This window comes from Pseudomonas delhiensis (genome assembly GCF_900187975.1).
Lineage (GTDB): Bacteria > Pseudomonadota > Gammaproteobacteria > Pseudomonadales > Pseudomonadaceae > Pseudomonas > Pseudomonas delhiensis.
Genome location: NZ_FZPC01000041.1, coordinates 1 through 51,401, shown reverse-complemented (window position 1 = coordinate 51,401; position 51,401 = coordinate 1). Strand labels below are relative to the sequence as shown.

The window sequence follows — 51,401 nt, the reverse complement described above, 5'->3', positions numbered from 1 at the left end:
ATGCTTTTTCATGGCCTCACCCTCACTGTCGCTGGCCTCTTAGAATGCCACCGTGGCGCCTCGACGCCTCGGTGAGGGTGAGTCCATCCAATTACGAACCCAGAGAACCACCGAACCGGCTCAGAACACCAGCTTGTAGCCGATACCGAACAGCATCACCGCCAGGCACGGCCGCAGGACGCTGTCGGAAATCCGCCCGGACAGGTGGCTGCCCAGGTAGATGCCCGGCAGCGAGCCGCACAACAGGTAGCCCAGCAGTTGCCAGTCCATGTTGCCCATGCTGGCGTGGCCCAGGCCGGCCACCAGGGTCAGGGGCACCGCGTGGGCGATCTCGGTGCCCACCAGGCGGCGAGTGGCGAGGAAGGGGTAGAGCACGAACAGCGCCACCGTGCCCAGGGCGCCGGCGCCGATGGAGGTCAGCGCGACCATGGCGCCGAGCACCACGCCGGTCAGCACCGTGAGGCTGTTCAGGCTGGTGCCGCCCAGGTGGTAGTGGTCGCCGGCGTGCCTGTGGGCGAAGGCCAGCAGCTTCTGCTTGAACAGGATGGCCAGGGCGGTGAGCAGCAGGACCACGCCCAGGGCGTGCTTGATCACCGTGTTCAGCGCCTGGGTGTCGGCGCCCAGGCCGTGCAGGAACAGCAGGGTCAGGCCCGCCGCCGGCACGCTGCCGAGGGTCAGCCAGCCGGTGATGCGCCAGTCGACGTTCCTGTGCCGGGTGTGCACCAGCACGCCGCCGGACTTGGTGATGGCCGCGTACAGCAGGTCGGTGCCCACGGCGGCGGCCGGGTTGATGCCGAACCAGAGCAGGATGGGCGTCATCAGCGAACCGCCGCCGACACCGGTCATGCCCACGATGAACCCGACCACCAAGCCTGCGACAACGAAACCAAGGACGCCGAATTCCATCAACCCTTCCTGAAAGCCATGAGCGGCCCGCGAAAACCGGCGGGCAGGATAGCGGCTTTCCTTATAAGCGCTTATATCAATATCGACTTAATTTATAACCAAATTTTAAAGCACCGCCCACGAAAAAGGGGCCCGCGGGCCCCTTTTCCATCATGCGCCGGTCAGTCGCTGTCCGGCTTGCTGTCCACCACGCCGGTGGTGTTGTTCAGCAGGCTGCCGGTGGCGGTCTGGATGAAGGACTCCAGGCGCTTCTTCAGCTCGGCCTCGTCCGGCACGTTCTGCACGCGGTCGGCCTTGGGATGGGCGCCGACCTGGTAGTCGTACACGCGGATGTCGCCTTCCTTGGGCTTGATCAGGATGCGGTTGCCGGAAAGGATGGCCACCACCTGTTCGCTGCCCGAGGGCTTGATCACGCCGAAGCCCTTGTCGCCGGCCGGCAGGTTCAGCAGGTCGCGGCCCCAGCACTGGTGGCGCACCTCGCCGCCCAGGCGGCCCATGATGGTCGGCACTATGTCGATCTGGGTGCCGACGGTGTCGCGGCTGCCGCCGAACTTCTCCTGGATGCCCGGGGCGATGATCAGCAGCGGCACGTTGAAGCGGAACAGGTCCATCTCGGTCAACTGCTCCGGCGCGCCGAAGCCGTGGTCGCCCACCACCACGAACAGGGTGTCCTTGTAGTAGGGCGATTTCTTCGCCTTCTCGAAGAACTGGCCCAGCGCCCAGTCGGAGTAGCGCATGGCGGTCAGGTGCTCGTCGAGGCTGCCGTTGCCGGTCACGCGCTCCACCGGCAGGTCCTTGGGCAGGGCGTAGGGCACGTGGTTGGAGAGCGACTGCAGCAGGGCGTAGAACGGCTTGCCGGTGGCGGCCAGGCGGTCCAGTTCCTCGTTGCCGCGGGCGAACATGTCCTGGTCGGACACGCCCCAGGTCGGGTCGGAGAACACCGGGTTCACGAAGTCGTTGCGGCCGACGAAGGTGGTCATGCCCTGGTTGGCGAAAAAGCCGGACTGGTTGTCCCAGGCGAAGTCGCCGTTGTAAACGTAGACGTCGTCGAACTGGCGGGCGCTGAGCAGCTGCGGCAGGCCGGAGAACTTGTGGCCGCCCTCCGGCGTCTGCATCAGGTACTCGAAGCCCGGCAGGTTGGGGAAGCAGGCCATGGTGGCGAACATGCCCTGGTGGGTATGGGTGCCGTTGGAGAAGAACTGGGTGAACAGCAGGCCTTCCTTCGACAGCTTGTCGAAGTACGGGGTGATGTTGCCCGGCGCGCCCAGGGCGCCGACGAAGTGGCCGGCGAAGCTTTCCAGGAGGATCACCACCACGTTCTTCACGCCCGGCAGCGTGCCTTCGGCCGGCGGGGTGAAGTCGCGGCGGATGGCCGCGTCGTCGGCGTCGACCAGCTTGTCGTTGGGCGTCAGCAGCATCTGCCGCACGGTGTCGCGGGCCTGGTCGTCGGGCAGGGTGGCCTTCCAGATGTTCGCGCGGTCCTCGCCGAAGCGGTCCTCGGCGGCCTTGAGCAGGGTCATGGAGCCGTTCAGGCCCAGGTGGTTGGCGAACATGGAGTCGGTGGTGAAGGCATCGCCCCAGCGCAGCGGCGGGCCCTGGCGCAGGGTGCCGCGGTAGGCGACGCCGGCCACCAGCACCACCACCAGCAGGGCGGCGACGCGCAGGTACCAGGCGGCGGCCGAGGCGCCCACGGCGCTGGGCCGGGTGGCGCGGTCGACGCCGCGGAACAGCATGAACAGCAGCCAGGTGGCCACGGCCCAGGCCAGCAGGTAGCGGACCACCGGGTAGCCGTACCAGATCATGCTCATGACCGTCTTCGGGTCTTCGGACATGTACTGGAACACCAGGCTGTTCAGGCGCTGGTGGAACTCGCGGTAGAAGTCCAGCTCGAGCACGCCGAGGAACAGCGTCAGGCTGGCCAGGGCGGTCAGCCAGACGCGCCAGAGCATGCGCCAGCGCATGGCGGTGACGCTGGCCAGGGCGAAGATCATCGGCGCGACTATCAGCACCACCGCGCGGATGTCGAAGCGCACCCCGGTGAGGAAGGCCTCGACGAAGGTGCTGGCCGGGGTGTCGCCGATCAGCTCGCGGTTGTAGATCAGCAGCGCCAGGCGCAGCAGCGAGAACATCAGCATCAGCGCCAGGCTGCTGAGCAGGATGAACCCCAGGTGGCTGGACACCGTCGCGCGCGCGAGGTTGGCCGCGCGCTGGCGGGTATTCAGGACTTCCGATTGGCCCATGGTCAGGTTCCGTATTCTGCGACTTTCGGTTTCGGGCGCCCTCCCCGGCACGGGCGAGGGACGCATGGCCGCCACGCCGCCGCGGGGCGGGGGCGTGGAAGCCGGCGGCGCATTCTAGTCGGGCAAGATTAGCCGGACCTTAAGAATCGCCGCCGAAGCGGGGGATTATGCCCAATGCGGGTGAAAAAAGAGTCGTCGCCGCCGGGCGGTCCCGGCGGCGCGCGCCGGTCAGTCGTTGTGCGGCTTGCCGATGGCCTGCAGCACGTACTGCGGCAGGGCGAAGGCGCCCCGGTGGATTTCCGGGTTGTAGTAGCCGGTGGCGATGCCGCTGGCGGCGAAGCGCTGGCGCAGAGTCTCCAGCGGCACCTGGCGCAGCGCCGGGTCGGTAGCGCCCCAGGCGAAGGTCATGGCGCCGCCGATGTAGGTGGGCACCGCCGCCTGGTAGAAGTGCCAGTCGGCGAACAGGCCGTTCATCCGCCCGGCGGTGTTGCGCACGGTGTCCAGCTGCATGAAGGGCGTGCCGTTCTGGGTGACCAGCACGCCGCCCGGGTTCAGGCAGCGGTGGCAGGCCTGGTAGAAGTTCTCGGAGAACAGCACCTCGCCCGGGCCGATGGGGTCGGTGGAGTCGGAGATGATCACGTCGAACCGGCGCTCGGTGGTGGCGACGAAGCGCATGCCGTCGTCGATCACCAGGTCCAGGCGCGGGTCGTCGAAGGCGCCGTTGGAGTGGCGCGGCAGGAACTGCCTGCACATGTCGACCACGGTGCCGTCGATCTCGACCATGGTGATGTGCTCGACGCCGGCGTGCTTGCACACCTCGCGCAGCATGCCGCCGTCGCCGCCGCCGATGATCAGCACGCGCCTGGCCGCGCCGTGGGCGAGGATGGGCACGTGGGTGAGCATCTCGTGGTAGATGAACTCGTCGGCCTCGGTGGTCTGGATCACCCCGTCCAGGGCCATCACCCGGCCCATGCGGGCGTTCTCGAAGATCACCAGGTGCTGGTGCTCGGTGCGCACCTCGTGCAGCAGCTGGTCGACGCTGAAACGCTGGCCGTAGCCTTCGTAGAGGGTTTCCTGGTAGTCGCGCATGGGCGGTCTCCCGGTTCGACGGTGAATGAAGCGGGCCGAGGGCCGGCCGTGAAAGGCGCGCATTCTACTGTGCGAGGCATGACAGGTCGAACCCACTCGCTGTGCCCATACAGTTTGAAAGTCAGCTGCGGGACGACAGCGCGGCGGCGGCGGGTTATGGTCAGCGCCATGAACACAGCCATCGCCCCCCTCGTCCTGCACCTGCCCTACCAGCCGCCCTGGGACTGGCGGCAGTTCCACGAGCATTTCGCCCTGCGCCGCCTGGCCGGGGTGGAAACCCTGGGCGAGGCCCACTACCGGCGCAGCCTGCGCCTGGACGGCGTGCCCGGCTGGATGGACATCCGCCCGCTGGCCGGCGAGCCTGCCCTGCGCCTGGAGTTGCACCTGGACGGCGGCGCCGCCGACAGCGCCCCGCTGGCCGAGCGGGTGCGCAAGATGTTCGACCTGGACAGCGACCCGCGGGCGGTGGCCGCGCACCTGGGCGCCGACCCGCTGTTGCGCCCGCTCGTCGAGGCCTGGCCGGGGCTGCGCCTGCCCTGCGCCTTCGATCCCTTCGAGCAGGCGGTGCGCGCCATCGTCGGCCAGCAGGTCACGGTGAAGGCCGCGGTGACCATCACCGGCCGCCTGGTGCAGCGCCTCGGCCAGCCCCTGGGCAACGCCGTGGCCGACGGCCCGCAGCACCTCTTCCCTACCCCGCGGGCCCTGGCCGAGGCGGACCTGGCCGGCATCGGCATGCCCGGCAAGCGCGTGGCCAGCCTGCAGCGCTTCGCCGCCGCGGTGGCCGAGGGCGCCCTGGAACTGCACGTGGACGATGGCGCCGAGGCCCTGGTGAAGCGCCTCTGCGAGCTGCCCGGCATCGGCCCCTGGACCGCCGAATACGTGGCCCTGCGCGCCTTCGGCGAGGCCGACGCCTTCCCCGCCGCCGACCTGGGCCTGCTCAAGTCGCCGGTCTGGGGCGAGGCCGGCATCGCCGCCCGCGACCTGCAACGCCGCGCCGAGGCCTGGCGCCCCTGGCGCGCCTACGCCGCCGTCTATCTCTGGCAAGCCTACTCGCAAGGCAGCCGCATCGGAGGATGAAGCCATGCACTACCGCTACTACGACAGCCCCCTCTGCCGCCTGCTGCTGGCCGGCGACGAGCAGGGCCTGCGGATGCTCTACATGACGCCCTTCGAAGGCCACGAGCCGGGCCCGGACTGGCGCGAGGCCAGCCACCAGCTAGATGAGGCGATGCGCCAGCTGGACGAATACTTCGCCGGCAAGCGCAAGGTCTTCGACCTGCCCCTGGCGCCCCGCGGCACCGAGTTCCAGCGCCAGGTCTGGCACGCGCTCACGCAGATCCCCTACGGCCACACCACCTGGTACGCCGACCTGGCCGAACGCATCGGCCGGCCGAAGGCGGTGCGCGCGGTGGGCGCGGCCAACGGCGCCAACCCGATCAGCATCATCATCCCCTGCCACCGGGTGATCGGCCGCGACGGCAGCCTGACCGGCTACGGCGGCGGCCTGCCGCGCAAGGAGGCGCTGCTGCGGCTGGAGGGGGTGATGGTGGGGGAATCGCGGGAGTTGGAGCTGGTTTGATGGGGTTTCCCGGGAGGTTTCGTGTTCTGGGGAAACTCCATTCGCGAGCAAGCTCGCTCCTACGAAAACCCTCGTCACCCCGCTATACGCGGACGTTGCCCTTCGGCCCGGCGATCGCCCAGATCACCAGCCCGAGCAAGGGCAGGATGACGATCACCAGCACCCAGATGATCTTGATCGGCACCTCCGCGCCGCTCTTGAGCACGCTGATGATCGCCCAGACGTCGAGGGCGAAGATGATCAGGCCGATCAGCCCGTTGAAGGTCGAACCCATGGCGCCGCTCCCGCTGCTGGAGGTGTGCCCTCCAGCATAGACGGCGGCGGCCTCAGCAGCGGGCCGGGTCGATCAGGGCGAAGCTGGCCTGCGTCTCGTGGCCTTCCAGGGCGCCGCCCTCGCGGGCCAGGCCGGTGGTCGCAAGGCCAGCCTCGCGGGCCGCGTCCAGTTCCTGCACCACGTCGGAGAGGAACAGCACCTGCTCCGCCGGCAGGCCGATGGCCTGGGCGATGCGCGCGTAGGAGGCGGCCTCGCGCTTGGGCCCGCTGGTGGTATCGAAGTAGCCGGAGAACAGCGGCGTCAGGTCGCCGGCCTCGGAGCAGCCGAAGATCAGCTTCTGCGCCTGGATCGAGCCGGAGGAGTAGACGTACAGGTCGTAGCCCTCGGCCTTCCAGCGGCGCAGCGCCTCCACCGCGTCCGGGTAGACGTGGCCCTTGAGCTGGCCGGCGCGGTAGCCCTGCTCCCAGACCATGCCCTGCAGCGCCTTCAGCGGCGTGGCCTTGCGGTCCTCGGCTATCCATTGCAGGAGGATGGCGATGCAGCGCTCGACGTCGGCCCCGGCCTCGCCGCTCTCGGCGCGCACAGCGTCCAGCTGCGCGGCCACGTCGGGCTTGTCGGCGTGCTCGCGGACGAAGTCCGGCAGGTGCGCCGCGGCGTAGGGGAAGAGCACGTCGAAGACGAAGCTGACGGCGCTGGTGGTGCCTTCGATGTCGGTGAGGATGGCTTTGATCGGCATGGGGACTCCAGAAGCGCGCCCTTCCCTCGCCGTCGTCCCCGCGAACGCGGGGATCCAGAGTCTCTGGGTTCCCGCGTTCGCGGGAATGACGGGATGGGGCGCATACGTAAGGCAGTTGCTCCTGTGGGGCAACGAGGTATTCAGTCTTCCAGCAGCGGGAAGCGCCCGGCGATCCCGTCGCCGGTGAACTTCGCCACCCAGCCCTCGGGGTTGTTGAACAGGCGGATGGCCACGAAGTGCGGGCGCTCGCCCATGTCGAACCAGTGGCGGGTGCCGGCCGGCACCGAGATCAGGTCGTTCTTCTCGCAGAGCACGGCGTAGACGTGGTCCTCGACGTGCAGGGTGAACAGCCCGCGGCCGGCGACGAAGAAGCGCACCTCGTCCTCGCCGTGGCGGTGCTCGTCGAGGAACTTGGCGCGCAGCTCGTCCTTCTGCGGGTGGTCGGCGTTCAGGCTGACCACGTCGACGGTGACGTAGCCCTGCTCGTCCTTCAGGCGCTGGATCTCCGCCGCGTAGGCGGCCAGCACCTCGTCGGGGCTGGCGCCGGGGGCGATGGGCGCGCTGGCCTGCCAGCGCTCGAAGCGCACGCCGAGCTCGGCCAGGGTGGCGGCGATGTCCTCGGCGTGGGTGAGCAGTTTCAGCGGCTGCTCGGGGGCGGATTCGTGGTAGACGGTCAGGCTGCTCATGGTCGGGTCCTCGGGTACTGCCGGATTCGCTCAGCGCGTGCCGCCGCGAAGGCTGATCACTTTAAGTTCGCATTCGAAGAGGAATTCGAAGGCTTCCACCTGGCGCAGGGCGTCTTCCATGCGCGGCCCCCAAGTGTACAGGCCGTGGCCGCGGATCAGGTAGCCGGGGCAGTCCGGGTGGGCGTCCAGCCAGGGCTGGACCTTGGCCGCCAGGCGGGCGATGTCCTGGTCGTTGTCGAAGATCGGCACCGTCACCCGGCCCTCGTGGGTGGTGACGCCGGCGAAGGCCTTCTGCAGCTCGTAGTCCTCCAGCTCCAGGCGCTCGCCCTGGGTCAGGCGCGAGAGCACGGTGGCGTTCACCGAGTGGGTGTGCAGCACCGCGCCTATCTCCGGGCGCCAGGCGTAGAGCTGGGTGTGCAGCAGGGTCTCGGCCGAGGGCTTCTTGCCCGGTTCCAGGCTGTTGCCGGCCAGGTCCGTCTCCAGCACGTCGTCGACGCCCAGCTGGCCCTTGTGCCGGCCCGAAACGGTGAGCAGCGCACGGTCGGCGGCCAGGCGCGCGGAATAATTGCTGCTGGTGGCCGGCGACCAGCCGCGGCCGTACAGGAAGCGCCCGGCCTCGATGATCTGCCGGGTCAGGTGTTCACGATTGACGCTCATGCCCGCTCCTCTTTCAGACGGGTACCGATGATAACGGCTGCGGCCAGGGCCGCGAGGCTGGCGATGGCGAAGGTCCAGGCCGGACCCAGGCTAGCCCAGCTGTAGCCGGAGTAAAGCGCGCCCAGGGCGCCGCCGGTGCCGGCCAGGGCGGCGTAGAGCGCCTGGCCCTGGCCCTGCTGGCGCGCCTGGAAGCTGCGCTGGACGAAATGGATGGCCGCGGCGTGGAAGGCGCCGAAGGTGGCCGCGTGCAGCAGCTGGGCGAACAATAGCAGGCCCAGGTGGCCGGCCAGGCTGCCCAGCAGCAGCCAGCGCAGCGCCGCCAGCAGGAAGCTCGCCGCCAGCACCTGGCGCAGGCTGAAACGCCCCAGCAGGCGCGGCATCGCCAGGAACAGCAGGACCTCGGCCACCACCCCCAGGGCCCACAGCCAGCCGATCAGCCCGCGGCTGTAGCCGAGGCGCTCCAGGTGCAGGGTGAGGAAGGTGTAGTACGGGCCGTGGGACAGCTGCATCAGGCACACGCACAGGTAGAAGGCTATCACCCCGGGCTGGCGCAGCTGGGCCAGGAAGCCGCTGGCCGGCGCGTCGCCGTGGCGCCAGGCCGGCTGGGCGTTGGGCACCCACCAGCTGGCGCCGACGATGCCCAGCATGATCGCCAGCAGCGCCCAGGGGTAGTAGTCCAGGCTGGTGGCCTCGAACAGCCGGCCGAGGCCGACCACGGTGCAGATGAAGCCGATCGAGCCCCACAGGCGGATGCGGCTGTAGCTGGCGGTGCGCTCGCCCAGGTGGGCCAGGGTGATCACCTCGAACTGCGGCAGCACCGCGTGCCAGAAGAACGCGTGCCCGGCCATCACCAGCGCCAGCCAGGCGTAGCTGTGGTCGAGGAAGATGAGGGCGAAGCATGCCGCGGTACACAGCGCGCCGAAACGCACGATGCGCAGGCGCTGGCCGGAGCGGTCGCCCAGCCAGCCCCACAGGTTCGGCGCCACGCAGCGCATCAGCATGGGGATGGCCACCAGCTCGCCGATGCGCGCGGCGGAAAAGCCCAGGTGGTGGAAGTACAGGGCGAGGAAAGGCGCGGTCCCGCCCAGCAGGCAGAAATAGAAGAAGTAGAAGCTGGACAGGCGCCAATAAGGCAGGGGAGCGGCCACAGGCTACAGGCGGCAGGCTGCAGGCAGAAGCCGCTGTTTCCTGAAGCCTGCCGCCTGTAGCCTGCAGCTCATAGTTGGCCCAGCACCGGGGTTGCCACGCTCACCCCGGCATTCTGCGCGCGGTTGCGCAGCAGGTGGTCGAGCAGCACGATGGCCATCATCGCCTCGGCGATGGGGGTGGCGCGGATGCCCACGCAGGGGTCGTGGCGGCCCTTGGTGACCACTTCCACCGGGTTGCCGTTGACGTCGATGGAGCGGCCGGGGGTGGTGATGCTGGAGGTGGGCTTGAGCGCCAGGTGGGCGACTATCGGCTGGCCGCTGGAGATGCCGCCGAGGATGCCGCCGGCGTTGTTCGACAGGAAACCTTGCGGGGTCAGCTCGTCGCGGTGCTCGGTGCCACGCTGGGCGACGCTGGCGAAGCCGGCGCCGATCTCCACGCCCTTGACCGCATTGATGCTCATCAGCGCGTGGGCCAGCTCGGCGTCCAGGCGGTCGAAGATCGGCTCGCCCAGGCCCGGCGGCACGCCTTCGGCGACCACGGTGATCTTCGCGCCCACCGAATCCTGGTCGCGGCGCAGCTGGTCCATGTAGGCCTCCAGCTCCGGCACCTTGTCCGGGTCGGGGCTGAAGAAGGCGTTCTGCTCGACGCTGTCCCAGGTCCTGAAGGGAATCTCGATCGGGCCCAGTTGGCTCATGTAGCCGCGCACGCGGATGCCCAGGGCCGCCAGGGCCTTCTTGGCGATGGCGCCGGCGGCCACCCGCATGGCGGTCTCGCGGGCCGAGGAACGGCCGCCGCCGCGGTAGTCGCGGATGCCGTACTTGTGGTGGTAGCTGTAGTCAGCGTGGGCCGGGCGGAACAGGTCCTTGATCGCCGAGTAGTCCTTGGACTTCTGGTCGGTGTTGCGGATCAGCAGGCCGATCGGGGTGCCGGTGGTCTTGCCCTCGAACACGCCGGAGAGGATTTCCACCTCGTCGGCCTCCTGGCGCTGGGTGGTGTGCCGGCTGGTGCCGGGCTTGCGCCGGTCGAGGTCGCGCTGCAGGTCTTCCAGGGACAGCTCAAGGCCGGGCGGGCAGCCGTCGACGATGGCGACCAGCGCCGGGCCGTGGCTCTCGCCAGCGGTGGTGACGGTGAACAGCTTGCCGTAGGTGTTGCCGGACATGCGAGGCTCCGCGGAAGACTTGGGTGAACGAAAAGGCCCAGCAGTATACCTGCGACACTCGGCCCTGCGAACCTTCCGCGGCGCGCGCCGTCAAACCGCTATCATGCAGTCCATGAAGCCTTCCATGCCACGCCTCATCGCCCTTCTTTCCTGCTGGCTGTTCGCCGCAATGACCTACGCCGCCTCCCCCACCATCCTGCAACGCCCCTACGACCTGGACACCGGCCACGGCGTGCTGCGCGGCACCCTGCTGCTGCCCCAGGCCGCCACCCCGCCGCCGCTGGCCGTGCTGGTGGCCGGCTCCGGGCCCACCGACCGCGACGGCAACAACCCCGGGGGCGGCAACAACGCCTACCTGCGGCGCCTGGCCGAGGCCCTGGCGGCCAACGGCATCGCCAGCCTGCGCTACGACAAGCGCGGCGTCGCCCGCAGCCGCGACGCCGCCCCCGACGAGCGGCAACTGAGCGTGGACGGCTACGTCGACGACCTGGTGGCCTGGAGCGACCGGCTGGCCGCCGACCCGCGCTTCGGCCCGCAGGTGCTGGTCGGCCACAGCGAGGGCGCGCTGATCGCAAGCCTCGCCGCACCGCGCAGCCGGGCCGCGGCCCTGGTGCTGATCGCCGGCAGCGGCCGGCCGATCGACAAGGTCCTGCGCGAGCAGCTCTCGGTGCGCCTGCCGCCGCCCCTGCTGGCCAGGGCCGACGCCATCCTCGACCAGTTGCGCGGCGGCCGGCAGGTGCCCGAGGTGCCGGCGCAGCTGAACGCGCTGTTGCGCCCCAGCGTGCAGCCCTACCTGATCTCGCTGTTCCGCCACGACCCGGCCCGGGCGCTGGCCCGGGTGCGCCAGCCGACGCTGATCCTGCAGGGCACCAGCGACATCCAGGTCGACGTGGCCGACGCCCAGGCCCTGCACCGCGCAAGGCCGGACGCCGAGCTGCAGCTGGTGTCCGGCATGAACCACATCCTGCGCATCGTCCCGGCCGACGTGAAGAAACAGCTGGCGTCCTACAACGACGCCAACCTGCCGCTGGCCCGCGACCTGGTCCAGCGGCTGGTCGATTTCATCCGCAGGGTCCGCCCGCAGGAGCCGCCAGCCCAGGGCATGGGCTGAAACGAACGTCTCAAGAAATCCGCCCCGGCGTCGATAATCGCTTAACCCCTGTATGAAAGGCGTTACACATGCCTCCTGCAGAAGTTGAGTCAGCCCTGGCCGCCGGCCAGGCCCGAGGATTCCGATGACCGACGCCGACCCGCGCAGCGACGACGCCGCCCCCGCCGAAGCACCGGCCCCGCCCCACCCCTGGGCGGAGCTGGCGCCGGAGCATTTCCGCCTGCTGCGCCTGGCGCCCCAGCCCACCGACCGCAGCACCGGCGCCCGCCCCCTGCGCTTCGTCCAGCTCGGCCGGGTGGAACGCCACGCCCCGGAGCGGAGCCTGCTGCGCCTGAGCGTCCAGTTGCCCGGCCAGGCCCTGCGCAAGGAGCAGAACCTGTTCGAGGTCTGGGCCGACCACCGCAACAGGGAAGTGCGCTTCGGCGCCGACAGCGGCTTCGCCCTGGAGCCGATCAACCGTGGCCTGGGCCGCTTCCTGCTGGCCCAGGGCATCGCCTGGGCCAGGCAGAAGTGGGCGCACTACAAGGTCGAGGGCGGCACCCTGGGGGTGAAGGACGCGCCCAACGAGGACATCCGCCTGCGCCGCGACCATTTCCTGCGCGCCCAGGGCTTCGACGTCGAGTACGAGGACTCGCGCCTGCTCAAGGCCCGCTACGGCGCCGGCCGGGTGAGCGAGCTGTACGACGACTGGAACAAGGACAAGGTGCAGCTGGTGCCGCTGCTGGACGCCGCGGCCATGCTGGAGCAGGCCGACCAGAACCTGGCCAGCCAGGACAACGAGATCCGCAAGCTGCAGCAGCGCATCGAGACCTTCCGCCGCGACGACACCAGCCTGCGCTTCATCATCGCCTGCCTGACGGTGTTCGCGGTGTTCCAGGCGGGGCTGCTGATCTGGATGGCGACGCACTGAGGGCCGGGGCGGACGGACGGGCGGGCATGGCTTCTCGTAGGAGCGAGCTTGCTCGCGAACCGCCCTGCGTGCCTCCGCCACCCCGTCATCCCCGCGAACGCGGGGAACCAGAGACGCTGGGCTCCCGCGTTCGCGGGAGTGACGGTCATGGTTCGCGAGCAAGCTCGCTCCTACGAAGGGCACCCGACGCAGGCCCCTGCAGGAGCGCGCCCTGCGCGCGAAATCGCGGGCAGGGCCCGCGGCGCCTCAGCTCACCCGCGAGCGGAACAGCGCCTGGTGCTCCCGGCACTGCTTCGCCGAGAGCAGGAACACCCCGTGCCCGCCGTGGCGGAACTCCAGCCAGGTGAAGTCCACCTCCGGGTACAGCGCCTCGACGTGCACCTGGCTGTTGCCCACCTCGACTATCAGGGTGCCCTGCTCGGCCAGGTGGTCGGCGGCCTCGGCGAGCATGCGCCGCACCAGGTCCAGGCCGTCGTCGCCGCAGGCCAGGCCCAGTTCCGGTTCGTGCTGGTACTCGGCCGGCATGTCGGCGAAATCCTCGGCGTCGACGTAGGGCGGGTTGGACACGATCAGGTCGAAGCGCTGCCCCGGCAGGCCGGCGAAGCCGTCGCCCTGCACGGTGTAGACGCGCTCGCCCAGCTCGTGGCGCTCGATGTTGACGTTGGCCACTTCCAGGGCGTCGAAGGACAGGTCGGCCAGCACCACTTCCGCCCGGGGGAATTCGTGGGCGCAGGCGATGCCGATGCAGCCCGAGCCGGTGCACAGGTCGAGGATGCGCGCCGGCTCCGCCGCCAGCCAGGGCGCGAAGCGCTGGCGGATCAGCTCGGCGATGGGCGAACGCGGGACCAGCACGCGCTCGTCGACCACGAAGGGCAGGTCGCAGAACCAGGCCTCGCCCAGCAGGTAGGCGGTGGGCACGCGCTCCTCGATGCGCTTGCGCAGCAGCTCGCGCAGGTAGTCGCGCTCGTCGTCCTCGAGGCGGCAGTCCAGGTAGGCATCGGCCATTTCCCATGGCAGGTGCAGCGCACCGAGCAGCAGTTGACGCGCGTCGTCCCAGGCGTTGTCGGTACCATGCCCGAAGAACAGCCCCTCGGCATGGAAGCGGCTGACCGCCCAGCGGATATGGTCTCGAAGGGTCAGCAAACGGGATTCGGTCACGGCGCAAGGTCCTCGCAACGGGCAAAAGCCCGTCATTCTAGCCCAAGGCGGCGTACAGCGGGCGCATACCGGCGTCGAGGGGGTCAATACCACTTTGCGCGGGTTTCGCATAGATTCACAGCGCCCGCGGAACAGACCACAATGGTGGCATACGCATCATCAGGAGTACGTCATGTCCCAACCGCTCAGCATGCTGAAGATCAGCGGACGCGGCTATCCGCCCGCCACCCTCCGCCAGAGCACGCTGCTGATCATCGACGCCCAGGAAGAGTACCGCAGCGGCGTCCTCGCCCTGCCCGGCCTGGAACCGGCGGTCGCGCAGATCCGCCTGCTGCTGGATGCCGCGCGCAGCCAGGGCACCCCGATCGTCCACGTGCGCCACCTGGGCATCCACGGCGGCCTGCTCGACCCGCAGGGCCCGCGCGGGCAGTTCCTGCCCGAACTGGCGCCGCTGCCCGGCGAGGTGGTGGTGGAGAAGCGCCTGCCCAACGCCTTCTCCGGCACCGAGCTGCACGACCGCCTGCAGCACAACGGCCGGCTGGACATCATCGTCTGCGGCTTCATGACCCATTCGAGCATCAGCACCACCGTGCGCGCGGCCAAGGACTACGGCTACCGCTGCACCCTGGTCACCGCCGCCTGCGCCACCCGCGACATCCCCACCCCGGATGGCGGCGTGCTCTCGGCGCGCGACCTGCACCATGCGGAAATGGCCGCCCTGGGCGACAACTTCGCCGCCGTGGTCGGCGAGGCCCAGGCGCTCGTCTGAGCACCGTCCGTCCCGCTGCGGCGGCGCCTTGCCGCCGCAGCTATTAGGCTGTAAGGCAACGCATCCAGCGGGCACGCGCCGGACGGGCGGGCCAGGCATTCCCCGTGGGGGCGGAACCCCCTCCCGCCGACACCGGTCATAGCCTCGTTCAGCAGATGAGGAAGCCGGGATGAAGATGTCCGACAGTTTCGATCCACGCACGCTGCGCCCGAAGCGACCGGGCCGCTGGCGCTGGCGCTTCGTGGCCGCCGTGGCCGCACTGATCGCCGCGTTCGGCGTGCTCGGCGCCCTGGCCGGCGGCGCGGCGTTGCTGCGCCGGCAACCGGCGGCGGGGGTGATGCACATCGAACCGGCGGCTGGCGCGGTATTGCTGGTGATCGGCCTGCTCGCCCTGTGGCTGGGCGTGCTGTTCTGGCGCCTGGCGCGGCGCCGCGCGCGGCGTGGCGACGGCCTCAGCCTGTCGCCGCGGCTGATGAAGAAGCGCGGCTGAGCGGGCTTGCCGCAAGGCGCCCGTGATCCGTTAGAATGCCGCCTCTTCGCGGAGGCTCCATGCAAGACGACGATTTTTCCCTGTTCGCCAACGAGATGCGCGGCGTCAAGCGCATCGAGGTGGACCAGGCCGACACCGGCAAGCCCAGGGCCGACCGCCAGCAGGTCCGGCTGCGCCAGCAGAACGCCACGACGAAAGTGGAGAACGTGCGCGTCGACGGCTTGTCCGACCTGTTCGTCATCGACGTCGGCGCCGAGGACGAGCTGTACTGGGCCCGCGACGGCGTCCAGGAAGGCCAGATGCGCAAGCTCAAGGCCGGCCAGATCGGCTTCGAGGGCAGCCTCGACCTGCACGGCATGAACATCGAGAAGGCCCGCGAGCTGCTCTGGGACTTCCTCGCCGAGGCCACCCGCCTGGAAGTGCGCTGCGTGCGCGTCACCCACGGCAAGGCGGCACGCACCGACGGCCGCCGGCCGCTGCTCAAGAGCCACGTCAACACCTGGCTGCGCCAGCACCCGCAGGTCCTGGGCTTCACCTCGGCCCTGCCGCGCCACGGCGGCACCGGCTCGCTCTACGTGATGCTGCGCCGCACCATGCTGGAGGGGCGCGACGAGTAATCCGTCGTCCCCGCTGGCGCACCGCGCCCTTGCCAGCGCGCGACGCGCGCCCTACCCTGCCTCTCCTGCGCTTCAACGAGTCCCAACAGGTAGATCATGTCCCTGGAACAAAACTATTCGGAGATCCTCAGCCAGCTCGGCGAGGACGTCACCCGCGAAGGCCTGCTCGACACGCCCAAGCGCGCCGCCAAGGCCATGCAGTACCTCTGCCGCGGCTACCAGCAGACGCTGGAAGAGATCGTCAACGGCGCGCTGTTCAGCTCCGACAACAGCGAGATGGTGCTGGTCAAGGACATCGAGCTGTACTCGCTGTGCGAGCACCACCTGCTGCCCTTCATCGGCAAGGCCCACGTGGCCTACATCCCCAACGGCAAGGTGCTGGGGCTGTCCAAGGTGGCGCGCATCGTCGACATGTACGCCCGCCGCCTGCAGATCCAGGAGAACATGTCCCGGCAGATCGCCGAGGCCGTGCAGCAGGTTACCGGCGCTCTGGGCGTGGCGGTGGTCATCGAGGCCAAGCACATGTGCATGATGATGCGCGGCGTGGAGAAGCAGAACTCCTCCATGGTCACCTCGGTGATGCTCGGCGAGTTCCGCGAGAACGCCGCCACCCGCAGCGAGTTCCTCAGCCTGATCCGCTGAGGTCGCTTGTGGGATGAAAAACCGGCCTGTGGGGCCGGTTTTTCTTGTCTGTAAGACGGAGTCCGCTCCTACGGGGGAATACCGTGCCTCATGGTGGATTGTAGGAGCGAGCTTGCTCGCGAACGGGGTTTGTCGGTGGCATCGGCGTTGGGTGTAAGAGCACCCTCTCCCCAGCCCTCTCCCTGAAGGGAGAGGGGGCTGTTCGGAGTGACTTGTCGGTCAGGCGCCATCCTCACACCCTCGTCATTCCCGCGAACGCGGGAAGCCAATTGGCTTGGGGGCTCGGTGTAGCGCGCCGCTCCGAGTACTCGGATGTTTTTTGTTTCGCCCCCTCGGGCGAGTCCCTTTTGTCAGTCGCCACAAAAGGAACCAAAAAGGCTTGCCCCGACATACGGGCCCGATGAAGCCGGGCTACCCTCGCGAATTCCCCCGCCACGGAGGCCCGCCCCGACAGCACGTCCCTGTGCTGATCGGGGCTCTCGCGACATCCATGTCGCATGACCTCCTGAGCGCCGGTTTCGCTCGGCCTTCTGAAGGGGCGTTCCGGTGCGCTCGGGTGTTTCCCTGGAAGTCCAAAATCAAGAGCGGCACTGCTCTTCGTAGGATCGAGGGGGACGCCTAGTTCTTGCTCGCGAACCCTGACTCCGTCCCCCCTCCCTAACCCTCCCCCGCAAGCGGGAGAGGGGACCGTTCGGCGTGAAGCGGAATCACGAAGCTCCCGGGCTCCCCGTAGGGCGCATAACGCCTACGGCGTTATCCGCCAAATCGCGGACAGAGTCTCCTACGGTTCCAGGTAGCACGGGCGTAGGAGCGGACTCCGTCCGCGATTGGACTCACCAGCCGCGCCGGACATCCCTGTGACACGGCCGACGGCGGTGAGGGCTATCAGGATGACTCCGGACGCTCCGGCAGCTCAGGACAGCCCCCTCTCCCGCTTGCGGGAGAGGGTTGGGGAGAGGGCGCTCTTGAGCCCAGCATCTACACCGCCGGGAAGCTCCGTTCGCGAGCAAGCTCGCTCCTACGAAGAGCCCCATGGCGGGGCTTTCAGCCCCCCGCCGTGTAGTACCCCACCGCTACCAGGTAGTGCCCGCTCTTGCGCAGCAGGGCGTGCTTGTTCTCCACCTTGCCGGTCACCGGGTTGCGCCACTGGTAGTCGAACTGCCCTTCGCCCTTGCTCTTGGCCAGGGCCAGCATGGCCTGGCCGATGGCGTTGCCGGCCGGGTCCTTGAGGCCGGCGAAGTCGGTGCCGACCATGCGGGTGTTGTAGCCGTGGGCGACGAACTTGCTGGTGTCCATGTCGACCACGAAGGCGTAGAGGTCATCCTCGATGAAAGCCTTGTCGAGGTCGTTGATGCGCTTGAAGGTGGCGTCCGGCGCGCCTTCCACCGCCTTCACCGTCTTCTCCAGCATGGCCTCGGCCTGGCGGGCGTCGGCGCGCGGGATGTAGTAGCCCACCGCCAGGAAGCGGTCGCCCATGCGCTGGTAGTAGGTGTGCTTGCGCTCGACGCGGCCGTCGGCCCAGTTCTTCCAGCGGTACTCGGTTTCCTGCACCTTGCCGTTCTCCGGGGCCTTGAGGGCCTTGGCGAACTGGGTGCGCATGTTCGGGTCGAGCAGTTGCGAGACGTCGCGGCCGATCAGCACCACCGAGGGGCCGCCGCTGGCCAGCATCACGCCCTTGCTGTCGACCACGTAGACGTACAGCTCGTTATCGACGAACTCGCCCTGGCGGCTGAACGCGGCGAAGGCCTTGTCGCCCTCCTGGCGGTAATAGGCCACGGCCTTCTCCAGCAACTGCCGGGCCCGCTGGGCCTGGGCGGCGTCGGCCGCGGTGCTGGTGGCGGCCGGCAGGTGCAACGGGGCCAGGCAGGCAAGGCAGAACAGCAGCGCACTGAGCAGGCGTTTCATGCAGGGTCCTCCGCATAGTCCCTTCTTGTTCTGGACTGAGCATAGATGGCCGCTGCGGTTTCGCCCGCCGGCGTCAGCCGAAGAAGCGTTTCATCGAGCGCGACAGCCAGCCGCCGTGGCCCTGGTCGCGGGTCAGCTCGTGCATGCTGGCCTTGACCGACTCCACGTAGTTGGCGTCGTCGTTGCGGATGTGGGTGAACAGCCAGCGGCCGAGCAGGCCCTTGAGTTCCTCGGCGACGTCCTCGCCGGCGGCGAAGCGCAGGCGGTAGTCGGAAACGCGCTTGATGAAGAGTTCGTGGACCTTCTTGTGGGCGCGGGTGAACTGGTAGCCGGAGTCTTCCAGCAGGGTTTCCTCGAAGGCGAAGTGCGATTGGGTGTAGTCCACCAGCTCCTCGATCACCTCGCCGACCCGCGCCTTGTCCAGCGTGCCCTGGGCCTCGTGCAGCTGGTTGATCATCTCGACGATTCGCTTGTGCTGGTTGTCGATCACCTGGATGCCGGTGTTCAGGTCATCCTGCCAGACCAGATAGGCCATTTTTACCTCCCCCACCGGCCGCCGGCATTCCTGCCGCCCCGGCTACTGCTCTATTGTTGGCTGCGCCCAGGGTAGGGAGGCGGGACGGGGCACGCCATGATGCCCGTCAATAGGATTGACCCTAAACTGCGGACTAGAGCCCACGAATACGAAAAAGCCCGCACGGTGGCGGGCTTTTCGTAGGCACATTCCTTCAGCCGAGCATGCCGACGTGCCGCGGGTGCGCCGCGACGCGTTGCATCCAGGCGTTGATCGCCGGGTAGCCGGAAAGGTCGAAGCCGCCCTGGTGCGCCACGTGGGTGTAGGCGTACAGGGTGATGTCGGCGATGGAATAGCTGTCGCCCACCAGGTAGGGCGTGCGCGCCAGCTGCTGCTCCATCACGTCCAGGGCCTTGTAGCCGCCCTTCAGGCAATTCTCGTACTCGGCGCGGCGCTCGTCAGGCATCTTCAGGTAGAACTGGATGAAACGCGCCACCGCCACGTAGGGCTCGTGGCTGTACTGCTCGAAGAACTGCCACTGCAGCACCTGGGTGCGCAGGCGCGGTTCCTTCGGCAGCAGCTCGCTGCCGTCGGCGAGGAAGTTGAGGATGGCGTTGGACTCCCACAGGCAGCTGCCGTCCTCCAGTTCCAGCACCGGCACCTTGCCATTGGGGTTCTTCGCCAGGAACCCGGGGGTCTGCGTCTCGCCCTTGAGGATGTCGATGTCGCGCCACTGGTACGGCAGGCCCAGCAGGTGCAGGACCAGCCTGACCTTGTAGCAGTTGCCGGACAACCGGTCGCCGTAGACGGTGTACATGTCGCCTCCTCAGGCGGGCTGGGCCGCCGCTTGTGCTTCGCGGATCACCGCGGCCAGGTGGCGCAGGCCCTCGCCCAGGCGCTCCGGCGCCACGTGGCTGAAGTTCAGGCGCAGGTGGCCGGGGTTGGCATCCGGGTCGGTGAAGAAGGGTTCGCCGGGCATGAAGGCCACGTTCTGCTGCAGGGCCTTGTCCAGCAGGCCGCGGGTGTCCACCGGCCGTTTCAGGGTCAGCCAGAAGAACAGCCCGCCCTGGGGCACGTTCCACTCGGCCAGGTCGGCGAAGTGTTCTTCCAGTTGGGCCTGCATGGCGTCGCGGCGGATGCGGTAGAAGTCGCGCAGTTCGGCTAGGTGGCCGCGGTAGGCCTCGGTGCCGAACCACTGCAGGGCCTGCCACTGGCCGATGCGGTTGGTGTGCAGGTCGGCCGACTGCTTCAGGCGCAGCAGGTGCGGGAACAGGTCCGGGGTGGCGATCAGGAAACCCACGCGCAGGCCCGGCAGCAGGGTCTTGGAGACGGTGCCGGTGTAGATCCAGCTGGCCTTCTTCAGGCGGCTGACCAGCGGGGTGGCGCTGCCGGCGTCGAACACCAGCTCGCGGTAGGGTTCGTCTTCGATCAGGGTGACGCCGAACTCGTCGAGCAGCGCCGCCACTTCGTCGCGGCGCGCTTCGCTGTAGCGCACGCCGGACGGATTCTGGAAGGTCGGGATGAGGTAGGCGAAGGCCGGCTTGTGCCGTTCCAGGCGCTGGCGCAGGGCAGCCACGTCCGGGCCCTCGGCGCCCAGCGGCACGGTCACGCAGTCGGCGCCGAACAGCTGGAAGGCCTGCAGCGCGGCCAGGTAGGTCGGCGCCTCGAGCAGCACCTCGGTGCCCGGGTCGATGAACAGCTTGCTGGCCAGGTCCAGGGTCTGCTGCGAGCCGCTGACGATCAGCACCTGGCTGGCCTCGCAGGGCACGCCCAGGGCCCGCGCCTCGGCGGCGATGGCCTCGCGCAGGGCCGGCTCGCCCTCGCTCATGCCGTACTGGCCCATGCTGGCCGGCATGTCCGCCCACTCCACCTTGGGCAGCATGGGCTCGGCCGGCAGGCCGCCGGCGAAGGACATCACCTCCGGACGTTGCGCCGCAGCGAGGATTTCACGGATCAGGGAGCTTTTCAGGCGGGCGATGCGTTCGGAGAAGGCCATGGGGTCACCGGTAGCGGAGGCAGGAGCAAATGAGTCAAACTGGTTGACCGAAGCTACGACGGCCGAACGGATACGTCAATATGCCTGACCTTCTGCCCTCCGACACCTGGTCGGAAGCCATGCAAGCCTTTTACTTCAGCTACCGGGCGTTCACCGCCAAGCCGGACGAGATTCTCGGCCGCCGCGGCCTGGGCCGGGTGCACCACCGCATCCTGTTCTTCGTCGCGCGCAAGAGCGGGTTGAGCGTGAAGGAGCTGCTGGCCACCCTGGGCGTGAGCAAGCAGGCGCTGAACATGCCGCTGCGGCAGCTGCAGGAGATGCAGCTGATCCGCAGCGAAGCCTCGCCGACCGACAAGCGCAAGCGCCTGCTCAGCCTCACCGCCGAGGGCGCCAGGCTGGAGCGGGCCCTGCGCAACGAGCAGGCGCGCCTGCTGCAGCGCGCCTTCGCCGAGGCCGGCGAAGAGGCGGTGCACGGCTGGCTGGCGGTCAACCAGGCCCTGGCGCAGCCGCTTCAGGACGCCTGAGCGCCGCCCTCCAGCTCCCGCGCGCCGCGCAGGAACATCAGCGCCAGCGGCAGCAGCGCCGCGGCGGCCAGCAGGGTGCCGGGGATGAACAGCAGGATGCTAGCCATGCACACGCCCGAGAGCACGTCGAGCCAGCCCAGCACCTTCACCGAGGGGTACGGCAGGCCGATCTTCAGCACCCGCACGCCATACCACAGGCCCACCAGGCCGCTGGGCAGGAACAGCGCCATGAAGCCGGCCAGGGCCGCGTTGGGCGTGCCGTCGAGCTGGGCGTCGAAGACCACCGCGTAGGCCTGGATGACCAGCGCCAGGCCGATGGACAGCCACAGCGGCCAGGCCATGCCGCGGGCGCCGAAGCGGTCGACCAGGAACTGCGTGGCGCGCCAGCTGAGGTAGCAGCCCAGCAGCGTGCAGAGCACGCCCAGCCACAGGCTGTAGCTGTCCAGGGCGTCGCCGCGCCCTGTGCCGCCGAGGAACGACAGGCCGAACAGCACGCCCTGCGCCAGCAGCAGCGCCAGGCTCAGCCAGGCCAGCAGGCGCAGGTGGCCGGGGCTCCAGCGGCCGCCGGCGAGGCTGGCCGGGGTGCGCGCCTCGATCAGCTCGACCTTGGGCGCGGCATAGGGGTTGTGGTCCATGGCGGGACTCCACGACTGCAACCTGCCCACCATATCCACAGCAGGCCGGCCGCGCCACTGTACGGGCCGATCCGCCCCTGGCTGTTACGCGACAGCCCGCGGGGCCGGGGTTAGGCTGCGGAAAAACCACAAGATGCGTGCCGCCATGCCCCTCGAACTCCTGGCCGCCTTCCTCGGCTTCGCCTTCGTCACCTCCATCACGCCCGGGCCCAACAACATGATGCTGCTGGCCTCCGGGGTAAACTTCGGCGTGCGCCGCACCCTGCCGCACATGCTCGGCATCAGCATCGGCTTCCTGCTGCTGGTGGTCGCCGTGGGCCTGGGGCTGGACCAGCTGTTCCACGCCTTCCCCCTCACCTACCAGGTGCTGCGCTACCTGGGCGCGGCCTACCTGCTGTACCTGGCCTGGGGCATCGCCCGCGCCGGCGCCCCGCAGGCCAACGGGCGCGGCACCGGCAAGCCGTTCAGCTTCCTGCAGGCGGCGGCCTTCCAGTGGGTCAACCCCAAGGCCTGGATCATGGCCATCGGCGCCATCACCACCTATACCCCGCAGCAGGGCTTCGCCGGCAACGTGCTGCTGATCGCCGTGCTGTTCGCCGTGGTCAACCTGCCCAGCGTCGGCGTCTGGACCGTGCTCGGCAGCTTCCTGCGGCACTGGCTGGAGCAGCCGGCGCGGCGCCGCGCGTTCAATATCGGCATGGCCCTGCTGCTGGTAGCCTCCCTCTACCCCCTGTTCGTGGACATCGCCCCCGCATGACCGACTCGACCAGCGCACGCCTGCGCCCCTTCGCCGACTCCTCCCCCGCCGCCGTGGTGGCCGGCTTCGTCGCCATGCTCACCGGCTACACCAGCTCGCTGGTGCTGATGTTCCAGGCCGGCCAGGCCGCCGGGCTGAGCAACGCGCAGATATCCTCGTGGATCTGGGCGCTGTCCATCGGCATGGCCCTGACCACCATCGGCCTGACCCTGCGCTACCGCACGCCCATCGTCATCGCCTGGTCCACCCCCGGCGCCGCGCTGCTGATCAGCAGCCTGCCGGGCGTGCCCTATGCCGAGGCCATCGGCGCCTTCATCGTCTGCGCCGGGCTGATCACCCTGTGCGGCGTCACCGGCAGCTTCGACCGCCTGATGCGCCAGGTGCCCGGCTCGCTGGCCGCGGCGCTGCTGGCCGGGGTGCTGTTCCGCATCTGCATCGAGATCTGCCGCGCCGCCGAGCAGCAGACGCTGCTGGTGGTGGCGATGTTCCTCGCCTACCTGCTGGCCAAGCGCCTGTCGCCGCGCTACGCGGTGTTCGTCGCGCTGCTGGTGGGCGTGGCCCTGGCCGGGGCGCTGGGCCTGCTGAACTTCAGCCACTTCCAGCTGGAGCTGGCCAGGCCGGTGTGGACCACGCCCAGCTTCTCCCTGGCCGCCACCATCAGCATCGGCATCCCGCTGTTCATCGTCGCCATGGCCTCGCAGAACATGCCCGGCCTGGCCGTGCTGCGCGCCGACGGCTACCAGGTGCCGGCCTCGCCGCTGATCTCCAGCACCGGCATCGCCTCGCTGCTGCTGGCGCCGTTCGGCTCCCACGGCATCAACCTGGCGGCCATCAGCGCGGCCATCTGCACCGGCCCCGAGGCCCACGAGAACCCGCACAAGCGCTACACCGCGGCGCTCTGGTGCGGCGTCTTCTATGGCGTGGCGGGCATCTTCGGCGCCACCCTGGCGGCGCTGTTCGCCGCCTTGCCCAAGGCGCTGGTGCTGTCCATCGCCGCCCTGGCGCTGCTCGGCTCCATCACCAACGGCCTGAGCAACGCCATGGCCGAGGCCCGCCAGCGCGAGGCGGCCATGGTCACCTTCCTGGTCACCGCCTCGGGCTTCACCCTGTTCTCCGTGGGCTCGGCCTTCTGGGGCCTGGTGGCGGGCCTGGCCACGCAACTGCTGCTGAACTGGCGCCGCGCGCCCTGAGCTCTGCTAGCATCGGGCGTTCGCCACACAGCGGGAACGCCCTGATGCTGCACACCCTGGCCGTCGCCAACTATCGCTCGATCAACAGCCTGGTGCTGCCCCTGGGCCGGCTGAACCTGATCACCGGCGCCAACGGCAGCGGCAAGTCCAACCTCTACCGCGCCCTGCGCCTGCTGGCCGAGACCGCCCAGGGCGGCGTGGTCAACGCCCTGGCCCGCGAGGGCGGGCTGGAATCGACCTTCTGGGCCGGCCCGGAAACCCTCTCGCGGCGCATGCGCAAGGGCGAGGTGGAAGTCCAGGGCGGCCCGCGCAAGGACGTGGTGCGCCTGCGCCTGGGCTTCGCCGGCGAGGACTTCGGCTACGCCATCGCCCTGGGCCTGCCGCCGCCCCCGCTGGTGAGCGCCTTCGGCCTGGACCCGGAGATCAAGCGCGAATGCATCTGGGCCGGCCCGGTATACCGCCCGGCCTCGCTGCTGGTGGACCGCAACGGCCCCATGGTGCGCCTGCGCGAGGGCCGCAGCTGGGCAGTGAAGGCGCAGCACCTGCCGACCTTCGACAGCCTGTTCGCCCAGATCGGCAACGACCCGCAGTGCCCGGAAGTCTTCCGCCTGCGCGAGCGCATCCGCGGCTGGCGCTTCTACGACCACTTCCGCAGCGACGCCGAGGCCCCGGCGCGCCTGCCCCAGCTCGGCACCCGCACGCCGGTGCTGCACCACGACGGCCGCGACCTGGCCGCGGCGCTGCAGACCATCCGCGAGATCGGCGACGCCGAGGCGCTGGACGCGGCCATCGCCGACGCCTTCCCCGGCGCACGCCTGGACATCGACTTCCAGAGCGGCGGGCGCTTCGCCGTGCAGCTGCTGCAGCACGGCCTGCTGCGCCCGCTGAGCGGCACCGAGCTGTCCGACGGCACCCTGCGCTACCTGCTGCTGGTGGCCGCCCTGCTCACCCCGCGGCCGCCATCGCTGATGGTGCTGAACGAGCCGGAGACCAGCCTGCACCCGGACCTGCTGCCGGCCCTGGGACGCCTGATCGTCCGCGCCTCGGAACACACCCAGGTGTGGGTGGTGTCCCATGCGGCGCGGCTGATCGCCACCCTGGAGGAACACCCGCAGTGCAACGCCATCCACCTGGAGAAGGAGCTGGGGCAGACGCGGATTCGTGGCCAGGGGATGTTCGACGAGCCGGCTTGGCATTGGCCGGATTGAGGGTACGGGGAAGCTCCCGGTAACGGCGGTTTACGGCTTGGCCACGTTCCCTCTCCCCAGCCCTCTAGAGGGCTGGGGAGAGGGAGCGGACTCAACCCCGAACGCCAAAACCTCCGGCGAACGGCTCTCCCTCAAACCACCGCCCCCGTCGCCACCTCCTTCTTCACCCCGCGGCTGACCCACCAGCCGAACGCCCCCGCCGTGAAGAACATCAGCACCCCGTAGATCGCCGCCGGAATCGCCATGGTGTGGTTGTTCAGCAGCATCGGGCTCAGGGCCAGGGCGATGGCCAGGGTGCCGTTGTGGATGCCGATCTCCATGCCGATGGCGATCGACTGCGGGCGCGACAGCCTCAGCAGGCGCGGCACCCAGTAGCCCACGGCGAGGCTGGCCAGGTTGAAGCACAGCGCCGCCGCGCCCACCACCGGGGCGTAGGTGACGAAGGTCTGCCAGTCCTTGCTCACGGCGATGACGATGATCACCGCCAGCAGCAGCGCCGAGAGAATCTTCACCGGCTTCTCCAGGGCCGCCGCCAGCGCCGGCGCCAGGCGCCGCACCAGCATGCCGATGGCCACCGGGCCGAGGACGATGACGAACACCTGCAGCACCTTGCCGAACTGCAGCGGGATGGCCTGGCCCTCGTCCATGAAGTAGACCAGCGACAGGTTGACGATCAGCGGCATGGTGAAGATGGCGATCACCGAGTTCACCGCCGTCAGGGTGATGTTCAGCGCCACGTCGCCATGGGCCAGGTGGCTGTAGAGGTTGGCCGTGGTGCCGCCGGGGGATGCGGCCAGCAGCATCATGCCCACCGCCAGCGCCGCCTCCAGGGCGAAGCCGAGGGTGATGAAGAAGCAGGCCAGCGGCAGCAGGACGATCTGGCACACCAGGCCGATGAGCACCGGCCTGGGGTAGCGCACGACGCGGGCGAAGTCGGCCAGGGTCAGGGACAGCCCGAGGCCGAGCATGATGATGCCCAGGGCCACGGGCAGGAACAGGGTGAGCAAGGGGCTGGCGGTCATCGTTGTGGTTCTCCTGCAGCACGCGAAGGGGCGGTCTGACGCCGCCGTAGGCCGATTCTTCCTACCAGTGTGGCCTTTGTAACTGTCCCTGCCGGCCAAAAGCGCTTCCTGCTGTAACAGAATGCAAAACACTGGGCGCACGCCGGTCGCCTGCGCTGTTCCAGGTCAAGCCCGTACGGCGCGCGCCTGTCCATGCTGTAGCCCATCCCTGCCCTCCCCTCGACAGGAGCCCTGCATGAGCCGACGCCGCGTTCCCCACTCCGACGCCAGCGCCACACCCTGGCACAGCCTCGCCGGCGACGAGGTCCAGGCCCGCCTGCGCAGCGGCCCCGCCGGCCTCGACGAGGCCGAGGTGCAGAGCCGCCGCCAGCAGTACGGCGAGAACCGCCTGGCGCCGCCGCGCCGGCGCGGCCCGCTGCTGCGCCTGCTGCTGCAGTTCCACAACATCCTGCTCTACGTGATGCTCGCCGCCGCGCTGGTCACCGCGCTGCTCGGCCACTGGGTGGACACCGCCGTGCTGCTCGGCGCGGTGCTGATCAACGCGGTGATCGGCTTCATCCAGGAAGGCAAGGCCGAATCGGCGCTGGACGCCATCCGCGGCATGCTCTCCTCCACCGCCACCGTGGTGCGCCAGGGCAAGCGCCAGCAGATCGACGCCGCCGCCCTGGTCCCCGGAGACCTGGTGCTGCTGGCCTCCGGCGACCGCGTGCCGGCCGACCTGCGCCTGCTCGGCGGCAAGGAGCTGCGCGTCGACGAGGCGGCGCTGACCGGCGAATCCCTGCCGGTGGAAAAGAACGCCCAGGCGGTGGCCGCCGACGCGCCCCTGGGCGACCGCTACGGCATGGCCTACTCCGGCACCCTGGTGGTCTACGGCCAGGCCCGCGGGCTGGTGGTGGGCACCGGGGCGGACACCGAGCTCGGGCGCATCAACCAGATGCTCAGCAGCGTGGAGAACCTGACCACCCCGCTGCTGCGGCAGATCGACCGCTTCGGCCGCATCCTGGCCATGGTCATCCTCGGCATCGGCGCCCTGGTGTTCCTGCTCGGCACCCTGTGGCTGGGCGAGACGCCGGAACAGATGTTCATGATGGTGGTGGCCCTGGTGGCCTCGGCCATCCCCGAGGGGCTGCCGGCGATCATGACCGTGACCCTGGCCCTGGGCGTGCAGCGCATGGCCCGCCAGCGCGCCATCGTGCGGCGCCTGCCGGCGGTGGAGACGCTGGGCTCGGTGACGGTGATCTGCTCGGACAAGACCGGCACCCTGACCTGCAACGAGATGACCGTGCAGCGCCTGGTCTGCGCCGAGCGGGTGTACGAGGTGGAAGGCGTCGGCTACGTCCCCGTGGGCGGCTTCAGCGTCGACGGCCGCGCAGTGCAGCCCGACGCGCAGCCGGCGCTGCTGCGGGCGATCCGCGCCGGGGTGCTGTGCAACGACGCCCAGCTGCGCGAGGATGGCGGCCAGTGGAGCATCGAGGGCGACCCCACCGAAGGCGCGCTACTGGTGCTCGGCGCCAAGGCCGGGCTGCCCCAGGAGGCCTGCGCGCAGGACTGGCCGCGGCTGGACAGCATCCCCTTCGAGTCGCAGCACCGCTTCATGGCCAGCAGCCACCAGGACGCCGGGGGCCGCCCGTGGATACTGGTCAAGGGCGCGCCGGAGCGCATCCTGGAGATGTGCTCGACGCAGCTCACCGACGCCGGCGAGGCGCCGCTGGACCCGGACTACTGGCGGCGCATGGCCACCGACACCGCCGCCCGCGGCCTGCGCCTGCTGGCCCTGGCCGCGCGGCCGGCGGCGCCGCGGGGCGCGCAGCTGGGCTTCGAGGACGTCGCCGAGGGCTTCACCCTGCTGGCCCTGGTGGGCCTGATCGACCCGCCACGGGCCGAGGCCATCGCCGCCGTGGCGCACTGCCAGCAGGCCGGCATCCGCGTCAAGATGATCACCGGCGACCACGCCGAGACCGCCCGCGCCATCGGCGCCCGCCTGGGCATCGGCGTCGGCCTGCCGGCGGTGACCGGCGCCGAGGTGGCGCTGATGGACGACGCCGAGCTGCGCCGCGTGGCCCTGGACGTGGACGTCTTCGCCCGCGCCAGCCCCGAGCACAAGCTGCGCCTGGTGCAGGCCCTGCAGGAGGACGGCCAGGTGGTGGCGATGACCGGCGACGGCGTCAACGACGCCCCGGCGCTCAAGCGCGCCGAGGTCGGCGTGGCCATGGGCCGCAAGGGCACCGAGGCGGCGCGAGAGGCCGCCGACGTGGTGCTGGCCGACGACAACTTCGCCAGCATCGCCAGCGCCGTGCGCGAGGGCCGCGCGGTCTACGACAACCTGAAGAAGTTCATCCTGTTCATGCTGCCGACCAACGGCGGCGAGGCGCTGGTGGTGATCGCCGCGCTCTTCCTCGGCCTGGGCCTGCCGCTGACGCCGGCGCAGGTGCTGTGGATCAACATGGTCACCTCCAGCACCCTGGGCCTGGCCCTGGCCTTCGAGCCGGCCGAGCGCGACATCATGCGCCGCCGCCCGCGGCCGCCGGGCAACGCCCTGCTCTCCGGGTTCTTCGTCTGGCGCGTGCTGATGGTGGCGCTGCTGATGATGCTCGGCGCCTTCGGCCTGTTCCTCTGGGAGCTGCAGCGCGGCACCGGTATCGACTCGGCGCGGACCATGGCGGTCAACGCGGTGGTGGTGGGAGAGATGTTCTACCTGATCAACAGCCGCTCGATCTTCGGCCCGGTACTCAGCCGCGAGGGGCTGTTCGGCAACCACTGGGTGCTGCTGGCCATCGCCGCGTGCATCCCGCTGCAGCTGGCCTTCACCTACGCGCCCTGGATGCAGGAGCTCTTCGGCTCCACCGACCTCAGCCCGGCCGAGTGGCTGCGGGTGCTGGGCGCGGGGCTGCTGGTGTTCATCGGCGCCGAGCTGGAGAAGTGGGTGATCCGCCGCAGCGGACTGGCGGCGCGATTGGCGGAACGCTGAAAGGTGGTTTCGCCGGGGACGGCGGATAACGCCCGGGGCGTTATTCGCCCTACGCCACCGTCCCGTCGGGCGGATAACCGTGAACGGTCATCCGCCGCTGCCCGGCTCAGAGCGCGGTGTGGCCGCCATCCACCGGCAGCGCGATGCCGGTGGTGAAGCCGGCGTTGTCGCTGCACAGGTAGAGCACCGCCGCGGCGATCTCCTCGACCTTGCCGACGCGGCCCACCGGGTGCATGGCGGCGGCGAACTCGGCCTTCTTCGGGTCGGCCTCGTAGGCGCGGCGGAACATGTCGGTGTCGATCACCGCCGGGCATACGGCGTTGATGCGCACCTTCTTCTTCGCGTATTCGACGGCCGCCGACTTGGTCAGGCCGATCACCGCGTGCTTGGAGGCGGCGTAGATGCTCATCTTCGGCGCCGCGCCCAGGCCGGCCACCGAGGCGGTGTTGACGATGGCGCCGCCGCCCTGGGCGAGCATCACCGGGATCTGGTGCTTCATGCACAGCCAGACGCCCTTGACGTTGACGCCCATGATGGCGTCGAACTCGCTTTCCTTGCCGTCGGCCAGCTTGCCCTGCTCGATCTCGATGCCGGCGTTGTTGAAGGCGTAGTCCAGGCGGCCATAGGCCTCCACGGTGGCGGCCACCAGCGCCTCGACCTCGGCGTCGCGGGTCACGTCGCAGCGGATGAAGCGCGCCTGCCCACCCGCGGCGCGGATCAGCTCGGCGGTGGCTTCGCCGCCGGCGGCGTCGAGGTCGGCGACCACCACCTTGATGCCCTCGCGGGCGAAAGCCTGGGCGGTGGCGCGGCCGATGCCGGCGGCGGCGCCGGTGACCAGGGCGACCTGGCCGGAAAGCAGCTGACTCATGGACAGTCCTCGAACGGATGGAGAATCGTCCGAGTCTAGCCAGCCCCACGCGCGGGCACAGCACTATCAGGCCGCTGTAGCTGGCACTATCCGTAATGGTGATGAAGCGGCCAGGAAAGAATCATCGCCATGGATAGCCCGGCATTCTCGCGGTCGGTTGCAGCTTGCCTAGGCCCGCGGCGCGGACTATCCCTAGGACTTCCCCTCCGTGAGAGCATCGCCATGACCGCCCCGCTCAACCGCCAGTTCGTGCTCGCCCAGCGCCCCCAGGGCGCCATCGACCAGGACACCTTCCGCTACCAGGAAACCCCGCTCGGCGAGCCCGGCCCCGGCCAGGTGCTGGTGCGCAACCTGTACCTGTCGCTGGACCCGGCCATGCGCGGCTGGCTCAACGACGCCAAGTCCTACATCCCCCCGGTGGGCGTCGGCGAGGTGATGCGCGCCCTCGGCGTGGGCCAGGTGGTGGCCTCGAACCACCCGGCCTTCGTCGTCGGCGACCACGTCAACGGCGCCCTCGGCGTGCAGGACTACTTCCTCGGCGAGCCCAGGGGCTTCTACAAGATCGACGCCAACCGCGCGCCGCTGCCGCTGTACCTCTCGGCCCTGGGCATGACCGGCATGACCGCCTACTTCGGCCTGCTCGACGTCGGCCTGCCCAAGGCCGGCGAGACCGTGGTGGTTTCCGCCGCGGCCGGCGCGGTGGGCAGCGTGGTCGGGCAGATCGCCAGGATCAAGGGCTGCACCGTGATCGGCATCGCCGGCGGCGAGGACAAGTGCCGCTACCTGGTGCAGGAACTGGGCTTCGACGGCGCCGTCGACTACAAGAACGAGGACATCGCCATGGGCCTCAAGCGCAGCTGCCCCAACGGCATCGACGTGTTCTTCGACAACGTCGGCGGCGACATCCTCGACGCCTGCCTGGCGCGCCTGGCGCCCAGGGCGCGCATCGTGATCTGCGGCGCCATCAGCCAGTACAACAACAAGCAGGCGGTGAAGGGCCCGGCCAACTACCTGTCGCTGCTGGTCAACCGCGCCCGCATGGAGGGCATGGTGGTAATGGACTACGTCAGCCGCTACCCCGAGGCCATGCGCGAGATGGCCGGCTGGCTGGCCGAGGGCAAGCTGAAGTCGAAGGAAGACATAGTCGAGGGCCTGCAGACCTTCCCGCAGACGCTGCTCAAACTGTTCAAGGGCGAGAACTTCGGCAAGCTCATCCTCAAGCTCTGAAGGCCCACCGTAGGGCGCATAACGCCCCGGGCGTTATGCGCCCTACGGTACTGAACCATGTGGCACCCTGTAGGAGCGCCCCCTGGGCGCGAATCGCGGGCAGGGCCCGCTCCTACAGGTGCAAGAGAAACGCTGACGTAGGATGGGTTGAGCGAAGCGATACCCATCACCAGCACCGCATGGGTTTCGCTCAACCCATCCTACGAAAAGCATCCCGGCGCCATCCTTCTCGAAATCCTTCGTCCTCCTACGCCAGGCACTGACGCCGGGCAAGCCGCGGCCCTACACTGCGGCTAAGCTTCAGCCCCGACGTTTCACGGAAGACACCCATGCCCCTCACCCGCTGGCTGCCCGGCCTGGACAACCTGCTGCACTACCGCGCCGTCTGGCTGCGCCCGGACATGCTCGCCGGCCTGTCGGTGGCCGCCATCCAGATCCCCACCGCCATCGCCTACGCCCAGATCATCGGCTTCCCGGCCCAGGTCGGGCTCTACGCCTGCATCCTGCCGATGCTGATCTACGCCCTGGTGGGCAGCTCCAGGCAGCTGATGGTGGGCCCCGACGCCGCCACCGCGGCCATGGTCGCGGCGGCCATCACGCCGCTGGCGGCGGGCGATCCGCAGCGCCTGCTGCAGCTGTCGATGATAGTCGCGGTGATGGTCGGGCTGCTGTCCATCGTCGGCGGCCTGGTGCGCGCGGGCTTCGTCGCCAGCTTCCTGTCGCGGCCGACCCTGGTGGGCTACCTCAACGGCATCGGCCTGAGCCTGATCGCCGGCCAGTTGGGCAAGCTGCTGGGCTACCACACCGAGACCAGCGGCTTCCTCGCCGGCCTGCTGGCGCTGCTGCGCAACCTCGGCAGTACCCACCTGCCGACGCTGGCCCTGGGCGTGGCCACCCTGCTGCTGATGATCCTGCTGCCACGGCGCTACCCGAAGGTCCCCGGCGCCCTGGTGGGCGTGCTCTTCGCCACCCTGGCCAGCGTGGCGCTGGGCCTGGACCGCTACGGCGTCGCCCTGCTCGGCGCGGTGCCCCAGGGCCTGCCGGAGCTGAGCTGGCCGCGCACCAGCGTGCAGGAGATGGGCAACCTGTTCCGCGACGCCCTGGGCATCACCATCGTCAGCTTCTGCAGCGCCATGCTCACCGCCCGCAGCTTCGCCGCGCGCCACGGCTACAGCATCGACGCCAGCCGCGAGATGATCGCCCTGGGGGTGGCCAATATCGGCGCCGGGGTGTCCCAGGGCTTCGTCATCAGCGGCGCCGACTCGCGCACCGCGGTCAACGACATGGTCGGCGGCCAGACGCAGTTGGTCGGCGTGGTCGCGGCGCTGGTCATCGGCCTGGCCCTGGTGCTGTTCAGCGCCCCGCTGGGCTGGATCCCCATGCCCGCCCTGGGCGCGGTGCTGCTGATGGCCGGCTGGGGGCTGATCGACTTCAGCGCGCTCAAGGGCTTCTGGCGCCTGTCGCGCTTCGAGTTCGGCCTGTGCCTGCTGACCACCGTCGGGGTGCTCAGCGTCGGCGTGCTGCCGGGCATCTTCGTGGCCATCGTCATCGCCCTGCTGCGCCTGCTGTACCTGACCTACCGGCCGAGCGACGCGGTGCTCGGCTGGGTCCACGGCATCGACGGCCAGGTGGAACTGAGCCACTACCCGCAGGCGCACACCCTGCCGGGCCTGGTGATCTACCGCTTCGACGCGCCGCTGCTGTTCTTCAACGCCGACTACTTCAAGCAGCGCCTGCTGCAGGTGGTGGCGCAGACCAAGGCGCCGCGCGCCGTGCTGCTCAACGCCGAGGGCGTGCTGAACCTGGACGTCAGCGGCCTGACGGTGCTGCGCGAGGTGCAGCAGACCCTGGCGGCGCAGGACGTGCACCTGTCCCTGGCGCGGGTGCCGCGGGAAACCCTGGCGATGATGGAGCGCTCCGGCCAGCTGGGCGAGCTGAAGCCGCCGCTGGTGTTCAGCTCGGTGCGCGCCGGGGTGAACGCCTACCGGCGCTGGTACAAGCGCCAGCAGGAAAGCACGCAGTCCCCGGCGACGCAGGGCGAATAACCGTTCGCGGTTATCCGCCGCCGTCCGTGCGGCCAGGGTGTCCGGCGTGGCCGGTGAATCCAGTCGCGGACGGAGTCCGCTCCTACGTCCGTGCGTCCTGGAACCGTAGGAGCGGACCTTGTCCGCGATAGCCGGACGTATCGGCGCGATTCGCGGATGAGATCCGCTCCTACGCCGCTCCACCCACACCATTCCCCTGTAGGAGCGCGCCCTGCGCGCGATTCGCGGGCAGGGCCCGCTCCTACAGGCTGCCTACAGGCGGAACTGCCCCACCACCCCCTGCAGGTCGCGGCTGAGCTGCGCCAGCTCGACGCTGGAGGACGCCGTGGACTCCATGGCCTGGGCCGACTCGTCGGCGATGCCGCGGATGCTGGTGACGCTGCGGTTGATCTCCTCGGCCACCGCGCTCTGCTGCTCGGAGGCCGCGGCGATCTGCTGGTTCATCTGGTGGATCACCGCCACCGCCGCGGCGATCTCGCCCAGCGCGGTCTCGGTCTGCTCGGCGTCGCCGACGCTCTTCTCCACCAGCTGGTGGCTGTGCTGCATGTGCTGCACCGAGGCCTGGGCGCCGCTCTGCAGCGCGCCGATGAGCTTCTCGATCTCCGCCGTGGACTGCTGGGTGCGCCGCGCCAGGGCGCGCACCTCGTCGGCCACCACGGCGAAGCCGCGGCCCTGCTCGCCGGCCCGCGCCGCCTCGATGGCGGCGTTGAGCGCCAGCAGGTTGGTCTGCTCGGCCACCGCCTTGATCACGTCGAGCACGCTGCCGATGTTCTGGCTCTCGCGGCCCAGGTCGTGGATGCTGGCGGAGGCCTCGCGCACCGCCTCGGCCAGCTCGGAGATGCGCCCGAGGGTGCGCCGCACCACCTGCTGGCCGCTGGCCACGGTGCCGTCCGCCTGCTCGGCGGAGTGCGCCGCGGCCTCGGCGTTGCGCGCCACCTCGTGGACGGTGGCGGCCATCTGGTTCATCGCCGTGGCCACCTGGTCGGTCTCGGCCTTCTGGCTGTTGACGCCGCTCTGGGTGCGCTCGGTGACGCCGGACAACGCCTGTGCCGAGGAGGTGATGCGGCCGACGCCGTCGTGCAGGCGGCCGACGATGCCGCGCAGGCTCTGGGCCATGGCGTCCACCGCGGCCATCAGCTGGCCCACCTCGTCCTTGCGCTCGACGCGGATGGTCTGGCTCAGGTCGCCCTCGGCGATGCGGCTGGCCATGCCGATCACCTGGCGCAGCGGGCGCACGATCAGCAGGCTGATCAGCAGCGCGGCCAGGGTGCCGACCAGCAGCGCCAGTGCCGCCGAACCGAGCATGGCGCCCACGCTGCCGTGCAGCACGCCGGCCATGGCCGCCTGCTGCGCGGCGTAGGAGGCGTCCACCTGCTGCATCATCTCTTCGGCGCGCTGCGACATCTCGCGGTGCGCCTGCTGTTCCTTGGCCAGGCCGGCGGAGTAGTCGCCGAGGTTGTTGCCGAAGCCGTCGATGTTGGTGGCCACGTCCTTGATCACCGAGACGTAGGCCGGGTCGGTGATCGCCGCCTGCAGCTGCTTCGACAGCTCCAGGGCCTCGTCGGCGGACTTGATGCGCGCGTCGCCGCCGGCCTCGCCGTCCTTCTGGTCCAGGCGCGCGCGGGCTTCGTTCAGGCCCTGCAGCACCAGGCGGTAGAGCTGGCCGACCTGGGCCGCCTGCTTGAGCAGTTCCTCGCCGTTCTGGCCCTGGCTCTGCTTGAGTTCGTAGGCGCCGTCGTCGGCCAGGCTGGACTGCAGGATGTCCAGGCTGTTGGAGGCGCTGGACACCGACCAGTTGGCGGCCTCCAGGGCCAGGTGGCGGCTCTTGCTGGCCTGTTCGAAGCGGTCGAAGGACGCCAGGTAGCCGGCCATGGCCTGGGCGACGCGCTCCATGGCCTCGGCCTGGCCGGGGTGCGCCTTGAGCTGCTCGACGTGCCCGGCGAGGACCTTGGCGCGCTGGCGCAACTGCTCGGCGGCCTTGGGGTTGGCGTCGCGGACGAAGTCCTTCTCGCTCTGGCGCATCTCCAGGACTTCGCGGTTGACCGCGCTCATGGCGTCCAGCAGGCCGAAGCGCTGCTCGATGGAGCGCAGCGCCCCGACGCCGATCCCGGCTACCAAAGCTGTCAGCAGCAGCACCAGGCCGAAGCCCAGCGCCAATTTCTTCGCCGTCCCCAGATTGGCCAACCGCCGTTGCACGAACGCGACCATGCCAGCTCCCCCTTCCGAATGCCCTGCGGGAGAGTCTTCGACCGAAGCTCTCCCGTTCTTTGTCGTTGCTTTCGGACGGAACATTAGGAGCCGGCCGACCGGCGGAACAAGGGGGCCTGTCGATGATGGCAATTCGATGTTGCGCACGGGCATGCGCAGGTCGCATCCAGGACAGTCGCGCGCCAAGGTCCCGGCGCGCGACGGCCCGTGCGCCTATTTGGGGCGGATCATGCTGAAGGTGTCGCGGGTGAAGGCGTACTGGGTGCCGCCCAGGCGGCCGACCAGGTCGAGCCTGGCCGGGTCGACGTGGCGCTCGTCGCGCAGCACGGCGTCGTCGATGTGCGCCAGCAGCACGCGGGCGAAGATCAGGTAGCAGCTGGGCTTGTCCGCCGGGTAGGGCTGGATCTGCGCCAGCTCGCACTCGAAGGCCACCACCGCGCCGGCCACCCGCGGCGGCGCCACGCGCACGCTGGGCAGGGTGGCGATGCCGGCCTGCTCGATCTCGCTGACGCCATGGGGCAGCGTTGCCGCGGTGGCGTTCATGGCCTCGGCATGGGCGGCGCTGACCAGGTGGATCACCAGTTGGCCGGTCTCGCGCACGTTGCGCAGGGTGTCCTTGACGCTGCCGTCGTCGCGGATGCTGGTGTTGACCATCAGCGTCGGCGGCTCGTCGCTGATGACCTGGAAGAAGCTGAAGGGCGCCAGGTTGCCGTGGCCCTCCGCGGACAGGGTGGAAACCCAGGCGATGGGCCGCGGGGTGACGGTGGAGGCCAGCCAGCGGTAGGCGTCGGCGGGCGCGAGGGTGCTGAAGTCGAGCTGCATGAGTGGGGTTCCTGACTGCCGGGCGGGCCGGAGCGCCCGTCCGCCCGGCGATTATGCCCGCCTTGCCCGCGCCCGGTCAGCGGCCCGCGCGCGATTCCTTGATGTAGAAGCGCGCCTTGCTGGCCTTGTCCAGGCAGCCGCCGTAGGACTCGACCTGCTGCTCGGTCTTGGCCGCGCTGATCAGCGCCAGCGCCTTGGAGTAGCTGACGGTGCCGGCGAAGCCTTCGGCCTTGGCCAGGTCCAGCTCGTGCCAGGCGGCGTTCAGTTCGCTGGCGCAGCTGTCGCGGTTGACCGTCTTGCCGGAGCAGCCGGCCAGCACCAGGCTGGCGGCGAATACTGCGAGAAGTGCCTTCATGACGACCTCCTTGGTGGTTCGGGCGTGTTCCAGCTTAGACGGCCGCTGTCCAAGGTTACAGGTGGGTTTGGTGTAGGGCGCATAACGCCTGCGGCGTTATCCGCCGCCTGACCTTGGTTCACGGCGGCTCCGAGGTTGACCTGGGCATTGGCTGTGGCCCCGGTATAACGGCGGATAACCGCGAACGGTTATTCGCCCTACGTCAAGGTCAAGCCTGGTGTAGGGCGCATAACGCCTACGGCGTTATCCGCCGTTTGGCCTTGGTTCACGGCGGCTCCGAGGTTGACCTGGGCATTGGCTGTGGCCCCGGTGTATCGGCGGATAACCGCGAACGGTTATTCGCCCTACGCCCGTGCGCGCAGGTACTCCACCACCTCGTCGTGGCTGCCGCGGAACTCGATGCGCGCTTCCTTGCTCTGCAGCTGGTAGGCGTACATCGGGTCGTAGTATTCGCCCAGCAGCCCCTCGATCCAGCCGCGGTGCAGGTCCACCGCGCCGCTGCGGCGCTGCTCGTCCAGGGCGGCGTCCATGATCGCCGCCAGGCGCTGGTAGCGCTCGCCGCCCAGGCGCTTGACGATGCCCGACAGGCTCTTCTGCAGATAGGCGGCGAAGGCCTCGAAACCTTCCTCGGGGTTGCCCTTCACCGCCACGAACTCGGCGCACAGGTCGATCACGTAGTCCTTGAGGATGCGTTCCACCCGGCCCTCGAAGCTGTCCTCCAGCCACACCAGCGGGTAGGCCTGCATGCCCTGGTACAGCTCCAGGGGCAGCGAGCAGCTGCCGACGATGCGCCCCTCGTCCTCCAGCACGAACTGGTTCATGCCGGCGTGGCGCTTCTTCAGGATGTCGATGGCCAGGCGGTTCTCGAAGTCGATCTGCGCCGGCTGCGGCGTGGCCCGGCGGCCGAAGCTGGAGCCGCGGTGGTTGGCGTGGCCTTCCAGGTCCAGGGCGTTGTCCAGCTGCGCCACCACCTCGGTCTTGCCGGTGCCGGTGAGGCCGCCGATCAGCACGAAGGAACACTCCTCGGTGGCGGCGCGGGTGGTGTCGAAGAGGAAGCCGCGCAGCGCCTTGTAGCCGCCGACCACGCGCGGGTATTCGATGCCGGCGTCCTTCATCCACTGCTGGACGATCTGCGAACGCAGGCCGCCGCGGAAGCAGTACAGGTAGCCGTCGGGGTGGCGCCGGGCGAAGTCCAGCCAGGCTTCGATGCGCTCGGCCTTGAGCGGGCCGCAGACCAGTTCGTGGCCCAGGGCGATGGCCGCCTGCTGGCCATGCTGCTTGTAGCAGGTACCCACCTTCTGCCGCTCGATGTCGTTCATCAGCGGCAGGTTCTCGGTGTGCGGGAAGGCGCCCTTGGTGTATTCCACCGGGGCGCGCACGTCCATCAGCGGGACGTCGTCGAGGAAGAGTTCGCGGTAGTGCCGGGTGTTGTCGCGCATCAGGCCACCTCTACCGCGTGACGCTGTCGCTCGACCAGCTCGCCGATCGGCGCCAGTTGCAGGCCCAGTTCGGCGGCAGTGGCGAGGAACTCCCCCTCGCCTTCCGGGGTCACCGCCACCAGCAGGCCGCCGCTGGTCTGCGGGTCGCACAGCAGCAGCTTGTGCAGCTCCGGCAGCGGCGCGATGCGCTCGCCGTAGCTGTCGAAGTTACGCAGGGTGCCGCCGGGCACGCAGCCCTGCTCCAGGTAGTACTGGACGTGCTCCAGGCGCGGCACCGCGTCGAAGCGCACGCGCGCGGTCAGGCCGGCGCCGTCGGCCATCTCCACCAGGTGGCCGAGCAGGCCGAAGCCGGTGACGTCGGTCATGGCGGTCACCCCGGCGAGCTTGCCGAAGCGGCTGCCGGGCTTGTTCAGGGTGCACATCCAGTCGCGGGCCAGGCCCACGTCCTCGGCGCGCAATTTGGACTTCTTCTCGGCGGTGGTGAGGATGCCGATGCCCAGCGGCTTGGTCAGGTACAGGCGGCAGCCGGCGCTGGCGGTGTCGTTGCGCTTCATGAAGCGCTTTTCCACCAGGCCGGTGACGGCCAGGCCGAAGATCGGCTCGGGGGCGTCGATGGAATGCCCGCCGGCCAGCGGGATACCCGCCTCGTCGCAGACCTTGCGGCCGCCGGCGATGACCTCGCGGGCGATTTCCGGGGCCAGCACGTTGACCGGCCAGCCGAGGATGGCGATGGCCATCAGCGGGTCGCCGCCCATGGCGTAGATGTCGCTGATGGCATTGGTGGCGGCGATGCGGCCGAAGTCGAAGGGATCGTCGACGATCGGCATGAAGAAGTCGGTGGTGGACACCACGCCGCGCTCGCCGTCGATAGCATAGACCGCGGCGTCGTCGCGCGAGGCGTTGCCGACCCACAGGTTCGGGTCCAGGTTCTGCGCGCCGCTGCCGGCCAGGATCACCTCCAGCACCTTGGGGGAAATCTTGCAGCCGCAGCCGGCACCGTGGCTGTACTGGGTCAGGCGGATGGGTTCGCTCATGTTGGCTCCGGGGCGGGAAATCGATCGGCCGATTCTAGCAAACACCCTTGGCGCCCCGCCCTACCCGGGCGTATCGTCGGTATTATCCGGCGCCGGCCCAGGCCGCCCGCCGCGCCTTGCAATGCGTTGTTTTCAGAGGAATAACCGTCCATGTCGAAACAAGTGGCGCTGGTGCTCGGCTCCGGCGGAGCACGGGGTTATGCGCATATCGGCGTGATCGAGGAACTGGAGCGGCGTGGCTACGAGATCGCCTGCATCGCCGGCTGCTCGATGGGCTCGGTCATCGGCGGCATCTACGCCGCCGGCAAGCTGGGGGAGTACCGCGACTGGGTGGAGAGCCTGGACTACCTGGACGTGCTGCGCCTGCTGGACGTCAGCTTCCGCCTCGGCGCCATCCGCGGCGAACGGGTGTTCGGCAAGATCCACGAGATCATCGGCGACATCAACATCGAGGACCTGCCGATCCCCTACACGGCGGTGGCCACCGACCTCACCAACCAGCAGGAGATCTGGTTCCAGGAGGGCGACCTGCACCAGGCCATGCGCGCCTCGGCGGCCATTCCCAGCCTGTTCACCCCGGTGATGCAGGGCCCGCGCATGCTGGTCGACGGCGGCCTGCTCAACCCGCTGCCGATCGTCCCGGTGGTGTCCAGCCACACCGACCTGATCATCGCGGTCAACCTCAATGCCACCAACCAGCGCCAGTACCAGTTGCCGGTGATCGAGCGGCCGGCGGCGATCAAGGGCCGCTTCGACAGCCTGATCGGCAGCCTCGGCGACAAGCTCAGCCTGTTCCGCCGCCACAGCCCGGAGCTGGTGCCGCCGGAGCTGCGCGCCGAGGCCCTGCTGGAGCCGGTGCCGGACAGCGAGGAGCCGGCCGAGCCGGAAATGCAGCAACCGGCCGCCGCGCCCCAGGCCAAGGGCTCGCCGAAGTCCGCCAGCGGCAGCCGGGTGATCGAGAGCAGCAGCCCGGCCTCGCTGCTGGAGCTGGTCAACCAGAGCTTCGAGGTGATGCAGACCTCCCTGGCGCAGTACAAGATCGCCGGCTACCCGCCGGACGTGCTGATCAACGTGCCCAAGCGCGTGTGCCGCTTCTTCGAGTTCTACAAGGCGCCGGAACTGGTGGCGCTGGGCAGGCAGATCGCCAGCGATACGCTGGACAGGTACGAGGCGGAGAATCCGTAGGGCGCATAACGCCTACGGCGTTATCCGCCGATTGGCCTTGGCTACCGGCCCGCTCGCCGTTGGGCTTGGCGCGGGTTGGATATGCTCCCGGGCTCGGCCAAGGCGCCGGCGGCAACGGAGGTGTATCGGCGGATAACCGCGAACGGTTATTCGCCCTACGTTACGGGTGGGCTTGGCGTAGGGCGAATAACGCCACAGGCGTTATCCGCCGGTTGGCCCTGGCCCCACGACCTTGGCGTGATGAACGGTTGTACGCCCTACGCATCGCGCAGGCGATAGCCCACGCCGGCCTCGGTGACGATGAAGCGCGGGTTGGCCGGGTCGTCCGCCAGCTTCTGCCGCAGGTGGCCGACCACCACCCGCAGGTAGTGGGTGTCCTCGACGTGGCTCGGGCCCCAGATGTCCTTGAGCAGCTGCTGCTGGGTGACCACCCGGCCGAGGTGGCGGGCCAGGGTGGCCAGCACCGCGTATTCCTTGCGCGTCAGTGCCACTTCAGCGCCATCGAGCGCTACCCGGCGGTAGGCGAAGTCCAGGTGCAGCGGCCCGACCGTGACGCTGGCCGCCTGGCTCTCGCCCTGGTGGCCCTGGCGCAGCAGCGCGCGGATGCGCGCGAGGAACTCCTGGATGCCGAAGGGCTTGGTCACGTAGTCGTTGGCGCCGCCGTCCAGGGCCAGCACCTTCTCGCTCTCGGCGGCGCGCACCGAGAGCACCAGCACCGGCACCTGCGACCACTCGCGCAATTCGCGCAGCACCTGCTGGCCGTCCTTGTCCGGCAGGCCGAGGTCCAGCACCACCAGGTCCGGGCGGTTCAGCGCGGCCTGGGCCAGGCCCTCCTCGCCGCTGCCGGCCTCCACCACCCGGTAACCGCCGGCGTTGAGGCTGATGCGCAGGAACTTGCGGATCTGCGGTTCGTCGTCGATGACCAGGATGCAGGCGGCGTTGGTGCTCATCGGGCTCGGCTGGCTGGGGGCGGTGGCGCCTAGCTTGGGCCTTTCAACTACCGGCATCAAGCTGCTCCAGGTCCGGTTGGCGCTGCAGCGGCAGGTGCAGCGTCAGGGTGGTGCCGCGGCCGTCCAGGCCGTCGCCGACGCTGATGCGCCCGCCGTGGGCGCCGACCATGCCCTGGCAGATCGCCAGGCCCAGGCCGGTGCTCGGCCCGCCACGGTCGCCGCGGGCGGCGCTGTAGAACATGTCGAAGATCTTCTCCCGCTCGCCCTCGGGAATCCCCGGGCCCTCGTCGCTGACGCTGAACTGCAGTTCGTCGCCCACCTGCGCCGCCGCCACCCGCAGGCGCCCGCCGCTGGGCGAGAAGCGCGCGGCGTTCTCCAGCACGTTGACCAGCGCCTGCTCGATCAGCGCCGCGTGCACGTACAGCAGCGGCAGCTCGGCCGGCACGCGGGTTTCCACGCGGTAGGGCGCGAGCAGCGCGCGCAGGCGGTGCACGGCGCTGCCGACGATGTCCTCCGGGGCCACCCAGTCGCGCGCCAGCTTCAGCCCGCCGTGGCCCAGGCGGGTCATGTCCAGCAGGTTCTGGATGTAGCGGTCCAGGCGCTCGGCCTCGTCGCGGGTGCTTTCCAGCAGTTCCCGGCGGTCGGCCGGGGGAATGGCGTCGCCCAGGGCCAGCAGGCTGTCGATGGCGCCGCGCATGGTGGTCAGCGGGGTGCGCAGGTCGTGGCTGACCGAGGCCAGCAGCGCGCTGCGCAATTGCTCGGTCTCGCCATGCAGGCGCGCCGCCTCCAGGTCGTCGGCCAGGCGCGCGCGGGCCAGGGCCTGGGCCAGCGGCTGGCCGAGGGCGGCCAGCAGGCGGCGGCGCTGGCCGGGCAGCGGCTCGCCGTCCCTGGGGCGCACGCCGAGCAGCGCCAGCGGCCCCTCCTCCGCCGACAGCGGCCACCACCACCAGCGCCCCGACGGCAGGGTGCCGGTGCCCAGGCCGGCCGGCTGGTCGTGCTGCCAGGCCCAGTCGGCGGCGGCGCGCTCCTGCTCGTCGAAGCCGCGGGCATGGCCGCATTCCACCTTCCAGTCATCGTGCTGGCGGGCCAGCACGCAGATGTCCAGGTCGCTCCACAGGGCGAACTGCTGGCCGGCAGCGGCCAGCACCGCCTGGCGGTCGGTGGCGGCGGTGAGCTTGCGCGACAGCTCCAGCAGCGCGCCGGTCTCTTCCTGGGTGTCGCGCAGCACCTGCAGCTGGCGGCGCTGGCGCGCGGCCAGGTTGCCGGTGAGCGCGGCCATGAGCAGGAAGAACAGCAGGGTCAGCACGTCCTGCTCGCGCTGGATGGAGAGGGAGAAATACGGCGGGATGAACAGGAAGTCGTAGGCCAGGAACGACAGCACCGCGCACAGCAGCGCCGGCCACAGGCTGCTGCGCACCGCCACCAGCAGCACCGCGGCGAGGAACACCAGGGAGATGTTCGGCAGCTCCAGCAGGTGCGCCACGCCCCAGGCCAGGGCGCTGGCCACGGCGGCGGCCAGCGCCGCCAGCAGGTAGTCGCGCCAGTGGCCGCGCTCGCGCCGGCGCGGGGTGGCCGGGGCCAGGTCGGCCTCGCTGTCCAGTACGCTGATCTCCAGGCCCTCGCCCAGGCGCAGCAGGCGCGCCGCCAGGCCGCCGCCGAACAGCCGGCGGTGCCAGCGCTGCCGCGAACGGCCGACCAGGATCAGGCTGGCGCGGCGCTCGCGGGCGTGCTCGACCAGGGTGCGCGCCACCTCCCCGCCGCGCAGCTGCACCACCTCGCCGCCCAGGCGCTCGGCCAGTTGCTGGGCGTTCTGCAGGTACAGGCGGGATTGCTCGTCGCGGGCGTCGCCGGTGTCGACGTGGACCAGGCTCCAGGGCAGGTGGCGGCGCTCGGCCACCCGCGAGGCGTGGCGCACCAGGCGTTCGGCGTTGCGTTCGCCGTCCACGCCCACCAGCAGGCGGCCGCGCAGCGCCGGGGCCTCGCCGCCCTGCTGGCGGTAGCGGTGCGCCAGGTCGGCATCCACCCGCGCGGCGGCGGTCTGCATGGCCAGCTCGCGCAGCGCGGTGAGGTTGGTCTGGCTGAAGAAGGCGTCGATGGCCGCGCGCGCCTGCTCCGGCACGTAGACCTTGCCCTCGCGCAGGCGCTCCAGCAGCTCGCGCGGCGGCAGGTCCACCAGCAGCAGTTCGTCGGCCTCCTGCAGCACCCAGTCGGGCACCGTCTCGCGCACCTGCACGCCGGTGATGTCGCGCACCTGGTCGTTGAGGCTTTCCAGGTGCTGGACGTTGACCGTGGTGTAGACGTCGATGCCGGCGGCGAGCAGTTCCTGGATGTCCTGCCAGCGCTTGGCGTGGCGGCTGCCGGGGGCGTTGCTGTGGGCCAGCTCGTCGACCAGGGCCAGCTGCGGCGGCTCGCGCAGCAGGCCGTCGAGGTCCATCTCGGCCAGGTGGATGCCGCGGTACTCCGAGCGCAGCAGCGGCTGCTGCGGCAGGCCGGCCAGCAGCGCCTCGGTCTCGGCGCGGCCGTGGGTCTCGACGATGCCCACGCGCAACTTCACGCCCTGGCGCAGCTGGCCCTGGGCCGCCAGCAGCATGGCGTAGGTCTTGCCCACGCCGGGCGCGGCGCCGAGGAACACCTTGAGGCGCCCGCGGCCGTTGCGCTCCACTTCCGCGAGCAGGGCGTCGGCACGCCTGGGATCGGTCATCTCGGCCTCCTGGGAATTGTGCGCAAGTCTAGCGAGGCAGTTGCTCGAGGGCCATGTTCAGGGCCAGCACGTTGACCACCGCCGGGCCCACCAGCGGCCGCCGGATGTTCGCCTCGACCAGGTTGTGCACGGCCTGCTCCGGCAGGCTGCGGGCCTGGGCGATGCGCGGCACCTGGTAGAACGCGGCGTCCGGCGGCAACTGCGGGTCCAGCCCGCTGCCGGAGGTGGTGACCAGCGCCAGCGGCACCGGGCGCCCATCTACCGCTTCGGCGGCGGCATCCTTGGCGATGCGCTGGGCCAGCGCCGGGTTGCCCGGGGCCAGGTTGGAGGCGCTGCTGGAGACGGTGGCGTAGTCGCCGGCCGAGGGCCGCTCGTGGAACCACTGCGGGCCCTCGAACTTCTGCGCCAGCAGCGCCGAGCCGCGGACTTCGCCCCTGGCGTCGCGCACCAGGCTGCCGTTGGCCTGCTCGGGGAAGGCCAGCTGGGCGATGCCGGTGACCAGCAGCGGGTAGGCCACGCCGGTGACCAGCGACAGCAGGGCCAGGGAGGCGATGGCGGGACGGATGTGGGTGAGCATTTTTCGGTTTCCTCGATGATGCGGGCTCTTCGTAGGAGCGAGCTTGCTCGCGAAGCTCTTCGAAGCAGGGCGGTTCGCGAGCAAGCTCGCTCCTACAGTCCGGGTAACCCCGTAGGATGGGTTGAGCCTGCGAAACCCATGCTGCCGGCAATGGCGATGGGTATCGCTTCGCTCAACCCATCCTACGAAGGGCGTCTCTGCAACCCTGTTCAGGCCAGGCCCACGGCCACCAGCAACAGGTCGATGGCCTTGATGCCGATGAAGGGCGCGATGATGCCGCCCACCCCGTAGACCAGCAGGTTGCGCCGCAGCAGGTGCATGGCGTCGCTGGCCTGCACGCGCACGCCGCGCAGGGCCAGGGGGATCAGCGCGATGATGATCAGCGCGTTGAACACGATGGCCGAGAGGATGGCGCTCTGCGGGCTGGCCAGGCGCATGACGTTGAGCACCTGCAGCTGCGGGTAGATGCCGGCGAACAGCGCGGGCAGGATGGCGAAGTACTTGGCCACGTCGTTGGCCACCGAGAAGGTGGTCAGCGCGCCGCGGGTCACCAGCAGTTCCTTGCCCACCTGGACCACGTCGAGCAGCTTGGTCGGGTCGCTGTCCAGGTCCACCAGGTTGGCCGCCTCGCGGGCCGCCTGGGTGCCGTCGTTCATGGCCATGCCGACGTCCGCCTGGGCCAGCGCCGGGGCATCGTTGGCGCCGTCGCCGCACATGGCGACCATGCGCCCCTCGGCCTGTTCCTGGCGGATGCGCGCCAGCTTCTTCTCCGGGGTGGCTTCGGCGATCACGTCGTCCACCCCGGCCTCGGCGGCGATGGCCGCGGCGGTCAGCGGGTTGTCGCCGGTCACCATCACGGTGCGGATGCCCATGCGCCGCAGTTCGGCGAAGCGCTCGCGGATGCCCGGCTTGACCACGTCCTTGAGGTGGATGGCGCCCAGCAGCCTGCCGTCGGCCACCACCAGCAGCGGGGTGCCGCCGCTCTGGGCGATGCGTTCGACTTCCTTGGCCAGGCTTTCCGGCATGTCGTCGCGGGCGCGGCCGATGAAGGCCAGGGCGGCGTCCACCGCGCCCTTGCGGTAGACGTGGCCGTCCAGGTCGACGCCGGACAGCCGCGTCTCGGCGCTGAAGGCGATGGGCGTCAGCTGCTCGCGCGACGGCTCCGGCAGCAGCACCCGGGCGCGCAGGAACTCGACGATGGACTTGCCTTCGGGCGTGTCGTCGGCCAGCGAGGCGAGGAAGGCGCCTTCGGCCAGCTCCACGGCATTCACCCCGGGCGCGGCGTGCAGCGCGGCGCAGCGGCGGTTGCCGAAGGTGATGGTGCCGGTCTTGTCGAGCATCAGCACGTGCACGTCGCCGGCGGCCTCCACCGCGCGGCCTGACTTGGCGATCACGTTCAGCCGCACCAGGCGGTCCATGCCGGCTATGCCGATGGCCGAGAGCAGGCCGCCGATGGTGGTCGGGATCAGCGTCACCAGCAGCGCCACCAGGAACACCAGCGGCAGGTTGCCGCCGGCGAACAGGGCGAAGGGCTTGAGCGTCACCACCACCAGCAGGAAGATCAGCGTCAGGCCGATCAGCAGGGTGTCCAGCGCCACCTCGTTGGGCGTCTTCTGCCGCTTGGCGCCCTCCACCAGGGCAATCATGCGGTCGAGGGTCGACTCGCCGGGGTTGACGCTGATGCGGATCTGCAGCCAGTCGGAGACCAGCCGGGTGTTGCCGGTGACCGCCGAGCGGTCGCCGCCGGACTCGCGGATCACCGGCGCCGATTCGCCGGTGATGGCGGCCTCGTTGACCGCCGCCACGCCCTCGATCACCTCGCCGTCGCCGGGGATCAGCTCGCCGGCCACAACGCGCACCACGTCGCCCTTGCGCAGGCTGCCGGCGGGCACGCTCTCGTAGCTGCCATCGACATTCAGGCGCTGCGCCATCAGGCCCTGGCTGCCGGCCTTGAGGCTGTCGGCGCGGGCCTTGCCGCGGCCCTCGGCGAGGGCCTCGGCGAAGTTGGCGAAGAGCACGGTGAACCACAGCCAGGCGGCGATCTGCGCGGCCACCGCCAGGGGCACCGCGTCGCCGCCGGTGAAGCACAGCACGGTGGTGAGGATGGCGGTCAGCTCCACCACCAGCATCACCGGCGAGCGCTGCAGCTGGCGCGGGTCGAGCTTGACGAAGGCCTGCAGCAGCGCCGGCTTCCACAGCGCGGCGAAGCTCAGGCTCTGGCGTTTCTCGGGGGCGGGCATGGCGGGCTTGAGCGACATGCCCTGGGTCTTGGCATTCATCTGTTGGCTCCTCAGAAGCCGAGGGTCAGGTGGTCGGCCACCGGGCCGAGGACCAGGGTCGGCAGGAAGTTCAGGCCGCCGACCAGGAGGATGGTCGCCGCCAGCAGGCCGACGAACAGCAGGCCGTGGGTGGGGAAGCTGTTCGGCCCCACCGGCACGCGCTTCTTCGCCGCCAGGCTGCCGGCGATGGCCAGCACCGGGACGATGTAGCCGAAGCGGCCGATGAGCATGGCCAGGGCGATCATCAGGTTGTGGAACGGGGTGTTGGCGCCGAAGCCGCCGAATGCCGAACCGTTGTTCGCGGTGCCCGAGGTGTAGGCGTAGAGCAGCTGGCTGAAGCCGTGGGCGCCGGGGTTGCTCACCGACGCGGCCGGGCCCGGCAGGCTGGCGGCGATGGCGCCGAGCACCAGCACGCCGACCGGCATCACCAGCAGGGTGGCGACCAGCAGGCGGACCTCGCGGGCCTCCAGCTTCTTGCCCAGGTATTCCGGGGTGCGGCCGATCATCAGGCCGGCGAGGAACACCGCGACCAGCACGAACAGCAGCATGCCGTAGAGGCCGGCGCCGACGCCGCCGAAGACCACCTCACCGAGCATCATGTTGAACATCGCCACCAGGCCGCTGAGCGGGTTGAGGCTGTCGTGCATGGCGTTCACCGAGCCGTTGGAGGCGGCCGTGGTGGTCACCGCCCAGAGCACGCTGGCGGTGGTGCCGAAGCGGCTCTCCTTGCCCTCCAGGGGCGCGCCCTGGGTGACCGGCAACTGCGCCAGGGCCGGGTTGGGCTGGTACTCGGCCCACAGCGCCACGCCCAGGCCGACCACGAACAGCAGCAGCATGCAGCCGAGGATGGCGCGGCTCTGGCGCAGGTCCTTGACGTAGTGGCCGAAGGTGAACACCAGCGCCGCCGGGATCAGGATGATCGACGCCAGTTCGAACAGGTTGGCCCAGGCCGTGGGGTTCTCGAACGGGTGCGCCGAGTTCACGCCGAAGAAGCCGCCGCCGTTGGTGCCCAGCTGCTTGATGGCGATCTGGCTGGCCGCCGGGCCCAGCGGAATGCTCTGGTCGGCGCCCTGCAGGGTGGTGGCGTGGACGTAGTCGAGGAAGGTCTGCGGCACGCCCTGCCAGACCAGCAGCAGCGCCAGGATCAGGCACAGCGGCAGCAGGCCGTAGAGGGTCGCGCGGGTCAGGTCGACCCAGAAGTTGCCGAGGTTCTGCGTGGACTTGCGGGCGATGCCGCGGGCCAGCACCACCAGCACGGCCAGGCCGACGGCCGGGCTGACGAAGTTCTGCACGGTCAGGCCGAGCATCTGGCTCAGGTAGCTCAGCGAAGCCTCGCCGCTGTAGGCCTGCCAGTTGGTGTTGGTGACGAAGCTCACCGCGGTGTTCAGCGCCAGGGTCCATTCCAGGCCCGGCAGGTGCTGCGGGTTGAGCGGCAGCGCGCCCTGCCCCGCCAGGATGGCGAACAGCAGGGCCAGGCCGGCCAGGTTGAAGGCCAGCATGGCCAGGGTGTAGCGCTTCCAGTCCTGCGCGCCCTGCGGGTCGATGCCGCAGACGCGGTAGACCAGGCGCTCCACCGGCAGGAACACGGGGCTGAGGAAAGTCCGCTCGCCCTCCATCACCTTGTAGTAGAAGCGCCCGAGCAATGGCGCGGGCAGCAGCACCAGGGCGAAGAAGGCGGCGATCAGCAGCAGGTCATGGCTGTTCATGCGGCCTCCTAGGCGCGGTCGGCGCGCAGCAGCGCCACCAGCAGGTAGATGAAAAGCCCCGTGGCCAGGACCAGGGCCACCCCGTCGAGCACGCTCATGTCTGTTTCTCCTTACGCAGGGGAATCCTCGCGATGGGAAAAGTGTCCGCAAAGCGGGCGTAAAGAAGCGATTGGCGGGCCTTCCGGTGGGCATAAAGAAAGCGTAAAGAAGCGCTATGGCGCAGCTTTGTATGCGCGCCGATACATTGACGACACTCTGTCGATATCCGCCGCCGTCAGCCTTGCCTACCGTGGCCCCCCGTGCGAGGGCGGGTTAGCATTGACTCCGCGCCCCGGGCGCCCCCAGCGACAGGTACCCCATGTTCCCCAATCCCGCCTCCAGCCAAGACAGCCAGCGCCGCTGGACCATCCGCGCCCTGCTGGTGGACGACGACGAGCCGATCCGCGAACTGCTCTGCGGCTACCTGGCGCGCTTCAACATCGAGGCCCGCGGCGTGGCCGACGGCGCCGGGATGCGCCAGGCCCTGGCCGAGGAGAACTTCGACGTGGTGGTGCTGGACCTGATGCTGCCCGGCGAGGACGGCCTGTCGCTGTGCCGCTACCTGCGCAGCGAGTCGGACATCCCGATCCTCATGCTCACCGCGCGCTGCGAGCCGGCCGACCGCATCATCGGCCTGGAGCTGGGCGCCGACGACTACATGGCCAAGCCCTTCGAGCCACGCGAGCTGGTGGCGCGCATCCAGACCATCCTGCGCCGCGTGCGCGGCGACGAGGGCCGCAACGAGCCGCGCGCCCAGGTGCGCTTCGACCAGTGGCGGCTGGACAGCGTGCTGCGCCAGCTGCACTCCCCGGACGGCCTGGTGGTGCCGCTGTCCAACGCCGAGTTCCGCCTGCTCTGGGTGTTCCTCGAACGCCCGCGCCGGGTGCTCAACCGCGAGCTGCTGCTGGACGCCGCCCGCGGCCGCGCCATCGAGGCCTTCGACCGCAGCATCGACCTGCTGGTCTCGCGCCTGCGCCAGAAGCTCGGCGACGACCCGCGCTCGCCGCGGCTGATCAAGACCGTGCGCGGCGAAGGCTACCTGTTCGACGTGCGCGACATCACCTGACCCGGCCCGGGAGGCCCGCTTGAAGAAACGCTCGCTGCAGCTCGCCGACAGCCTGTTCGCCCGCCTGTTCGGCGTGTTCCTGCTGGCCATCGTGGTCGCCCACCTGCTGGCCTTCGTCTGGTTCAGCCACTTCCATCATCCGGCCCCGCCCCCGCCTCCGCCGCCGCCCCACGCATTCGCCGAACCCGGCCCGCCGCCCCCGCCACCGCCGCGCCTGCCGTTCTGGAGCGTGCCCTTCGCCTTCCAGCTGCTGACCCTGGTCGCCGCCGCCTGGTTCGGCGCGCGCCTGCTGGCGCGCCCGGTGCAGCGCCTGGGCGACGCCGCGCTGCAGCTGAGCGAGGACCTGGACAGCCCGGCGCTGCCGGAAACCGGTCCGCGCGAGGCGCGGCAGGCGGCCCAGGCCTTCAACCGCATGCGCGAACGCATCCGCGAGCAGGTGCAGCAGCGCGGCCGCATGCTGGTGGCGGTGTCCCACGACCTGCGCACACCGCTGTCGCGCCTGAAGCTGCGCGTGGAGGAGATCGACAACCCGCAGCTGCGGGCGCGTTTCGCCCAGGACCTGGGCGAGATGATCGGCATGCTCGACTCCACCCTGCACTACCTGCACCAGGAGCGCACCAGCGAGGCGCTGCAGTGGTTCGACGTCAATGCCCTGGCCGAGTCGCTGGCCGAGGACGCCTGCGAGCACGGCGCGCGGGTCAGCGTCGAGGGCCAGTGCGCACCGCTGAAGGTGCAGCCGCTGGCCCTGCGCTCGTGCCTGTCCAACCTGCTGGACAATGCCCTGCGCTACGCCGGCGAGGTGCAACTGGTGCTGCGCGACAGCGGCCAGCAGGTGGAAATCCTGGTCCGCGACCACGGCCCGGGCATCCCCGCGCAGATGCGCGAGCAGGTGTTCGAGCCCTACTTCCGCCTGGAAGGCTCGCGCAACCGCAACTCCGGCGGCGTCGGCCTGGGCCTGGCCATCGCCCGAGAGGCGGCGCGGCGCCACGGCGGCGACCTGCATTTCGAGGAAACCCCCGGCGGCGGCGCCACCGCCGTGCTGACCCTGCCGCGCGCCTGAGGCTTTGTCGGCCCCCGCATACAAAGCGCACATACCCTCGACAAGACGCACATCGAACCTGCCAGGACCGGGAATCCAGTTCCGGCCGCATAACCTCATGGAGGCAGTCCGATGATCAGCGGAGTCAGCAGCTACAGCAGCTATTACAGCGGCGCCGCGCTCGCCAGCACCCAGCGCAGCGCCAGCAGCAGTTCCACCAGCAGCACCGGCAGTACCGGCAGTACCGGCGACAAGGCGCAGAAGTTCGCCGCCGACCTGTTCAAGTCCCTCGACAGCGACGGCGACGGCAGCGTCAGCTCCAGCGAGCTGGACAGCGCCCTGTCCGCCTCCGGCAGCGACAGCGGCGACATCGACATCGATTCGCTGCTGGCCCAGCTGGACAGCGACGGCAGCGGCGGCATCAGCCAGGAGGAACTGAGCAGCGCCCTGCAGCAGGCCCAGGGCGACATGCCGCCGCCCCCGCCACCCACTTCCGGCGAAGCCGACAGCGGCCTGGCCAGCAGTTCCAGCAGCGACGGTTCCAGCACCAGCGGCTCGGCCGGCGCCGAGGCCGTGCAGCAGATGCTCGCCATGCTGGCCAGGCACTACCAGGACAGCAGCGCCGCCAGCTACCAGAACACCAGCGGCAGCCTGGTCGACATCGCCGCCTGACACGCCGGACGGCTCTTCGCAGGATGGGGCGAGCCTCGGCGAAACCCATGCGGCCAGGGCGGTCGCCCCATTGTAGGAGCGGGCCCTGCCCGCGATTCGCGCGCAGGGCGCGCTCCTACAGGGGAATGGCATGGCTCGGCCCGCGTAGGAGCGGACCTTGTCCGCGATAGCCGGAAGTTCCGGCGCGATTCGCGGATGAGATCCGCTCCTATGTATGGACTCACCCCCACCGTCAACCCGCTTTTGAACAGAGGAACCCGATTGCATCTATGTATTAGGCCTGTTCGAGGAAGCCACG

At 69.8% G+C, this 51,401-nt stretch carries 47 protein-coding genes and 1 pseudogene; 19 read left to right on the top strand and 29 right to left on the bottom strand.

Going from position 1 to position 51,401, the window contains the following annotated elements:
* Positions 1-120: 120 nt before the first annotated feature.
* From CHC02_RS27195 to speE, 3 genes are all read right to left on the bottom strand, one after another.
* The gene (locus CHC02_RS27195; RefSeq protein ID WP_089394503.1) at positions 121-906 is read right to left on the bottom strand and encodes a sulfite exporter TauE/SafE family protein; all 786 of its coding nucleotides are present in this window, start codon (positions 904-906) and stop codon (positions 121-123) included.
* Between the two features lie 161 nt (positions 907-1,067).
* Positions 1,068-3,146, bottom strand: a complete 2,079-nt coding sequence (locus tag CHC02_RS27190; protein ID WP_089394502.1) for an LTA synthase family protein — start codon at positions 3,144-3,146, stop codon at positions 1,068-1,070.
* 228 nt (positions 3,147-3,374) lie between these two features.
* Positions 3,375-4,235 (bottom strand): polyamine aminopropyltransferase, encoded by an 861-nt coding sequence (gene speE / locus CHC02_RS27185; protein WP_089394501.1) that lies wholly within the window; start codon positions 4,233-4,235, stop codon positions 3,375-3,377.
* 168 nt (positions 4,236-4,403) lie between these two features.
* On the opposite strand from speE, the gene CHC02_RS27180 reads away from it, so the two are divergent.
* Together CHC02_RS27180 and CHC02_RS27175 are read left to right on the top strand one after the other, a co-directional pair.
* Positions 4,404-5,312: a DNA-3-methyladenine glycosylase family protein gene (locus CHC02_RS27180; RefSeq protein ID WP_089394507.1), complete on the top strand. Its 909-nt coding sequence runs from the start codon at positions 4,404-4,406 to the stop codon at positions 5,310-5,312.
* A 4-nt stretch (positions 5,313-5,316) separates the two neighbouring features.
* Entirely contained in the window at positions 5,317-5,814 is a 498-nt protein-coding gene (locus CHC02_RS27175) for a methylated-DNA--[protein]-cysteine S-methyltransferase (protein WP_089394500.1), read from the top strand.
* A gap of 82 nt (positions 5,815-5,896) precedes the next feature.
* On the opposite strand, the gene CHC02_RS27170 is transcribed toward CHC02_RS27175, so the two are convergent.
* The 6 genes from CHC02_RS27170 to aroC all read right to left on the bottom strand — a co-directional run bounded on the left by CHC02_RS27170 (position 5,897) and on the right by aroC (position 10,475).
* Positions 5,897-6,088 (bottom strand): PLDc N-terminal domain-containing protein, encoded by a 192-nt coding sequence (locus CHC02_RS27170; protein ID WP_089394499.1) that lies wholly within the window; start codon positions 6,086-6,088, stop codon positions 5,897-5,899.
* Positions 6,089-6,140: 52 nt separating this feature from the next.
* Positions 6,141-6,824 carry an acireductone synthase gene (mtnC, locus tag CHC02_RS27165; protein ID WP_089394498.1) on the bottom strand — a complete coding sequence of 228 codons (684 nt, stop codon included), beginning with the start codon at positions 6,822-6,824 and terminating at the stop codon, positions 6,141-6,143.
* Positions 6,825-6,964: 140 nt separating this feature from the next.
* The gene (locus CHC02_RS27160; protein WP_089394497.1) at positions 6,965-7,510 is read right to left on the bottom strand and encodes a 1,2-dihydroxy-3-keto-5-methylthiopentene dioxygenase; all 546 of its coding nucleotides are present in this window, start codon (positions 7,508-7,510) and stop codon (positions 6,965-6,967) included.
* 30 nt (positions 7,511-7,540) lie between these two features.
* On the bottom strand, positions 7,541-8,167 hold the full coding sequence (locus tag CHC02_RS27155; protein WP_089394496.1) for a methylthioribulose 1-phosphate dehydratase: 627 nt from the start codon (positions 8,165-8,167) through the stop codon (positions 7,541-7,543).
* Positions 8,164-9,315, bottom strand: a complete 1,152-nt coding sequence (locus CHC02_RS27150) for an MFS transporter (RefSeq protein WP_089394495.1) — start codon at positions 9,313-9,315, stop codon at positions 8,164-8,166. The genes CHC02_RS27155 and CHC02_RS27150 overlap by 4 nt, the downstream gene beginning before the upstream one ends.
* Positions 9,316-9,383: 68 nt before the next feature.
* Positions 9,384-10,475, bottom strand: a complete 1,092-nt coding sequence (gene aroC / locus CHC02_RS27145) for a chorismate synthase (RefSeq protein WP_089394494.1) — start codon at positions 10,473-10,475, stop codon at positions 9,384-9,386.
* A 112-nt stretch (positions 10,476-10,587) separates the two neighbouring features.
* On the opposite strand from aroC, the gene CHC02_RS27140 reads away from it, so the two are divergent.
* Both CHC02_RS27140 and CHC02_RS27135 read left to right on the top strand, forming a co-directional pair.
* On the top strand, positions 10,588-11,586 hold the full coding sequence (locus CHC02_RS27140; RefSeq protein ID WP_167364855.1) for an alpha/beta hydrolase: 999 nt from the start codon (positions 10,588-10,590) through the stop codon (positions 11,584-11,586).
* 124 nt (positions 11,587-11,710) lie between these two features.
* Positions 11,711-12,496, top strand: a complete 786-nt coding sequence (locus CHC02_RS27135; protein WP_089394493.1) for a hypothetical protein — start codon at positions 11,711-11,713, stop codon at positions 12,494-12,496.
* 246 nt (positions 12,497-12,742) lie between these two features.
* Here the strand turns inward: CHC02_RS27135 and prmB are convergent, their stop codons facing one another.
* On the bottom strand, positions 12,743-13,654 hold the full coding sequence (gene prmB, locus CHC02_RS27130) for a 50S ribosomal protein L3 N(5)-glutamine methyltransferase (RefSeq protein WP_089394492.1): 912 nt from the start codon (positions 13,652-13,654) through the stop codon (positions 12,743-12,745).
* 172 nt (positions 13,655-13,826) lie between these two features.
* On the opposite strand from prmB, the gene CHC02_RS27125 reads away from it, so the two are divergent.
* The 4 genes from CHC02_RS27125 (at position 13,827) to folE (ending at position 16,172) form a co-directional block, all read left to right on the top strand.
* Positions 13,827-14,423 carry a cysteine hydrolase family protein gene (locus CHC02_RS27125; RefSeq protein ID WP_089394491.1) on the top strand — a complete coding sequence of 199 codons (597 nt, stop codon included), beginning with the start codon at positions 13,827-13,829 and terminating at the stop codon, positions 14,421-14,423.
* Between the two features lie 169 nt (positions 14,424-14,592).
* On the top strand, positions 14,593-14,913 hold the full coding sequence (locus tag CHC02_RS27120; RefSeq protein ID WP_009618630.1) for a hypothetical protein: 321 nt from the start codon (positions 14,593-14,595) through the stop codon (positions 14,911-14,913).
* A 59-nt stretch (positions 14,914-14,972) separates the two neighbouring features.
* A complete protein-coding gene (locus tag CHC02_RS27115) occupies positions 14,973-15,530 on the top strand; it encodes a Smr/MutS family protein (protein ID WP_089394490.1) in 558 nt (185 codons plus the stop codon).
* A 96-nt stretch (positions 15,531-15,626) separates the two neighbouring features.
* Positions 15,627-16,172 carry a GTP cyclohydrolase I FolE gene (gene folE, locus CHC02_RS27110; RefSeq protein ID WP_089394489.1) on the top strand — a complete coding sequence of 182 codons (546 nt, stop codon included), beginning with the start codon at positions 15,627-15,629 and terminating at the stop codon, positions 16,170-16,172.
* 1,044 nt (positions 16,173-17,216) lie between these two features.
* Here folE and CHC02_RS27105 read toward each other — a convergent pair.
* The 4 genes from CHC02_RS27105 to CHC02_RS27090 form a co-directional block, all read right to left on the bottom strand.
* A complete protein-coding gene (locus CHC02_RS27105; RefSeq protein WP_089394488.1) occupies positions 17,217-18,077 on the bottom strand; it encodes a cache domain-containing protein in 861 nt (286 codons plus the stop codon).
* Between the two features lie 73 nt (positions 18,078-18,150).
* Entirely contained in the window at positions 18,151-18,612 is a 462-nt protein-coding gene (locus tag CHC02_RS27100) for a bacteriohemerythrin (RefSeq protein ID WP_089394487.1), read from the bottom strand.
* A gap of 193 nt (positions 18,613-18,805) precedes the next feature.
* Positions 18,806-19,408: a glutathione S-transferase family protein gene (locus CHC02_RS27095; RefSeq protein ID WP_089394486.1), complete on the bottom strand. Its 603-nt coding sequence runs from the start codon at positions 19,406-19,408 to the stop codon at positions 18,806-18,808.
* Between the two features lie 9 nt (positions 19,409-19,417).
* Complete coding sequence (locus CHC02_RS27090) at positions 19,418-20,587, bottom strand: aminotransferase-like domain-containing protein (protein WP_089394485.1); 1,170 nt, start codon at positions 20,585-20,587, stop codon at positions 19,418-19,420.
* Between the two features lie 80 nt (positions 20,588-20,667).
* Between CHC02_RS27090 and CHC02_RS27085 the strand changes: the two genes are divergently transcribed.
* Positions 20,668-21,111, top strand: coding sequence for a MarR family winged helix-turn-helix transcriptional regulator (locus tag CHC02_RS27085; RefSeq protein WP_089394484.1), 444 nt, complete (start codon positions 20,668-20,670; stop codon positions 21,109-21,111).
* On the opposite strand, the gene CHC02_RS27080 is transcribed toward CHC02_RS27085, so the two are convergent.
* A complete protein-coding gene (locus CHC02_RS27080) occupies positions 21,099-21,746 on the bottom strand; it encodes a hypothetical protein (protein ID WP_089394483.1) in 648 nt (215 codons plus the stop codon). The genes CHC02_RS27085 and CHC02_RS27080 overlap by 13 nt on opposite strands.
* A 145-nt stretch (positions 21,747-21,891) precedes the next feature.
* Between CHC02_RS27080 and CHC02_RS27075 the strand changes: the two genes are divergently transcribed.
* The 3 genes from CHC02_RS27075 to CHC02_RS27065 are packed head-to-tail and all read left to right on the top strand — an operon-like array spanning position 21,892 to position 24,901.
* The gene (locus CHC02_RS27075) at positions 21,892-22,503 is read left to right on the top strand and encodes a LysE family translocator (protein WP_089394505.1); all 612 of its coding nucleotides are present in this window, start codon (positions 21,892-21,894) and stop codon (positions 22,501-22,503) included.
* On the top strand, positions 22,500-23,693 hold the full coding sequence (locus CHC02_RS27070) for a benzoate/H(+) symporter BenE family transporter (protein WP_089394482.1): 1,194 nt from the start codon (positions 22,500-22,502) through the stop codon (positions 23,691-23,693). Before CHC02_RS27075 ends, CHC02_RS27070 begins: the two co-directional genes overlap by 4 nt.
* A gap of 44 nt (positions 23,694-23,737) precedes the next feature.
* Complete coding sequence (locus tag CHC02_RS27065) at positions 23,738-24,901, top strand: AAA family ATPase (protein WP_089394481.1); 1,164 nt, start codon at positions 23,738-23,740, stop codon at positions 24,899-24,901.
* 131 nt (positions 24,902-25,032) lie between these two features.
* On the opposite strand, the gene CHC02_RS27060 is transcribed toward CHC02_RS27065, so the two are convergent.
* The gene (locus CHC02_RS27060) at positions 25,033-25,923 is read right to left on the bottom strand and encodes a bile acid:sodium symporter family protein (RefSeq protein ID WP_089394480.1); all 891 of its coding nucleotides are present in this window, start codon (positions 25,921-25,923) and stop codon (positions 25,033-25,035) included.
* 235 nt (positions 25,924-26,158) lie between these two features.
* On the opposite strand from CHC02_RS27060, the gene CHC02_RS27055 reads away from it, so the two are divergent.
* Positions 26,159-28,891, top strand: a complete 2,733-nt coding sequence (locus CHC02_RS27055) for a cation-transporting P-type ATPase (protein WP_089394479.1) — start codon at positions 26,159-26,161, stop codon at positions 28,889-28,891.
* A 106-nt stretch (positions 28,892-28,997) separates the two neighbouring features.
* Here the strand turns inward: CHC02_RS27055 and CHC02_RS27050 are convergent, their stop codons facing one another.
* Entirely contained in the window at positions 28,998-29,759 is a 762-nt protein-coding gene (locus CHC02_RS27050; RefSeq protein ID WP_089394478.1) for an SDR family oxidoreductase, read from the bottom strand.
* Between the two features lie 222 nt (positions 29,760-29,981).
* On the opposite strand from CHC02_RS27050, the gene CHC02_RS27045 reads away from it, so the two are divergent.
* Both CHC02_RS27045 and CHC02_RS27040 read left to right on the top strand, forming a co-directional pair.
* Entirely contained in the window at positions 29,982-30,986 is a 1,005-nt protein-coding gene (locus CHC02_RS27045; RefSeq protein WP_089394477.1) for an NADP-dependent oxidoreductase, read from the top strand.
* 329 nt (positions 30,987-31,315) lie between these two features.
* Entirely contained in the window at positions 31,316-33,031 is a 1,716-nt protein-coding gene (locus CHC02_RS27040) for a SulP family inorganic anion transporter (RefSeq protein ID WP_089394476.1), read from the top strand.
* Between the two features lie 252 nt (positions 33,032-33,283).
* Here the strand turns inward: CHC02_RS27040 and CHC02_RS31025 are convergent, their stop codons facing one another.
* From CHC02_RS31025 to selD, 6 genes and pseudogenes are all read right to left on the bottom strand, one after another.
* Positions 33,284-33,997, bottom strand: coding sequence for a methyl-accepting chemotaxis protein (locus CHC02_RS31025; RefSeq protein WP_425262421.1), 714 nt, complete (start codon positions 33,995-33,997; stop codon positions 33,284-33,286).
* A 144-nt stretch (positions 33,998-34,141) separates the two neighbouring features.
* Positions 34,142-34,336, bottom strand: a pseudogene (locus CHC02_RS31020) (HAMP domain-containing protein); the annotation flags it as partial.
* A gap of 1,116 nt (positions 34,337-35,452) precedes the next feature.
* Positions 35,453-36,061 carry a flavin reductase family protein gene (locus CHC02_RS27030; RefSeq protein ID WP_089394474.1) on the bottom strand — a complete coding sequence of 203 codons (609 nt, stop codon included), beginning with the start codon at positions 36,059-36,061 and terminating at the stop codon, positions 35,453-35,455.
* Positions 36,062-36,137: 76 nt separating this feature from the next.
* On the bottom strand, positions 36,138-36,416 hold the full coding sequence (locus CHC02_RS27025) for a hypothetical protein (RefSeq protein WP_089394473.1): 279 nt from the start codon (positions 36,414-36,416) through the stop codon (positions 36,138-36,140).
* Between the two features lie 344 nt (positions 36,417-36,760).
* A complete protein-coding gene (gene mnmH / locus CHC02_RS27020; protein ID WP_089394472.1) occupies positions 36,761-37,855 on the bottom strand; it encodes a tRNA 2-selenouridine(34) synthase MnmH in 1,095 nt (364 codons plus the stop codon).
* A complete protein-coding gene (gene selD, locus CHC02_RS27015) occupies positions 37,855-38,889 on the bottom strand; it encodes a selenide, water dikinase SelD (RefSeq protein ID WP_089394471.1) in 1,035 nt (344 codons plus the stop codon). The genes mnmH and selD overlap by 1 nt, the downstream gene beginning before the upstream one ends.
* Before the next feature lie 150 nt (positions 38,890-39,039).
* Between selD and CHC02_RS27010 the strand changes: the two genes are divergently transcribed.
* Positions 39,040-40,074, top strand: coding sequence for a patatin-like phospholipase family protein (locus tag CHC02_RS27010; protein WP_089394470.1), 1,035 nt, complete (start codon positions 39,040-39,042; stop codon positions 40,072-40,074).
* 257 nt (positions 40,075-40,331) lie between these two features.
* Here CHC02_RS27010 and CHC02_RS27005 read toward each other — a convergent pair whose 3' ends face one another.
* The 6 genes from CHC02_RS27005 to kdpF all read right to left on the bottom strand — a co-directional run bounded on the left by CHC02_RS27005 (position 40,332) and on the right by kdpF (position 48,385).
* Positions 40,332-41,024, bottom strand: coding sequence for a response regulator (locus CHC02_RS27005; RefSeq protein WP_089394469.1), 693 nt, complete (start codon positions 41,022-41,024; stop codon positions 40,332-40,334).
* 43 nt (positions 41,025-41,067) lie between these two features.
* On the bottom strand, positions 41,068-43,725 hold the full coding sequence (locus tag CHC02_RS27000) for a sensor histidine kinase (protein ID WP_089394468.1): 2,658 nt from the start codon (positions 43,723-43,725) through the stop codon (positions 41,068-41,070).
* 28 nt (positions 43,726-43,753) lie between these two features.
* Positions 43,754-44,302 (bottom strand): potassium-transporting ATPase subunit KdpC, encoded by a 549-nt coding sequence (kdpC, locus tag CHC02_RS26995; protein WP_089394467.1) that lies wholly within the window; start codon positions 44,300-44,302, stop codon positions 43,754-43,756.
* Between the two features lie 209 nt (positions 44,303-44,511).
* Entirely contained in the window at positions 44,512-46,560 is a 2,049-nt protein-coding gene (gene kdpB / locus CHC02_RS26990) for a potassium-transporting ATPase subunit KdpB (RefSeq protein WP_425262420.1), read from the bottom strand.
* Between the two features lie 32 nt (positions 46,561-46,592).
* Positions 46,593-48,287, bottom strand: a complete 1,695-nt coding sequence (gene kdpA, locus CHC02_RS26985) for a potassium-transporting ATPase subunit KdpA (protein ID WP_089394465.1) — start codon at positions 48,285-48,287, stop codon at positions 46,593-46,595.
* 8 nt (positions 48,288-48,295) lie between these two features.
* Positions 48,296-48,385 carry a K(+)-transporting ATPase subunit F gene (gene kdpF, locus CHC02_RS26980; RefSeq protein WP_089394464.1) on the bottom strand — a complete coding sequence of 30 codons (90 nt, stop codon included), beginning with the start codon at positions 48,383-48,385 and terminating at the stop codon, positions 48,296-48,298.
* Positions 48,386-48,645: 260 nt separating this feature from the next.
* Here kdpF and CHC02_RS26975 point away from each other — a divergent pair, with 260 nt between their 5' ends.
* The 3 genes from CHC02_RS26975 (at position 48,646) to CHC02_RS26965 (ending at position 51,103) form a co-directional block, all read left to right on the top strand.
* Positions 48,646-49,392, top strand: a complete 747-nt coding sequence (locus CHC02_RS26975; RefSeq protein WP_089394463.1) for a response regulator — start codon at positions 48,646-48,648, stop codon at positions 49,390-49,392.
* Positions 49,393-49,411: 19 nt separating this feature from the next.
* Positions 49,412-50,452, top strand: coding sequence for a sensor histidine kinase (locus CHC02_RS26970; protein WP_244161009.1), 1,041 nt, complete (start codon positions 49,412-49,414; stop codon positions 50,450-50,452).
* A 111-nt stretch (positions 50,453-50,563) separates the two neighbouring features.
* Positions 50,564-51,103: an EF-hand domain-containing protein gene (locus tag CHC02_RS26965; RefSeq protein ID WP_089394462.1), complete on the top strand. Its 540-nt coding sequence runs from the start codon at positions 50,564-50,566 to the stop codon at positions 51,101-51,103.
* The last annotated feature ends 298 nt before the right edge of the window (positions 51,104-51,401 follow it).

What these genes read in the sequence shown, in the direction of transcription:
- CHC02_RS27105 (WP_089394488.1), bottom strand. Translation starts at nt 18,077, where the DNA reads ATGAAACGCCTGCTCAGTGCGCTGCTGTTCTGCCTTGCCTGCCTGGCC.
- speE (WP_089394501.1), bottom strand. Translation starts at nt 4,235, where the DNA reads ATGCGCGACTACCAGGAAACCCTCTACGAAGGCTACGGCCAGCGTTTC.
- CHC02_RS27005 (WP_089394469.1), bottom strand. Translation starts at nt 41,024, where the DNA reads ATGAGCACCAACGCCGCCTGCATCCTGGTCATCGACGACGAACCGCAG.
- CHC02_RS27025 (WP_089394473.1), bottom strand. Translation starts at nt 36,416, where the DNA reads ATGAAGGCACTTCTCGCAGTATTCGCCGCCAGCCTGGTGCTGGCCGGC.
- CHC02_RS27090 (WP_089394485.1), bottom strand. Translation starts at nt 20,587, where the DNA reads ATGGCCTTCTCCGAACGCATCGCCCGCCTGAAAAGCTCCCTGATCCGT.
- CHC02_RS27140 (WP_167364855.1), top strand. Translation starts at nt 10,588, where the DNA reads ATGAAGCCTTCCATGCCACGCCTCATCGCCCTTCTTTCCTGCTGGCTG.
- CHC02_RS27155 (WP_089394496.1), bottom strand. Translation starts at nt 8,167, where the DNA reads ATGAGCGTCAATCGTGAACACCTGACCCGGCAGATCATCGAGGCCGGG.
- CHC02_RS27000 (WP_089394468.1), bottom strand. Translation starts at nt 43,725, where the DNA reads ATGACCGATCCCAGGCGTGCCGACGCCCTGCTCGCGGAAGTGGAGCGC.
- CHC02_RS27070 (WP_089394482.1), top strand. Translation starts at nt 22,500, where the DNA reads ATGACCGACTCGACCAGCGCACGCCTGCGCCCCTTCGCCGACTCCTCC.
- selD (WP_089394471.1), bottom strand. Translation starts at nt 38,889, where the DNA reads ATGAGCGAACCCATCCGCCTGACCCAGTACAGCCACGGTGCCGGCTGC.
- kdpF (WP_089394464.1), bottom strand. Translation starts at nt 48,385, where the DNA reads ATGAGCGTGCTCGACGGGGTGGCCCTGGTCCTGGCCACGGGGCTTTTC.
- CHC02_RS27135 (WP_089394493.1), top strand. Translation starts at nt 11,711, where the DNA reads ATGACCGACGCCGACCCGCGCAGCGACGACGCCGCCCCCGCCGAAGCA.
- folE (WP_089394489.1), top strand. Translation starts at nt 15,627, where the DNA reads ATGTCCCTGGAACAAAACTATTCGGAGATCCTCAGCCAGCTCGGCGAG.
- CHC02_RS27125 (WP_089394491.1), top strand. Translation starts at nt 13,827, where the DNA reads ATGTCCCAACCGCTCAGCATGCTGAAGATCAGCGGACGCGGCTATCCG.
- kdpC (WP_089394467.1), bottom strand. Translation starts at nt 44,302, where the DNA reads ATGCTCACCCACATCCGTCCCGCCATCGCCTCCCTGGCCCTGCTGTCG.
- CHC02_RS27180 (WP_089394507.1), top strand. Translation starts at nt 4,404, where the DNA reads ATGAACACAGCCATCGCCCCCCTCGTCCTGCACCTGCCCTACCAGCCG.
- CHC02_RS27160 (WP_089394497.1), bottom strand. Translation starts at nt 7,510, where the DNA reads ATGAGCAGCCTGACCGTCTACCACGAATCCGCCCCCGAGCAGCCGCTG.
- CHC02_RS27095 (WP_089394486.1), bottom strand. Translation starts at nt 19,408, where the DNA reads ATGTACACCGTCTACGGCGACCGGTTGTCCGGCAACTGCTACAAGGTC.
- CHC02_RS27195 (WP_089394503.1), bottom strand. Translation starts at nt 906, where the DNA reads ATGGAATTCGGCGTCCTTGGTTTCGTTGTCGCAGGCTTGGTGGTCGGG.
- mnmH (WP_089394472.1), bottom strand. Translation starts at nt 37,855, where the DNA reads ATGCGCGACAACACCCGGCACTACCGCGAACTCTTCCTCGACGACGTC.
- aroC (WP_089394494.1), bottom strand. Translation starts at nt 10,475, where the DNA reads ATGTCCGGCAACACCTACGGCAAGCTGTTCACCGTCACCACCGCTGGC.
- CHC02_RS26965 (WP_089394462.1), top strand. Translation starts at nt 50,564, where the DNA reads ATGATCAGCGGAGTCAGCAGCTACAGCAGCTATTACAGCGGCGCCGCG.
- CHC02_RS27190 (WP_089394502.1), bottom strand. Translation starts at nt 3,146, where the DNA reads ATGGGCCAATCGGAAGTCCTGAATACCCGCCAGCGCGCGGCCAACCTC.
- CHC02_RS27065 (WP_089394481.1), top strand. Translation starts at nt 23,738, where the DNA reads ATGCTGCACACCCTGGCCGTCGCCAACTATCGCTCGATCAACAGCCTG.
- CHC02_RS27010 (WP_089394470.1), top strand. Translation starts at nt 39,040, where the DNA reads ATGTCGAAACAAGTGGCGCTGGTGCTCGGCTCCGGCGGAGCACGGGGT.
- kdpB (WP_425262420.1), bottom strand. Translation starts at nt 46,560, where the DNA reads ATGTCGCTCAAGCCCGCCATGCCCGCCCCCGAGAAACGCCAGAGCCTG.
- kdpA (WP_089394465.1), bottom strand. Translation starts at nt 48,287, where the DNA reads ATGAACAGCCATGACCTGCTGCTGATCGCCGCCTTCTTCGCCCTGGTG.
- CHC02_RS27055 (WP_089394479.1), top strand. Translation starts at nt 26,159, where the DNA reads ATGAGCCGACGCCGCGTTCCCCACTCCGACGCCAGCGCCACACCCTGG.
- CHC02_RS27100 (WP_089394487.1), bottom strand. Translation starts at nt 18,612, where the DNA reads ATGGCCTATCTGGTCTGGCAGGATGACCTGAACACCGGCATCCAGGTG.
- CHC02_RS27050 (WP_089394478.1), bottom strand. Translation starts at nt 29,759, where the DNA reads ATGAGTCAGCTGCTTTCCGGCCAGGTCGCCCTGGTCACCGGCGCCGCC.
- CHC02_RS27175 (WP_089394500.1), top strand. Translation starts at nt 5,317, where the DNA reads ATGCACTACCGCTACTACGACAGCCCCCTCTGCCGCCTGCTGCTGGCC.
- CHC02_RS27040 (WP_089394476.1), top strand. Translation starts at nt 31,316, where the DNA reads ATGCCCCTCACCCGCTGGCTGCCCGGCCTGGACAACCTGCTGCACTAC.
- CHC02_RS27060 (WP_089394480.1), bottom strand. Translation starts at nt 25,923, where the DNA reads ATGACCGCCAGCCCCTTGCTCACCCTGTTCCTGCCCGTGGCCCTGGGC.
- CHC02_RS27120 (WP_009618630.1), top strand. Translation starts at nt 14,593, where the DNA reads ATGAAGATGTCCGACAGTTTCGATCCACGCACGCTGCGCCCGAAGCGA.
- mtnC (WP_089394498.1), bottom strand. Translation starts at nt 6,824, where the DNA reads ATGCCGATCAAAGCCATCCTCACCGACATCGAAGGCACCACCAGCGCC.
- CHC02_RS27170 (WP_089394499.1), bottom strand. Translation starts at nt 6,088, where the DNA reads ATGGGTTCGACCTTCAACGGGCTGATCGGCCTGATCATCTTCGCCCTC.
- CHC02_RS27085 (WP_089394484.1), top strand. Translation starts at nt 20,668, where the DNA reads ATGCCTGACCTTCTGCCCTCCGACACCTGGTCGGAAGCCATGCAAGCC.
- CHC02_RS27115 (WP_089394490.1), top strand. Translation starts at nt 14,973, where the DNA reads ATGCAAGACGACGATTTTTCCCTGTTCGCCAACGAGATGCGCGGCGTC.
- CHC02_RS27075 (WP_089394505.1), top strand. Translation starts at nt 21,892, where the DNA reads ATGCCCCTCGAACTCCTGGCCGCCTTCCTCGGCTTCGCCTTCGTCACC.
- CHC02_RS27045 (WP_089394477.1), top strand. Translation starts at nt 29,982, where the DNA reads ATGACCGCCCCGCTCAACCGCCAGTTCGTGCTCGCCCAGCGCCCCCAG.
- CHC02_RS27080 (WP_089394483.1), bottom strand. Translation starts at nt 21,746, where the DNA reads ATGGACCACAACCCCTATGCCGCGCCCAAGGTCGAGCTGATCGAGGCG.
- CHC02_RS26975 (WP_089394463.1), top strand. Translation starts at nt 48,646, where the DNA reads ATGTTCCCCAATCCCGCCTCCAGCCAAGACAGCCAGCGCCGCTGGACC.
- CHC02_RS27030 (WP_089394474.1), bottom strand. Translation starts at nt 36,061, where the DNA reads ATGCAGCTCGACTTCAGCACCCTCGCGCCCGCCGACGCCTACCGCTGG.
- CHC02_RS31025 (WP_425262421.1), bottom strand. Translation starts at nt 33,997, where the DNA reads ATGAACCAGATGGCCGCCACCGTCCACGAGGTGGCGCGCAACGCCGAG.